This is a genomic window from Streptomyces sp. MNU76 (assembly GCF_020982545.1).
GTDB lineage: Bacteria > Actinomycetota > Actinomycetes > Streptomycetales > Streptomycetaceae > Streptomyces.
In genome coordinates this window covers 1-54153 of sequence record NZ_JAJKLK010000010.1, presented here as the reverse complement: position 1 = coordinate 54153, position 54153 = coordinate 1, and the positions used below count along the sequence as shown (strand labels likewise).

Genomic DNA, 54153 nt, shown 5'->3' with positions numbered 1-54153 from the left:
CCGCGTCGTCGAGGATCGCGAACAGCTCCCAGCGGGCCAGCTGCGCCGCCACCGTGCGCCGTACTCCGGCGGCACGCGAGGGGTGCGCGGGTACCGCCATCCGGACGAGGCGGGACCTCTCCAGGGAGATCAAGGCAGCCTCACCGCGCCCGGGGGTCGCCCCACCCCGCCGGACGGGGCGTCGTGGACGCCCCACCCGGGGTCGTGCGCTGCCGCGGCAGGGATCCGTCGGCGGGACGTGCCGACACTGACCGCCGTCATCGCGTTCCTCCACATCCTCGAAGGTGATTTCCCGGGGGTGTTGTTTCTGGGGGTGCTGTTGTCGAAGACAACAGCACCGGGCACACAAAACGCCAGGTGGTGGAGGGGTTGTGCAGTTGCGGGCGGGTAGTGGCGCCCGCTGGACAGGTTCACCACCGGCGTCGTAAGCCTCCTGCTCGCCGAGGGCGCCCACGTGGCGACCTGTGCGCGCCCGACGGCCGGACTGACGGCGCTGGGTGACTCCCCGGCCGGGGAGCAGCGGGTCCGGCTGACCACCGAGGCGCTCGACGTCACCGAGTCCGGACGGCTGGAGGACTTCGTCACGACGGCGGCGAAGGGTCTCGGCGTCCTCGAGGGCACCGCGAAGCGGCACGGCGGGGGCGGCTCCGACGGAACGGACGGTGCCGACGACCTCGGCGGCATGGACGGTGCCGACTGGGCGGCCACCTGGGAACTGAACGTCGGACACACCGCACGTGTCGTCCGCGCCGTGCTGCCGCACCTGCGTGCCGCCGACGGCGGCTCGGTCGTGCTGATCGGCTCCGTCCCGGGCTGGAAGCCCGGGACGCCCGCCCAGTACGGGGTGGCGAAGAGCGCCCTGGTCCACCTGGCGGCATCCCTGGCCCGGGAGTTGGGCCCGGACCGTATCAGCGTCGACGTCGTCTCGCCCGGGTCCATGCTGATCCCGGGCCGCGGCTGGGACCGGATGCGCCGGGAGGAGCCACGGGCGTACGAGGCGTTCGTCGGGAGGGAGCTGCCGACCGGTGCGCCCGTCACCCCGCGCGAGGTGGCCCGCACGGTGGTGTTCCTGCTCTCCGACCGGGCGACGGGTGTCTCCGGCGCCCACCTGCCGGTGGACCGGGCCCAGAACGCGCCCTCGCCGGACGGCTACTGAGGCGGGCGTCCGCGACGCGCCCATCTCAGGCGGCCGCCCCCAGCACCGCCCGCGACCGGCGTTCGAAGTCCTGGACGAGCGGCTCGTCGCGGCGGGACGCCAGGCGGCCCCGGAAGTCGCGGAGCGCCTGGATGGAGCGCTCGCTGTGCACACCGCTGAGCGCCTCGAGCGCGTCCGTGGCCGTGGCGACGGCCTCGTCGAGACGGTTCTGCTGGAGATGGGCTGTGGCGAGCACGGAACGGCTGATGGCCTGGCGTCGGCGACGGTCGGCGTGGGCGCGCACCGACGCGCTCGCCGTGTGCTCGGCCTGCGCGGCCAGGCCCAGGTCGCGGAAGCAGAGCGCGGACTCGGCCTGGAGGTAGTGGTGGTCGAGGAACCGCACCCAGGGCGACTCCTCGGCGGCACCCCGGCTCGCGTCGAGCTGCTTCTCGGCGGCCCGCAGCGCCTCGGCGGTCTCCCGGGGCCGGCCCAGTGCCGCGTGGCCGCGCGCGGACATGGCGTGCAGCCGCATCAGACCCAGGGGACTTCCGGAGTCCTTGGCGGTGGCGACCCCGGCCCGGGCCAGGGCCACCCCCTCGTCGGGGCGGCCCAGACTGGTCGCCAGATGGGACAGCCCCGCCAGGATCTGCCCGCCCAGCACATGGTCGCGGCCCTCCGCGCAGAGCCTGAGCCCCTGGGTCATGTACCGCTGGGCCAGGCCGTACTCCCCGGCGTCGTACGAGCTCCAGCCCGCCATGGCGGCCAGCCGGGCGGCGGCCGCGAACAGCTCACGGCGGTGGTGCGGGGTCACACCGCGTTGCTGGAGCAGGGGGATCACCTCGGTGGTGAGGTACTGCACGATGCTCGTGCGGATCCCGCCGCCACCGTACTGGTTGTCCATCTCGTCGAACATGCGGAGCATCGCGTGGACCTGCTCCACCGGCCCGCCACCGGACACCGGCGCGAGCCGGGGCGCGTCCCGGCTCTCCACCAGCCAGAGCAGCCAGGCTCGCTGAGGGTTCGTCAGGGCACCCGGCACGAACGGCACCGCACCGAGCAGACTGCGCCGCGCGATGTCGGTGGAGCCCAGCTCCGCCAGGGTGTGCAGGGTCTCCGCCACGTTCTCGACATACATCAGTGCCCGTCCCGTCACCGGTCGCCCGCGGTCGAGCGGAAAACCGAGGTCGGCCGGAGTGAGCGCGCGGCCCAGCCGTTCGCCGAGGACCGCGGCGATCAACTCCGGTGTGTTTCCACGTGGTTGCTGGCCCTGGAGCCAGCGGGTGACGGAGGCCTTGTCGTAGTTGGTCTCCGCGCCCTGACAGCGGCCCAGTTCGTTGACCCGGAGGGCGAGGGACGCGTACGAGCAGCCCGCCTCCTTCAGGGCTGTCGCCAGCGGCTTGTTGGGCCCACCGGTCCCCTTGACCGGGCTCCTTGGTAATCCGTTCGTCACGGCGGCCATCCAGGTGTCGCATCGTGTCGGCGCGCGGCTTGACCCCTGCCCGCCGTGGCGCCAACTCCGGGGCGGGCAGGAGGAGTTCGAGGGACCTTGCGCAGCGTGTGCGGCAGGTCACTCGATCACTATGGTGGCCGAACGACTCAGCCCGCAACCTGCGTTCTGATAATTTCAGAATGAACCGTGCGGACCTGTCCGTGTCAACGGATCGCGTGGCACACTGCACGCTGTGAATCCCGCCCCGGGAGGTTGCACGTGAGTGAGACCCGCTCAGGAGGGAGTGCTCCTGCGGCGCCCACGGTCCTGCGCATGGTCCTGGGCAAACGGCTCCGCCAGCTGCGGGAGCGCGCCGGAGTGTCCTTCGACGACGCGGCCCGCGCCATCGAGGTCACCGCCCTGACGGTCCGCCGTATGGAGAAGGCCGAGGTCGGCCTCCGCATCCCCTACGTGAAGGAGCTGCTGCGCACCTACGGGGTCTCCGGCACGGAGATCGAGGACTTCCTCTCCCTCGCCCGCGAGGCCAACCAGCCCGGCTGGTGGCACAAGTACCGCGACGTGCTGCCCGAGTGGTTCAGCGCGTACGTGAGCCTGGAGAGCGAAGCCGCCGTCATCCGCCTCTACGAACCCCAGTACGTCCCCGGCCTGTTGCAGACCCACGACTACGCGGCCGCCCTCATCCAGGTCGGCTTCCCCAACGCGAGCCCCGAGGAGGTCGAACGGCACGTCGCCCTGCGCCTCAGGCGCCAGGACCTGCTGGTCAAACCCGAGGCGCCGGCCGTCTGGGCCATCCTCGACGAGACCGTGCTGCGCCGCCCGGTGGGCGGACCGCAGGTGATGCGGGAGCAGATCGACCGGCTCGTCGAGGCCACGGAACGGCCCAAGGTCAAGATCCAGATCATGCGGTTCGCGGCCGGGCCGCACCCCGGGGCGTACGGCCCCTTCCACTACTTCCGGTTCGGCTTCTCCGAACTCCCCGACATCGTCTACACCGAGGGTCTCGCGGGCGCCCAGTACGTCGACCAGCCCGTGGATGTCGTGACCTATCTGGAGGTCCTCGACCGGATGTCCGTGCAGGCGGAACCGGTGGCGCGGACCAGGGACATCCTGGCGGCACTACGCAAGGAGTTGTGACACATGGCAAGGACACCCGACGGCCCCGTCCACAGCGGTATGCCCGCGCCCGAACTCGGCGCGGAGGGCTGGCGCAAGCCCTGGAGCGGTACGAACGGCGGTTCCTGTGTGGAGGCCAAGCGGCTGCCCGACGGCCGGGTCGCGTTCCGGCAGTCCACCGATCCGGAGGGGCCGGCCCTCGTCTACTCGCGGGAGGAGATGGTGGCGTTCCTGGAGGGGGCGAAGGCGGGTCAGGCCGACTTCCTCATCGCCTGAGAGCTCGGGGGTTTCGGCTCCGTCGGCGAGTGCGGGTCGGTGGGGCTTCTCGCGCAGTTCCCCGCGCCCCTGAAAGCCGGGGCCGCGCCCCGTGCTTTCACTACGCCCGCACAACCGGACAACCCGCACGCGCACTCCCGGTACCTTCCCGCCCCGCCCAGACTGGGGGCACCTCCCGGCCGTGCACGGGTCCGGGAGGGCGACGACCGCCGCGCACCACCCGAAGGGAGCGGCATGCGCACGCCGCCTCGTGCCCCGGGCCGCTCCCGAGGGGTGGGGACGACCCCACCGTCCGCCCTGCCCGCGCTGGCCCCGTACCGGACCCTGATCGTCGAGGGACACGAAGGGCGCGGCCGGGCTCGTGTGGTCGCCGAGCTGGCGCGCCTCGGGTTCGAGGTCCGGCGGCTGCCGTCCGCCCTGCACCACCTGGACCCCGCCCTGCCCTGCCGCGAACTCCTCGCCGGCCCCGGACGGCTGGCCGTCGACGGCAACCTGATCGCGGAACTCGTCCACGGCCCGCTGCGCCGGGGCCGCTCCCGGGTCACCTGGATACAGGCCCTGGACCTCGCCGACGCCGTGGCCGAGCGCGACGGGGCCATGCTCCACCTGACCACGCCCGAGGTCTCGGAGGCGGCCACCGCGTACGCCCGGGTGTTCCGCACCCTCGCCCAGCACGTACCCGTGGTGACCCTCGATGTCGGCGAACCCGGCGGCCCGTCCGGGCACTCGCCGCTCGCTCGCCCCAACTCTGGCGTGAAGCAGTGCAGTTGACGATAGGTTGGCGACGACCACGCGATGTGAGGCAGGAGAGTCCCATGGCAGAAGGCCACCCCACTCCCGACCAGGAAGCGCTGTCGAAGATCGACACCACGGTGCCCCACTCGGCCCGTATCTGGAACTACTGGATGGGCGGCAAGGACAACTACGAGGTCGACCGTGAGGCGGGTGACGCCTACCGGGAGATCGCCCCGAACATCGAGACGATGGCCCGCGCCTCCCGCGTCTACCTCATCCGCACGGTCACCTTCGTGGCGCGCGAGCGTGGCATCCGCCAGTTCCTGGACATCGGCACCGGCCTTCCGACGTACGACAACACCCATCAGGTCGCCCAGAAGGTGGCCCCCGAGTCCCGCATCGTCTACGTCGACAACGACCCGCTCGTACTGCGGCACGCGCAGGCACTGCTCACCAGCACCCCCGAAGGGGTCACCGACTACGTCGACGCGGACCTGCACGACCCGGACACCATCCTGGAGGCCGCCGGGAAGATCCTCGACCTCGACAAGCCGGTGGCGCTGATGCTGATGGGCATCCTCGGCCACATCCAGGACTACGAGGAGGCCAAGGAGATCGTCCGCCGCCTCCAGGCCGCCCTGCCGTCCGGCAGCTACTTCGTCCACTACGACAGCACGGACACCGACGCCGAACTCAAGCGCGCGCAGGAGGGCTACGACGACACCGGCGCCGTCCCCTACGTCCTGCGCAGCCCCCGGCAGCTGCACGCCTACTACGAGGGCCTGGAACTGCTGGAACCCGGGATCGTCTCCTGCCCGCTGTGGCGCCCGGAACCGGGCACCACCCCGGAGCCGACGGACGTGTACGGGGGAGTGGCCTACAAGGCGTAGCACCACGGGCTCGGCGCGGAGGACTCGGGTGCTGCATGCGGCCCGGGGGCCCGGTCCGGGGCCCGCGAGGGAGTCGGCCAGGACGGCCGTGTACTCGCGGGCACTTCGGGTAGGCCCCCCGCATGACCGGACCCGCCGACATCGACCGGCAGGTTCTCGACGCCGTGGAGAACCTGGTGCCGCTCTGGTTCTCGGCAGTGGAGGAGGTCACCCCGCGACTGTCCCCGAGACATATCCTGGCGCTCCGCGCGGTGCGCGGGCGTCCCGAGCTGAACCTGACCGGGCTCGCGGAGCGGCTCGGCGTCGGTCTGCCCACGGCCAGCCGGCTCTGCGACCGCCTAGAAGCGGCCCACCTGCTCCAGCGCTGCGTCCGGCTCGACGACCGGCGCGAGGTGCGCCTGGTGGTGACCGAACGCGGGCAGCGGTTCCTCGCGGAGATCTCCGAACGCCTGTCGGAGCGGCTCGGCGACGCCCTGGCGGCGTTGCCGCCGACGGAACGCGTCCGGGTGGAGCAGATGCTGCGTGCCCTGGGGGGAAGCGTCAGTTGAGCTGTGCCGTGACCCGCCCGGCGGCACTGTGCACATGGCAGAGCAGCAGGCAGACGTCGTCCTCGTGCTCCTCGTCCAGCAAGGGGGCGAGGAGCTGGTCGGCCGACTCCTGAAGGTTCTCGTCCAGCGTCGTGGACGGCAGCCCGCCGAGCGTAGCCGCGAGCTGTTCGATGCCCGGGTCGATGCCCAGGGCACGCCGTTCCACCAGCCCGTCCGTGTAGAGCGCCAGCGTCGAGCCGGGCGGCAGCGGCACGGTGTGGTCGGCGATCTCCTGGTGCAGGGGGATGCCGAGCATCGCGCCCGGCTTGGCGTCCAGGATCCGCACACCCCCGTCGGGCGAGCGCAGCACCGGCGGCGGATGGCCGGCGGCGGCCCAGGTGAGCGTGGGTTCGTGCGGGTGGAACCGGGCGATGACGGCCGTGGCGTACAGGTCGGGCTGGAGATGGTGCAGGAACAGATGGAGACGGGTGAGCAGCTGCCCGGGGCTCTTGCCGTCGACCGCGTAGGCGCGCAGCGCCGTCCGCAGCTGGCTCATCATCACCGCCGCATGCAGACCGTGTCCGGTGACGTCACCGATCACGGTGATCAGGCTGCCGTCGGGCTGCTGGAAGGCGTCGTACCAGTCACCGCCGATGTTCAGGCCCCGCGTGGCCGGTAGATAGCGCGCGGCCAGCCGCAGCCCCGGCGTGGTGGGCAGTTCGGTGAGCAGGGCCCGTTGCAGGGTCTCGGCGATGTCGCGGTTGTGCTCGAAGCGCCGGGCGTTCTCCAGCGCGACCCCCGCCCGCCGGGCCAGCTCGATCAGCATGAAGGCGTCGTCGGCGTCCCACCGCTGATCATCGGGCGGCGACAGCGTCAGCACGCCCAGGGGCGCGCCCCGGGCCATCAGGGGTACGCACAGCAGCGGCCGGGCGGGGTCGATCGCCGAGGGCGGCTGGTCGTCGACACCGGGCAGCTCGCCGGGATGGTCGGCGGCGTACTGGGGGCGCCCGCGGCGTGCCGCGATGACGGCGGCGGCCGGACGTGGACGGGCGCCGGCCGTCTCGCCCTCCCCGTCGAACAGCCACACGTCGGCGCTGCGGGCGTACCGGGGCACCAGCAGCGACGGCAGCAGCCGCACGATCGCGTCGGGGTTGAGGGACGCGGTCAGGGCGGCGCTGGCGTCGGCGAGGAGGGTGAGTCGGCCGCGCGCGTTCTCGGCCTCCCTGCGGGCCATCTGCTCGGCGTCGAACAGCTCGCGCTGCGCCCGCCCGGCCGCGTCCAGCTCGGCGTGCAGGGCGAGGACACCCTGGTTGGTCTGGTGCAGTTCCTCGCGGTGGAAGGCGACCAGCGCCTCCTTCTCGTCGAGCTTCTCCAGCAGCAGTGCCGCGTCCTCGTCGGCTCCGAACAGCGCCTCCGCGAGCGTCGTCGGGTCACCGGGCACATGCTCGCTCTCCGGCAGCCGCACCTCCTGCGAGCAGGCCACCGTCAGCCGCCACGGCTGCCGGTACTCGCCCGGTCGCCGGTTCGCCGACGTCACCTCGACCAGGAACCGACAGCCGGCGGGCCGCGCCGTGACCGCCCGCGCCGTCAGCTGCCACGCGCCGCCCTTGGTCAGGCACTGCCGCAGCTGCGCCGAGAGCACGGACACCAGCCGAGCCCGGTCGGTCGGCGACACCCCGTGCGCGGTGGCCAGCCGTGCGGTGGCGATACGCGCCCGGGCGGCGTCGGTGACGGAACGGACGGTCCAGGTACGGGTCATGGGAGGCGGTCCGGCGGGGAGGGGCTCAGTACGGCGACGGTGGTGTCGTCGCGGACCGGCCGGGCGGGGCTGCTCGCGTCGCGCACGATCACGGCGGCGATCACAGCGGGGTCGAGGGAGGGGCTGTGGGCGGCGGGGCCCGGGCTCCAGCGGCTGGGCAGACCGTCGCTGTGCAGGACGAGCAGACGGTCGTCCCCCCAGGCCACCTCGTGCTGCGGAAGATGGGCGGCCCGGTGGGCGCCGACTATGCCGGGCCGGGACAGCAGCGGCTGCCACTGCGCTCCGGCGCGCAGCCGCGCCCCGATGTTGCCGATCCCCGCGAACAGCAACCGACCTGCGGAGAGGTCGAGTTGGGCGACGGCGACGGCCGCGCCCCGGGTGTCGCGCAGCGCGCCCTCCAGCCGCCGCAGCAACTGTGCGGGAGGCAGCTCGGGGGCGCGGTACAGCTGCTGCACCGCCGCCGAGGACGCGCGGGCCGCCGCCACGCCGTGACCCAGCCCGTCGGCCAGCATCAGCGTGGTCAGGTCGCCGGATCGGACCCAGGCCCAGGCGTCGCCGGAGAACTCAGCGCCGGCGAAGGGGACGTTGACACCGCCGGCCCGGACGGCGGGGGCGGGGGAGGCCGGCTTCGCCCGGCGACCCTTCCGGGCGCCGAGCCGGGCCAGGGCGATGGTGCCCCGGCCCACCGTGCTGTGCAGGTCGAAGTCGTCGGCGACCCGGCGGCACGTGCCGAGACCCGCGCCGAGCGACGACGTCGTCGAGAACCCGTCCCGCAGCGCGCCCGCGATGTCTCGCACCCCCGGCCCGTGGTCGATGGCCACGATCTGCACCATGGGGGCCGCGCCGTCCGCCCGGTCGGGGTCGGGGCGGGAGACGACGTCCAGCAGTATCAGCCCGCCCCCGGCGTGCTTGAGCAGATTGGTCGCCAGTTCGGTGGCCACCAGAGCGCAGCCCGCGGCGCGGCCCTCGTCCAGCCCGGCCCGCGCCGCGGCCGCCTCGGCGGCCACCCGGGCGTCGCGCACCCGGGTCGAGTCGTGCACCGGGACCTCCCAGACGCGCGGCATCACCGCTCCTCGCGCGGGCGCGGCGCACCCGCCGGCCAGGACGTCACCGTCACCGTGGTGCCCGAGCCGGGCCGGCTGTCGATCGCGAAGTCGTGGACCAGCCGCCGGGCGCCGCCCAGCCCCATCCCCAGACCCTCGCCGGAGGTGTAGCCGTCGAGGAGGGCCTGGTCGAGGTCGGCGATGCCCGGCCCCTCGTCCCTGAACGTCAGCCGCAGCCCTCGTGCGCCGCCCTTGTCCACGGGAGCGCACTCCATCTGGCCCCCGCCGCCGTGGACCAGGGTGTTGCGGGCCAGCTCGCTGGCCGCGGTGACCAGTTTGGTCTGGTCGACCAGACCGAAGCCGAGCTGGGCGGCCGCCTGCCGCACATGCTGACGTACCCACACCAGATCGAGATCCGAGTGGATCGGCAGGCAGGCGGAGATGCCGCCGGCGGTCTGCATCACGGACTCTCCTGGCGGGCGTGGACTCGGTGGCTGAAGGTCGGGTCCGCTTCGCCGAGGAGGCGCAGCGCGTCCTCGGTGGTGAGCGCGGTGCGCAGCCCCGGCAGGGTCAGTCCCAGCTCCACCAGGGTGATCGCCACGGCCGGACGCATGCCGGCCACGACCGTCCCGGCGGCGAGCAGACTCGTCTGGGCGGCGATGTCGCCCAGCACCCTGCCGAGGAAGGAGTCGACCATCTCCACACCGGACAGGTCGATCACCACCCCCGTGGCACCGCTGCGCGCGACCGTGTCGCTGATGTCCTGCTGGAGCTGCTCCGCCGCGCCGTCGTGCAGATCGCCCTGGAGTGAGACCAGGAGCACCTTGCCGAGTTTGAGCACGGGCACGGGCGCCCCGTACGAGGACGGGCCGCCGTGGGCGGCGAACAGATCGCCACTCACCTGTGCCCCGAACCGGCGCCGTCGCGGGAGACGATGTCCGTGCCCAACTGCCGGAGCGCGTAGGCGAGGGCGTCCGCGAGGCTCGTGCGGGTCAGCACCGAGCTGAGGTCGATGCCCAGGTGGACGATGGTCTGCGCGATGGGCGGCCGGATGCCGGAGACGATGCACTCGGCCCCCATCAGCCGGGCCGCCGCCACGGTCTTCATCAGGTGCTGGGCCACCAGCGAGTCCACGGTCGGCACCCCGGTGATGTCCAGGATGGCGAACCGTGCGTGCTGCTCGACGATGGAGTCGAGGAGCCGCTCCATCACCACCTGGCTGCGCGCGCTGTCCAGCGTGCCGATCAGGGGGACGGCGACGATGCCCTCCCACAGCTTGATGACCGGCGTGGCGACCTCCATCAGCTGCAGCCGCTGCCGGTGGATCAGTTCCTCGCCCTCGCTGAGCGCGGTCTCCAGCACCACCAGGCGCAGGGTGCCCATCAGTACGGTCAGGGTGGTGGTGCACTCCCGCAGGTGCGCCGCCGGCGCGGCGCCGAACTCGGTCAGCAGCAGATCTGTCACGGGCGGCCGCAGCGCGTCCACCTCGGCGGAGATCTGGGTGACCGTGGAACCGGCCCGCGCCCGGGAGGCGGCCGTCCGGGCCAGCTGTTCACGGACGACCTGGAAGCCGCCGGACTCCGCGTCCTCCACGCTGTCCGTCGCGGCCACGGCGGCGAGGGCGTCCACGACGGCCCGGCCCGCCTCCACCGCCTCGTCCCGGGAGTGGGTGAAGACGGTGCGGAACAGCGCGGCGTCGGCCCAGCGCTGGGCGATCTGTTCCTGGCGGCCGCGCAGGAACCGCGCCACCTCCTGCGTGGGCGTCAACTGCTGGCCTGCCGTGTCCTGTTCCGGCACGGGTGTCTCCTCACGTGCTGTAGCGCCTCCCCGCTCCGGGGAACGACTGCTGGGCTGGTTCATCGGTCGGGCCGGTCGGCACCCCCTCGGCCGAACCAGTCGAGACAGACCACGAGGGCGTCGTCGTCCGCCACGGGTGTGCCGCGGTGACCGGAGAGTTCCCTGAGCACCGCGCCGGGGACGTCGGCGGCGGGCAGCAGCCGGGTGGCGTTGATCGCCCGGGCCAGCGCCCGGTCTCCGTACGCCTCCCCGCCGGGTGTGGCGACGGAGTAGACCCCGTCGCTGACGAAGACCAGCCGGTCGCCCGGTTCGAGCCGCAACTGCTGTGCGGTGTACTCGGTCTCCTCGAACATCCCCAGCGGCAGCTGCGCCTCCAGTTCGACCGCGCTGACGCTCCGGTCGCGCAGCAGCAGCATCCGGGGCGAGCCCGCGTCGACGATCTCCAGTTCTCCGGTGGCGAGGCTCAGGTCCAGCAGGAGCACCGACAGGTGCTGGGCCCCGCCGTACTGGGCGTGCACGGCCTGGTCGGCGAGGGCCGCCTGGTCGGCGATGGGGACGCCGGCCCGGCGGGCGTTGCGCAGCGCGTTGATCCCCAGCTGGGTCAGCAGGGAGGCCTCGATGCCCTCGCCCATGCCGTTGGTGATGTACAGCATCAGGTGGTCGGCATCGGCGGACCAGTCGAAGTTGTCGCCGAAGATGGCGTAGGCGGGCTCCAGTTGGCCGCCGAGCGCGTACTCGGGCCGGGTGGAGGAACGGCCCGGCAGCAGCTCCCACTGCATCTCCGCCGCCAGGGTCAGCCTGCTGGAGCGGCGTGCCCGGAGGTACACGTCGGTGTCCCGTTCCGCGACGACCAGCTCATGGCCCAGCACCTGGGCGAGATCGGTCAGTTCGGCGAGACTCTCCTCGGTGTGCGCGGCGGACGGCAGCGTCAGCCGCAGCACGCCCAGCCGGTCACCACGCACGGTGACCGGCAGGTGCACCCGCACCCGGTCGTCGCCGCGCTTCTCCACGTACGGCTCCTGCGCCCCGAACGCCCGGCCGGTCGGGCCGTCGTGCATGGGCAGGGGATCCGTCCGGTCCGGGCGGGCTGACGCGGGCCGGAGCGCGGTGAGCGAGTAGTCGGCCAGGTAGAGCTCGATGTCCCGCGCCGACCAGTCCTCGCCCAGTACGTCGCGGAGAGCGTCCACCAGGTGGTGCGGAGCAGCGGAGCGAAGCGCTCGTTCGGCCGCCACGAATCTGTTCACGATGTCGGATACGCCATTCTTTCCACAGCTGACAGTGTTCGAGATGCCTGGAAGAGTGGGTGCGTGACTTCCTCCTCCCATCCGCGGCCGGACGAGGTGGCGCGTGTGACCTCCGAGGCGGCAGAGCTGCTGGAGGTCGTGTGGGGACGCGCCTCGACGGCACCCGTGTCCGCCTCGCAGCTCCGCGTGCTGTTCATCCTGGAGCACAACGACGGCATCAACCTGCGGATGCTCGCCGAAGCCCTCGGCTCGACGCCGCCCTCCACCAGCCGGCTGTGCGACCGGCTGGAGGCGGTGGGCTTCGTCGAGCGGCACGCCAGTACCGCCAGCAGGCGCGAGCTGTGTCTGCGGCTGAGCCGGCGCGGGCGCTCGTACCTCGTGGACCTGCGCGCACGGCGCGAACGCGCCCTGCGGTCCGTGCTGGAGCAGATGCCGACCGCGAAGCGGACCGCTCTGGTGGAGGGGCTGGAGGCGTTCTGCGACGCCGCGGCGGCACAGATCCACGAGGGCGACGCCACCGACGCACGGAGCGCCTGACCGCCGCCGACCCGGTCCCGGTTCGACAGCCTCATCCCAACCCTTCCCACTCTCGGCCCTCGGCTCACTCTGTTGCCTTCCGGCCATAGTTGTCAAACGACAACCATTGGCCATGGGTGTGTGCCGCCGCGCCGACGGAGATGCCAAGCGGTGCTGCCCGTCGGCGCGTTGACGGGCAGCGGTTTCATTCCTGAGCCGGCGGCTCGTCCGGATGCGGGGCGACCTGTCCGGAGTCCACGGCGGCCAGCGCCTCGTCCACGCTGTCCACCGTGGACACGGTGAGGCTGACACCGGTGAGATCGAGTATGCGTCGCACCGCCGGAGCCGGGGCGATCACATACACCCCACCCGGGATTTGGCGCACCTCTTGATACGTGCGCAGAATGATGTTCATACCGGATGAGTCCATGAAGGGGACGGCCGACACGTCCAGCAGGAAGTGCCGTCGACCGTGCCGCAGTTGGTTCGCCAGATGATGCTGCAGCTCGGTCGCCGTGTCGATGTCCAGTTCCCCCTCGATGGTGAGCAGCACGGCGTCGTCGCGGGGCAGGTCGACCTTGATCGACAGGGGGTTGTGGGCAACGGACACGAGAACCTCCAAGGCGTGGACCGATCGGGACGGTTGCCCCGATTCACGGATTCGACGCATCGCCCGGCGATGCGCCCGTGCGCATACCCGCGAATCGTGCGGGTACACGGCCCCCGATCAGGCGACTCCGGGTTCCAGCAACCCCGCGCGCAGCCGCTTGATGATGCGGCTGATCAGCCGGGACACATGCATCTGCGACACCCCGAGCTGCTCGGCGATCTGTGACTGGGTCTGCTCCTCCACGAACCGCAGATGCAGGATCCGCCGCTCACGGTCGTCGAGTTCGGCGATCAGCGGCGCCAGCGAGTGGAAGTCCTCGACGAGCTGCAGGGAATGGTCCTCCTCGCCGATGAGGTCCCCCAGCACGGTGTCACTGTCCTCGCCGCCGTCGGAGGTGAGCGCCGCGTCGAGCGAGGAGGTGTTGTAGCCGTTGGACGCCTTGCGTGCCTCGATGACCTCCTCCTCGGACAGCGACATCAGCTCCGACAGCTCACGCGTCGTCGGCATCCGGCCCAGCCGGGACTGCAACTCGTCCGTCGCGCGGGCCAGCTCCACCCGCGCCTCCTGCAACCGCCGCGGCACATGCACCGCCCAGCTGGTGTCCCGGAAGAACCGCTTGATCTCGCCGACGATGTACGGCACGGCGAAGGTGGTGAACTCCACCTCCCGGGACAGCTCGAACCGGTCGATGGCCTTGATCAGCCCGATGGTCCCGACCTGGACGATGTCCTCCAGCGAGTCCTCGCGCCCACGGAAGCGCGAGGCCGCGTACCGCACGAGCGAGAGATTCATCTCGATGAGCGTGTTGCGTACGTATTGGTAGGTGTGCGTGCCCTCGTCCAACATGGCCAGGCGGTCGAAGAACTGCCGGGACATCTCCCGCGCGTCCTTCGGCCGTACCTGGGACGGGTCCTCGATCAGGGGCAGGTCGACCCCGTCCGTCATGACCCTCCCCCGTGCCGTGGCCGTAGTACCTGCCGTCACGGCTGCCATGCTGTCCACCCCTCTCGCCCGAAGCCTTGTTGCCATCCCACGCTTGCCCCGCGAAGCGCATCTCAGTCCCCCTCGTTCGGCAAAGGGACCGTGTCGCTCCCCACTCTGGCCAGAAGTCGCCGCCGACCCGAGTGGCACGCCTCACCGGGTCTGGCGATCCGTCACCAAGAATGCGTGGACCGTTGTTTGTCTGCCGGGTCGCGGGGCAATCGGAGTTCCACGCCTCCGTACGGGAGGCGCGCCGGCGGAAGCGGTGTTCCGCGCACGGGCCTCGGTCGCCCGCCACCGTTCCCCGCCGCGAAGTCCCTGAAAGCGTCGTTCAGGAGCGATTTCCCATGCTGGTCAATGTGTCCGCAAACGGCTCAGGCACCTCCGTTCGTCCCGGCACCCCCGACAGGAGGACGCACGACGACGCCCCCGACACCGCCACCGCGTTCGCCCGGCTCGCGACGATGGACGAGGGACCCGAACGCGACCACGTCCGGGACGAACTCGTCCGGGTCTGGCTGCCCATGGCCCACCGCATCGCCGGCCGTTTTCGCAACCGCGGCGAGTCGCTGGAGGACCTGCGCCAGGTCGCCGCGATGGGCCTGGTCAAGGCGGTCGACCGCTACGAGCCCGACCGGGGGGCGTTCGAGAGCTACGCCGTGCCCACCATCACCGGAGAGATCAAGCGGCACTTCCGCGACCGGATGTGGACGCTGCGCGTCCCCCGGCGGGTGCAGGACCTCCGCAACAAGGTGCGCGTGGCGCGGCGTGAACTCAGCCAGACCTCCGGCGGTGCCGCCGAGCCCTCCGTCGCCGACATCGCCGCCCTCGCCGGGCTCACCGAGGAAGACGTCCACGCCGGGATGGAGGCGCTCGACAGCTTCAGCGCGCTCTCCCTGGACGCCGAGATGGCCTCCGGCGACGACGGCTACAGCCTCGCCGACACCCTCGGCGCCCCCGACACGGCGTACGACACCGTCGTGGACCGCGAGTCGGTGAAGGAGGGGCTGCGCCGGCTGCCCGAACGCGAGCGGGCCATCCTCTACATGCGCTTCTTCGAGGACATGACCCAGAACCGCATCGCCGACCGTCTCGGCATCTCCCAGATGCACGTCTCCCGCCTCATCAGCCGCAGCTGCGCGCGCGTCCGCGAAGAGGCCCTCGGCCGCACCACGCCCACCGTCTGACAACCCCCAGGAGCGACACAGATGCTGATGCCCCACCCCGCGACCCTGCGCCGGCTCGTCGAGGAGTACGAGTCGGTCGTCGCCCACGAGGGCGAGCGAGGCGATCCGCAGAGCGCTCGCCGCGCGCAGGACCTGGCGTACATGTTGTGCGTGTCCACGGGCACCCGCGACGTCCGCCGGGCCCTGGACGCGGCACGCACGCAGCTCGCCGCCGCGCAGGCGACCGAGACCGCGGAGCTGTGCGGGACCGGGACGACACTCCCGGGAGATCTCGGCAGCCATGGTCCGGGCGGGAGCGGGTATGCGGCGCTTCATGAACAGTGATGGACCCAACTGTCCCGAGTCGTCGACCCCGTACCTGCCATGACATCGATGGAACGCCGCCCGCTCGTGCACCACGACCCCGCTCCCGCGGAAGCGGCAGGGCCCGACGGCCGGCCGCCGCGGCCGCCGATCGCGATCACCACCGCCGCGGCCGCCCGCCGTCACGTACGGGCGTTCGTGGGGGAGCGGTGGCGTTCCCCGGCGGGACCACCGACCGAGCAGTCGATGATCGATCTCATTCTCGTCGTCTCCGAGCTGGTCACCAACGCGGTCCGGCACGGCGGCGGGATCGCCGGGTTCGACGTCGCCCTCACGCCTGAGGGTGTGCGGCTCAGCGTCCGTGACTACAGCGCCGCCGTGCCCGTGGGTCTCCACGGGCCCGGCGTGCTGCCCCGCGCCCACGAGGGCAACGGCTACGGCTGGCCGCTGATCAACCGCCTCTCCAGCAGGGTCGACGTCGAGCGCCGCGCGTCCGGCGGCAAGACCATCAGCGTGCTGGTGCCGCTGACCTGAGGCCTCGCGCGACTTTCACCGGCCCGTCGCCGGGGCCGACCCCGAGGCCTTCACCACGGCAGGAAGACGTGGACGTCCTTGCCGTGGTCGTGCACCACCACGCTCACCTCCTCGCACAGCGTCTGGATCAGGTACCAGCCGATTCCGCCGCCGCCCTGGCTGGGGCTGAAGGGGCGCGGCGCGGGCGACGTCGTGCTCGTGTCCCCCAGCGTCACATGCACCCCGTCGAGGGTGCGCCGCATCGTCAGCTCGAACCGCCCGGGGGCGTACTGCACCGCGTTGGCGGCCAGTTCCGTGACCACCAGCAGGATGTCGTCCCAGTGCTCGACAGCGGCCGGCGGCGACGTGCGCGAGAGGACGCCCAGGAACCCCTCCGCGGCCGTACGCGCCCCCGTCACGTCGCCGAGTTCTCCGTCGAAGGCGGCGTGGCTGTCGTAAATCTCCTCGGCAGGCAGTTTGTCGTCCCTACGTGGCTCTGTTGTCATCTCGTCGTCCCCGGCTCGGCTGCTTGAGGCGGACGCGATGGCGCGTTCCCCTCCGACGCTCGTGTTTCCCGTGCGGAGAGCTGCTACGCGTGCGAAAGCGTAGGGATGTGTGGGGCCTTGGGGAAGACCGTGGCCTTCCGGAGCCCCCGGCCCGCGTCGGCGTTCTACCGGTCACCCGCCCCACCGTCCTCGGCCGGTGTCCGGAAGACCAGCAGGGCGACGTCGTCGTCGTTGTCGACAGGGCGCGCGCGCTCCAGCAGAAGGTCGCAGAAGACGTGCAGGGGCCGGTGGACGAGAGCCGCCGCGTGCTGGCGCAGCCGGGCCAGGCCCCGGTCGAGCGTGTGCCCGGGGGATTCGATCAGACCGTCCGTGTACAGCACCAGCGTGGACTTCGGCGGCAGCGGGGTGAGCGTGTCGGTGCGTGCCCGGGTCAGCCCCGTACCCAGCAGATGGTCGTGCTCCTCGTCCAGGAACCGGGACCTGCCGTCGTGGGTGATCAGCAGCGGCGGCGGGTGCCCCGCGTTGCTCCACCGCAGGGCCCACGCGTCGTCGTCCCGTACGACCCTGCCGAAGATCAGCGTCGCCATGGACGCCTCGGTCACGTTCACCACGGCCCGGTCCAGCCGCTCCACGATCAGGCTCGGCGGCTCCTCCAGCGCCCACGCGTAGGCCCGGAGCATGTTGCGGACCTGGGCCATCCCGGCCGCCGCGTCTATGTTGTGTCCCACCACGTCCCCGATCGCCACCGCCGTGGACCCGTCGGCCAGCGTGAACACGTCGTACCAGTCGCCGCCGACCTGGGAGGACTTCGACGCCGACTCGTAGCGGGCGGCCATCCGCAGCCCCGGCACCTCCGGCATCTGGGGCAGCAGATGGCGCTGCATGGTCTCCGCGATGTGCCGCTGCCGCTGGTACAGGCGCGCGTTCTCCAGCGCCAGCCCCGCCCGGCGGGCGATGTCGTCCAGCAGGGACAGTTCGGTGTCGGTGAAGGCTCCCGGCCGCTCGCTCAGACCGAGCGTGAGAGCGCCGAGCACGGCGCGCGGCCCCCGGATGGGCGCGATGGCCGCCGAGCGCAGCCCCGCCTCCTTGAACAGCCTCTGCTGGGCGACCGTGATCCCCGAGTCCGCCGGCCCCTGGTAGGTCTCCGGCCCGGCCAGGGTCGACGCCGCCCCGCGCAGCGCCCGGGACAGCGGCATGAGCGACTCCTCGTGCACCGGCGGGAGCGGGCCCTCCAACTCCTCGCGCCGCACCACCACGCCGTCGCGGTGGGTCGCCACCGTGGACCGCCAGACGTCGTCGCTCTCGGTGATCAGGTCCACGACGGCCCAGTCCGCCAGCCGCGGCACCACCAGCCGCACCAGGCGGGCGACCGCCTCCTCGGCGTCCAGGGTCGAGCTCAGCCGGGTCGTCGTCTCGGCGAGCAGCGCCAGCCGGTCCAGCTGTGACAGCGTCGGCGGCTCGCCGTCCGGGACGACGTCGCTCTCCGGGGCGCCCTCGTGGAAGAGCACCACCGCGCCGGTCGCGGCCCCGTCGAGCCGGCACGGGGTGACCAGCCACGTGACCGGCAGCAGTGTGCCGTCGCCGCGCAGGAACCACTCCCGGTCCCCGCGGCCGGTGCGGCCACTGAGGAAAGCCTGCATCATCGTGCAGGTCGCCCGCGGCATCGTGTGCCCGAGCCGGTCCCGGTGCAGCAGTTCGTGGGCGTCCCGTCCGACGAGTCCGTCGGACGGGCGGCGGAGCAGTTCCTCGGCCCGGGGATTCACCGTGACGACGAGGCCGTTGTCGTCCACCGCGTACATACCGGCGTCCACGAGATCGGGCAGCCCGGCCGCTGAGCGCACCGCCGGACCCGGCGGCCGCCGCTCGGTGTGATCCGGGCTCCACGCGCTCATGTTCGGGCTCCTCCGGCTCCGGCCGCGAACCGGACGGTCGTAGACGTCGGCGGACGGTTCCGCCGCATGTGCTGCACGCACTACCCCGTCCTCGACGACCTACGCGCACGAGGTGCTCGACCGCAGGTGGGAACGGGTCGGCGCGCTCCGGGCGCCGCCGGAACGGACGGGGCCGCAGGGAGTCAGGCCTGGGTGTGCCGTACGCAGGCCGCGACGACCTCGCGCAGGCTGCCCGTCCGGGCCATCACCTCGCGCTGCACCCGGGCTCCGTTGCCGCGTCGCGTCAGCTCGGCGACGGCGTCCCGGGCCAGGTCGGCGTCGCCGTGGTCGGCGAGGGCGTCCGCGACGTGGTCGAGCAGCGAGCGGATCACCTCGACGGCGGGCCGGGGCCGCATCGTGACGGGATCCAGGAGGTTCTCGGAGATCCCGGAGCGGGCGGCCCGCCAGGTGGCCAGCCGCAGCAGCCCCGCGCTGTGCCCGAGCGGCTCCGCACCGGCCCGCCACTCACGGGCGGAGGTCTCCACGAGCCCCCGGGCGAGGGCGGCGACGAGGACCGCGGTGTCGGGGTGGAGACAGACGTCCGCGACCCGGATCTCGACGGTCGGGTACCGCCGGGACAGCCGCGCGTCGAAGTAGATCATGCCCTCGTCGCGGACGACCCCCGTCGCGATCAGGTCCGTGACGCACTGGTGGTACCGCTCCGCCGAGCCGAAGACGTCGGTCGGCCCGGCCATCGGCCACATGTCCCAGACCTGGCTGCGATAGCTCGCGTACCGACTGTCGTGACCCTGCCAAAAGGGGGAGTTCGCGCTCAGGGCCCTCAGCACGGACAACCACGGCCGCATCCGATCCAGGACCGCCACACCCTCGTCGTCGGACTCGACGGACACATGCACATGGCAGCCGCAGACCAGCTGCACCTGCGTGTGCAGGCCGAACTCGCGGGCCATCCAGCGGTACCGGCTGTTCACGGTGATCGTCGGACTCACCGGCAGCGGCGACGTCGCCAGCGCCACGACCGCGCTGCCGAGCCCCTCGGCATGTCGGGCCGCGTCCTTGCGGCAGCGGACGATCTCCGCCCCCAGATCGGCCATCGACGACTGCGGGTGGGTCGCGAACTCCACCTGCTCGTCGTGCAGCTCCTTCTCGAACACGTCCTGGCCCGTGCCCTCCAGCGCGACCCGCGCGAGCACCGCCGCGGCTCGCGCCTGCGGCTCGCCGGTCTCCGGATCGACCAGCAGGAGTTCCTCTTCGACACCGACGGTACGCACGTCATCCGGCCCTTCTGCCCTAGGTGGTGAGAGCCGTGTGCCCTCGGACGCCACCGGGACACCTCACCGCACGGCTCGCGGGCCGGGGCCGTGTACGCGGCGGCGGCCCGGGTACCCGGGCGGCGCCTCGGGAGCCGCGCCGGACGGGTGCGGGCCCCGTGTCCATGAAACGGAGGAGGAGAACGTGACCAGCACCGCCGAGACGGGCGCCGTGACCGGGACCGCCGACAAGGACTACAACCTGATCTGGTACGTGGAGGCATGCCTGAGCAACGCGCTGCGCCTCGAGTCGTACATCCAGGACGCGGAGCGGGAGAAGGACACCGAGGTCGTCGAGCTGTTCCGCAAGGCACAGGCCGACAGCCGCAAGGGCGCCGACCTCGGCAAGGAACTCCTGCGGCGTCGGCTGAGCGACTGACGGTGCTCCCGGGCCGCGTGCGGTCCGGGAGAACATCGCACGCTCCGTTCCCGGCACAGCGCCATTGTGGGCACGCCCCGGGCCCTCACGCGAACCGGAGGGCGATGCCGGAGAACCGGAGGAGAACGACAAAGGCAAGGAGGTCCAGTCCTCCTTGCCTGTCTCAACGTATAGCGCACCGGGGGGCTTGCGGCAAGACCCTCCCCGTGCCGCAGAATCGCCGACCGAAGCGAGAAACGACGGCACATCTGCGCACATGGGGGTTGGGATGATCGACGTCATCGTCGTCGGGGGCGGACCGACCGGGTTGATGCTGGCGAGCGAACTGCGGCTGGCCGACGTGGAGACGGTCGTGCTGGAGCGGCTGACGGCGCCGACCGGCGAGTCCCGGGGACAGGGCCTGCACGCGCGCAGTGTCGAGGTGATGGACCAGCGCGGCCTGCTGGAGAGGTTCCTCGCGGTCAGTGAGAAGTTCCGGGTCGGCGGACTCTTCGGCGGCATCATGAAGCCCTGGCCGGAGAGCCTGGACACGGCACACGCGTACGGCGTCGCCACCCCGCAGCCGGTCACCGAGCGCATCCTTCAGGAACGCGCGCTGGAACTCGGCACCGACCTCCGGCGCGGCCGCGAACTGGTGGGGCTCGACCAGGACGAGGACGGGGTGACCGCGGAACTGGCCGACGGCACCCGGCTGCGCGCCCGCTACCTCGTCGGCTGCGACGGGGGCCGCAGCATGGTGCGCAGGCTGCTCGGCGTCGGCTTCCCCGGCGAGCCCGCCACGGTCGAGACCTTGCTGGGCGAGATGGGGGCGACCGAGGACCCGGCGACGATCACCGAGGTCGTCGAGAAGGTGCGCAGGACCGAACTGCGGTTCGGCCTCGCTCCGCTGGAGAACGGCGCCTACCGCGTGCTGGTACCTGCCGACGGGGTGTCCGAGGACCGTACGACCCCGCCCACCCTGGACGAGTTCAAGCAGCGGCTGCGGGACTTCGCGGGCACCGACTTCGGTGTCCACTCACCGCGCTGGCTCTCCCGGTTCGGCGACGCCACCCGGCAGGCCGAGCGCTACCGGGTCGGCCGGGTGCTGCTGGCCGGCGACGCGGCGCACATCCATCCGCCCACCGGCGGCCAGGGGCTCAACCTCGGTGTGCAGGACGCCTTCAACCTGGGGTGGAAGCTGGCCGCCGAGGTCAACGGCTGGGCGCCGGAGGGGTTGTTGGACACCTACCACGCCGAGCGGCACCCGGTCGCCGCCCGTGTGCTGGTCAACACCCGGGCGCAGATGACCCTGCTGGGGTCCGCGCCGGGGCCGACCGCGCTGCGGGAGCTGCTGTCGAAGCTGATGGACTTCGAGGAGGTCAACCGGTACGTGACCGGGATGATCACCGGGGTCGACGTCCGCTACGACCTCGGCGACGGTCACGAACTGCTCGGCCGCCGGATGCGGGACCTGCGGCTGAAGCACGGGCGGCTGTACGAGCTGATGCACGACGGCCGCGGTCTGCTGCTCGACCCCGGCGGCACGCTCTCGGCGGAGGGCTGGGCGGACCGCGTCGACCACGTGGTCGACTCCGCCGAGGATCTGGAGGCGCCCGCGGTCCTCCTGCGACCCGACGGCCACGTGGCGTGGGCCGGCGAGGACCAGCGGGACCTGCTCGACGTGCTTGCCCGGTGGTTCGGGGCGGCGAACACGCGCTGAGGAGGCGGTCGGCCGAGCGGGCCACGGCGCACGGGGAAGCATGCGTGGCGTCAAGAGACGCTGTCGCTCGGGCGGTTGTGGGGGCGGGCGACACCGCGCAGGATGCTGCGATGACCCCGTCTCCCGCAGTCCGCCCGTACAGGCCCGAGGACCTCGACGCCGTCCACGACATCTGCGTCCGCACCGCCCACAACGGCGGCGACAGCCGTCCCGTCCACGCGGACCCCGACGTCTTCCCGGCGGCCTTCGCCACCCCGTACACCCACCTGGAACCGGAGTCGGCCTTCGTCCTCGACGACGGCGGCGGGCGAGCGGTCGGCTACATCACGTCGGCCGTGTCCTCGCCAAGATCGGTGCCCGGGACCGCGTCCAGGCCGTGATCATGGCCTACGACGCGGGCCTGGTGCGGGCGAAGCCGTAGCCGCATCGCCCTGTGCGGTCGGCGTCGCCGTGTCGAGCAGCCAGGGGTGCCGCCGGTCCAGCAGCTGCCGCCGGCGCCGACCGTGCAGCATCCGGCCCAGGACCGGGTGCCAGGCGGCGTCGAACCCCGGGGACGGCGGGATCGCGGTCCCCGGGGTGGTCTCCCCGGCGGGTGTCGCGCGGTGCGGACTCATGGTCCTCATTGTCCTCGGTTCTCTGCGGTGGGCGTCCGCCCTCGCGGGGGCGTGGGTGCCGGTCCCCGGCAGGTCAGGCGTCCCGGCGGACCAGTCGGTGGGCCGCCCCGGCGAGGGCCAGCGCCACCCAGCCGGCGAAGACCGCGAGCCCCTGCCCCGGTGAGAGGGCATCGGCGGACCCGGTGAGCGCGTAGATCGCCGATCCCGCGTTGCTGGGGAGGTAAGGGGTGATCGTGTCGTACCAGGAGTCCGGCAGCAGCGTGGCGAGCCCGGGGAGGATGAGCAGGATGCCGACCAGGGCGGCGATGGCTCCGGCGGAGGACCGCAGCAGCACCCCCAGGGTCACCCCGGCCACGGCGACCAGGCCGAGGTAGACACCGGCGTCGGCCAGGGCGCGCAGTACGCCGTCGTCGCCCAGCGAGAGCGAGATCTTCTCGCCGTCCAGGCCGGGAACGCCCAGCTGGAACGCGGTCAGCGCGCCGACGGTGCCGAGGACGAGCGCGATCACCCCGATCACGGCGCCCTTCGCCCACAGCACCGGCAGCCGGCGCGGGACCGCGGTGAGCGTGGAGCGGATCATGCCGGTGCTGTACTCGCCCGCCGACAGCAGCACCCCGAGGACGCCCACCGCCAACGATGCGAAGGTCACCCCGGTCAGCGCCAGGGAGACCGCGTCGCCCGCTCCGGAGGGCTGCCCGGGGGGACCGTCGTCGACGACACCGGGACTGTAGGTGTAGCCGGCGATCGCCCCGAAGAGGATCAGCAGCACCAGGGCCACCCCGAGGGTGATCCAACTGGAGCGCAGCGACCAGAACTTGGCCCACTCCGAGCGCAGCACCCGGCGGCCGGTCACCTTGTGCACCCGTGTACGGGCCGGGACCACGGACAGATCGGTGGCGGTCATCAGGCGGCCTTTCGCGCGGGCTCGGCGGGAGCGCTCTGGTATTCGACGGCGTCGGCGGTGAGTTGCATGAAGGCCTCCTCCAACGAGACGGCCTGCGGGGTGAGTTCGTGCAGGGGCACCCCGTGCTGGGCGGCGAGCGCCCCGATCTCGCGGGCGTCGAGGCCGGAGACGAGCAACTCCTCGCTGGTGGAGGAGCTGATCGTGACGTCCGGGCCGGCCAGCAGCGAGCGCAGCTTCAACGGCTCGGAGGTGGCGACCTTCACGCCTCCGCCGCCCGCGTCCCGCACGAAGTCGTCCACGGTGGTGTCAGTGAGGAGCCGCCCCCGCCCGATGATCACCAGATGGTCGGCGATCAGCGCGGTCTCGCTCATCAGGTGCGAGGAGAGCATCACGGCCCGTCCCTCGTCGGCGAGTCGGCGCAAGAGGGTGCGCACCCACAGCACGCCCTCCGGGTCGAGGCCGTTGACCGGCTCGTCGAGCATGACCACCGCCGGGTCGCCGAGCAGGGCGGCGGCGATCCCGAGCCGCTGCCCCATGCCGAGCGAGAAGGCCCCCACCCGCTTGCCCGCCACACTGGTCAGGCCGGCCAGCTCGATCACCTCGTCCACCCGGCCGCGCCCGATGCCATGCGTGTGGGCCAGCGCCATCAGATGGTTGACCGCCGTCCGGCCGGGATGGACCGACTTGGCCTCCAGCAGCGACCCGATCTCGTGCAGCGGCGCCGCGTGCCGGGCGTAGGACCGTCCGTTGACGGTGACCGTGCCCCCGGTGGGGGAGTCCAGTCCGATGATCATGCGCATGGTCGTGGACTTGCCCGCGCCGTTGGGTCCCAGGAATCCGGTCACCTCACCGGCCTTGACGGTGAAGCTCAGTCGGCCGACCACCGTCCTGTCCCCGTACCGCTTCGTCAGCTCACGCGCTTCGATCATGGCAGTGGACCTTCCTGCTCGCTTCGGAAGGGGCCGTGATTCCGTCCGCGGCCTCTGCCTCCGAACCTACGAGCGCGGCCGACCGTGCCCCTGGGACCGCGGGGGACACTTCGGCTCTCCACTGGTACCGGGGTACCACCGGCACGTCATACCTCGTACGTACCGGGCCGGCGACCGACGGCGGCGGGAGCGGTGTGCCTCAGCTGCGCCTCAGGTGCCGGATGCGTCGCCGCCACGCACTTCGCGGGCCTGTCGGCGGGCGCCCAGCAGCACCCGCAGGGTGCCCGCCACCGGTGGGGACGCGGACCCACGCGAAAGCCGGGCACCACGGGCGGACGCCGCGTCGGCGGTCAGCAGCTCGATCCTGACGACCGCGTCCAGGAGCACTCCGCCGGGCCCTTCCCCGAGCGCCGGCAGTCCGGCGGCGGTGCGCAGGCAGACACGGGCCGCCTCGACCTGGTCCTGCACCAACTCCCGTACGCCCGCCGACTGCCGGCCCGCAGCGAGGTCCTCGACCGTGACCGAGAAGCGTGCCAGCGTCTCGGCCGGGATGCCGAGACGTCCTTCCGGCAGGTCCTCGGCCAGGTCGTTGACGAAGTCCAGCCGCTGGCTGCCCTCCATGAGCGTCCGGCACGCCGCCCGGAACCGCCCGTCGTCGGCCTCCGGGCCCAGCAGTGACGCGACCAGCATGAACGCGGGCAGCGAATAGGCGTCCACGTAGGCCTGGTAGTCCGCCTCCGTGGCGAAGCCGGTGAACTCCAGGTCGGTGGTGGCGGTGGACAGATACTCCTCGATCGTCCCCCGCAGCCGCGGATACTCCGCCGTGGTGTGCAGCAGCGCGCGGATCAGCGGATCGTCGCTCGTCCCGGTGTCCAGCGCCTTGCGCACATCCTGCTCCCACGACGCCCACGCCGCGACGCGCTGCGGCTTCGGGCCGGTGTCCAGCAGATTGTCGCCGTGGTGCATCACGGCCGTCGCCGCCACGGCGTGGGGCAACATCCGCCGTGGCAGCAGCAGTCGAGCCGCGAGATACGAGGTGCGCCGGGCACGCGCCACCAGGTCCCGCTGTTCGCCGTAGTCCTTCCGCAACCCCGGCTCCCGGATGCCCGCCGCGTCCAGACTCCGCTTCCACACACGCATGCGTTGATCGTAGAGAACACCGTGACGCTGTCGCTGGAGACGAGGCGAGAGAGGCGTCGGCCGTAGCGCACGGCGACCAGCACTCGTCCGCGCTCCGCCGTGGCGAGACGAGGGAGCCGCCGGACATCGATGTCGCGGCGGCTCCCCGGGGTGCGCTGTGCGCCGTGCGCCGGGCGTGCTGCCGTTACTTCTGCTTCCAGGCCCAGTGCAGCCGGTCCAGGCCGCTCTGGTTGTTGACCTTCAGGCTGAGGCGGGTGCCGGTGCCCTGGAGGGTGGTGAGGGAGTAGGTGTCACCGTTGCGCAGACCGGGCCAGTAGACCGAACCGAGGCCCAGCTCCCGGATGATGTCGGTCGCGGCCTGGATGTAGGCGACCTCGTTGGAGCCGTTGACCGGGCCGTTGTAGTCGAGGCCGGTGGTCATGGAGGCGCCGAACTCGTCGAGGATGGTGCGCGAGGCACAGGTGCCGATGCGCTCCTTGAAGTCCGCCTTCCACTGGTCGACGCTGGTCCAGTCGGTGTGCCAGAAGCCGTAGTTGTGCAGGGCGATCCGGGTGCCGTTCAGCCGGCCGTCGGCGCAGATCGGCTTGACGTCCTCGCTGTACTTGAAGCCGCCGATGAGGACCCGGTCGCGGGGGACGGCGCGGTGCGTGACCAGCCAGCGCGCGGCGACGTCGCGCCACTCCTCGGAGGTGTAGCCGAACGGCTCGTTCATCGGCTCGAAGTACACCTTGCCGTTGCGGCCGTACGCGGAGGCGATGCGCGCCCACATACGGTCCCAGGCGGCCTGGTCGTCGATCTTGCCGTCCTTGGCGTTGTCGGCCTCCCAGTAGCCCAGGATGACCTTGAAGCCCTTGGCGGTGGCGGCGTCGATCGCGGCCCGGTACGACTTCCAGAAGGGGCCGTTCACGGAGGTGGGGTTGACCGGCAGACGGACCGTGTTGGCGCCGAGCTTGGCGAAGCCCCCGATGATCGCCCGGGACTTGGCGTACGTGGTGCCGTAGTTGTCGCGGGTGGACAGGCCCGAGGGGACGACCGCGTCGTCGGCGAAGTTGTCGCGCGGGTCGGCCCAGTTGACGCCGCGGAAGTCACTGACCGGCGGCGGTGAGGCGTGACGGGAGGAGGCGGACGCGGGGGAGGCGAGGACTCCGCCGAATGCCGTGATGCCGGCCAGCGATGCCGCGAGGCAGGCTGTCCCGCGATGGTTCTTTCGTGGCACCAGATCCCTTTCTGGACAGTTGCGTCCGCGAAACCCGGCTGTGCAGGTCGGCGGCTCAGTGGCTCCCGCAACGTAGAAGAGATCTCGAACAGAGGTCAACACATCTGCACACCAAATTTCATCAAGAACCACTGAATCACTGGCCGCCGAAGGCCAGTTGCGACCCGGTGAGCCGGACCCGGATGCCGTCCTCCTCCACGCGTACGTCGCGCAGCCGCACGTTCCCCCGCTCCGGCTCCGGCAGTTGGAAGGAGAGGGACAGCCGGTCGGCGAGCGCGGGCCGGGTGAGCCGGGACAGGGCGTCGAGGAGGTCGGGATCGAGGCCGAGACGGCGCAGCACGCTTGGGTTGTCCAGGGCCAGGTCGATGAGGTTGAGGTTCTGGGCCTGGCGGGCGAAACGCGGTGACCCGGTCAGTTCGGTGAGCTTGCCCTCGTCGGCGAGGGCGGCGCGGGCCGTGGCGTCCGACATCCCCAGCCGCCGTACGATCGCCGGCACCGACAGCAGCGCCTTCGCCCTGCGGGTCTCCCGCGCGAGGTCGGCGGAGGCCTTCGGGGTCAGATGCAGACCCTCCGAGGCCCGTGTGCCGGGGCGGAACGTGGCCAGGTCCCCGATGTCCAGGCGCATACCGCCGATCTCCGTGGCGATGCCCCGCTCACCCTGCCGCTGGATCGTGGCCTCGGCCCGCAGCCGCAGATCACGCCCGGCGACCGGCAGGGTGCCCCGCGCCCGGACCCGGTCGCGGCCCTCGCCGGTGAACGTCACCTGGGACGCGCCGAGTTCGCGGTTGAGATCGGCGAAGGACAGCAGCACGTCGCCGTCCAGCCGCGGGACGTGGGCGCCGCGCACGGAGGCGAAGCCGTCGGCGTCCAGTCGCACGTCATGGGCCGTCGCCGACACCTTGGCCAACGACACCCGGTCGGCGGCGACGTCCGGCACGGTCAGCCGTACCGACTCCAGCCGCTTGTCGACGAGTTGGGTGAGGAAGGGGAAGCCGCCGATCTCCACCTCGGGAGCCGCGGCCAGGTCCAGCCGGTCCTTCAGGGCGTCCGCGGCCCGGTGCTCCGCGTACAGCAGCGCCCACCGGTCCGCGAGGCCGGCGAAGGCGGCGAGGACCACCAGTCCCACGACCCCCTTCACCGCGAGCGGCAGCCCGGCGAACCGTCCCCGGCGCCGCCGTCCGCCCCGCCGGTGCACGGGCGGGGACCACTGCGGCTCCTCCTCCTCGTCACCGCGTCCGGTGGTGTCCTCGTCGAAGAACTCCTCCAGGGAGGTCACTTCCAGGGGGCCGTCGTCGAGGGCGCCGAGCTCCTCGTAGGGGTCGCGCGGCGCGTCGGAGCGGCCGTCGGGGAACTGATGCGGATCTGTGCGGCGGGGGGAGCGCATCGCCTCATCCGAACATGTCCACCACCCCCGCCCGCAACCTGAACCCCCGGTATGCGATGTAGTTCACGATCGCGACGCGGGACCGTGGAGGCGGTTCCCCGTGGGCACGAACGGGTGCTGACCGACTGTCACCGAAGGTGCCCTTCCCCGTACAGTCCGTGCTGCGAGCAGTCGAGCAGTCGAGCAGGGGAAGACACATGGACACCGAAGCAGGTCCCGGCTCTCTTCCGCATGTGCCCGGAGCGGCACCGCCCGTCCCCGAGGCCGAACCGGCGCTGGTGGACCGGTGGCGGTCGGACGGCGGTGAGCTGATCGACCTGCTGACGCTGGTGCGGCAACGGCTCGGCGGGGTCGCGGCGTTCCGCCTCGGGCCGACGCCCACTGTCCTCGTCACCGACCCGCAGGCGGTCCGGCACGTCCTCGTCCTGCGGCCGGAGCGCTACGTCAAACGCTCGCACCGCGCCCGTCTGCTGATCGGCGACGGCCTCCTGGCCGCCGAAGGCGCGGCGTGGAAACGGCAACGCCGGTTGCTGCAGTCCCAGTTCACCGGCCCCGGGATGCGCCGCTACGAACAGCGCATCACCGCCGCCGCCCGTACCACCGCCGCACGCTGGGACGCGTACGCCCATACGGGGCAGACCTTCGATCTCGGCCAGGAGATGCGCCGGTTCGCCCTGGACACCATCTGGCGTTCCCTCACCGGCCACCCCCTCGACGACGAGACCCAACGCGAACTGGAGGCCGTGGAAGCCGTGGGCGCCGCGCTGCCGGCCCTGCCCGCCGACGCCGACAAAGCCCGGGAGGCGGTCGCCGCCGACCTCGCACGCATCGACGCGGTCGCCCGGCACGCCATCGACGCCGCCCGCGACGGCGAGGCGGGCCCTCACGGCCCGGGACTGCTGCACGTGCTGACCGATGCGTCCACCGAGCACCCCGAGTACACCGACCAGCTGATCCGCGACGAGTTCGTCACCCTGCTGGCGGCCGGACACGAAACGACCGCCACCACGCTGACCTGGCTGTACCTGCTCCTCGACCGGCACCCCGAAGCCCGGGAACGGGCACTCGCCGCCGGCGGCGAGGACTCGCCGGAACGCCGACAGGCCGTCCAGGCCCTGATCCATGAGGCGCTCCGCTTCTACCCGTCGGCCTGGATCCTGGCCCGCCATGCCGCCGAGGACGACGTCCTCGGCGGTCACACCGTCGAAGCGGGCTCCGACCTCCTGGTCTGTCCCTACCTCACCCATCGCGATCCCGCCCTGTGGCCGGCCCCCGAGCGCTTCGACCCGGGGCGCTTCACCTCCCCGGGCGGCCGCCCCACCCACCCGGGCGCGTACTTCCCCTTCGGTATCGGGCCCCGCGCCTGCCTCGGTCTCCAGTTCGCGCTGCGGGAGTCGACCGTGCTCCTCGAGCACCTGCTGCCGGCCCACCTCCCGGTCTTCCACTCCGATCCGCCGAAGGCCGTCCACGGCATCACCGTCCGCCCCGACGGCCCCACTCCCGTCAGCCTGAAACCGCCACGGGACTGAGGAGACGCCCACCGGCGGGTGCCCGCTGTTGCCGTGCTGGTCGGGGCCTGATGCGCGAATTCGCCACGGACTCGCCCTCGGCCTCGGCCCGTGGCCCGGGTCGACGGCGTAGCCTGCGGCGGGCCGACGCCTGACGAGGAGCCGCTCGTGACCACCCCTGAAGCGACGAGACCCCACCCGCGCAACTCGGGCCTGCGGGTGGACCTCAACCCGGCCGCCGCCGTCGCACGCAACGCCCTCCATCAGGGCGCCTGCGTCGTCATCCGCTATCCGGGCGGCGACCTCACCTACGCCGAACTCGACGACAGGTCCGCCCGCCTGGCCACCGTGCTGGCCCACGGCGGCGTCGGCGACGGGGACCGGGTCGCCCATCTCGGCCTCAACAGCAGTTCCTTCCTGGTCACCCTGCTGGCCGCCCACCGGCTGGGGGCAGTCTTCGTCCCGGTCAACTTCCGCTTGGCGGTGGCCGAGTTGGAGGCCGTCCTCGTCCGCAGCGGTGCCACCGCCCTCGTCTGCGAGGAGGGGCACCGGGAGAGCGTCGACGAGATCCGCGACCGGACCGCCCTCGCTCGGTTCCTCCTGGTGGACGACGACCCCGAGGCGCCGACCGGCGGCGCGGCGGGCTGGGAGTCCTGGGCGGGTCTCCTCGCCGAATCCCCGCCCGCGACCTCCGTGGCCGCGAAGTCCGCCGACGACCCGGCGATCCTGATGTTCACCTCCGGCACCACCGGCACGCCCAAGGGTGTCCTGCTCACCCACGGAAACGTCTGGTGGAACGGCGTGAACGTCGACCTCCGACTCGACACCCGCCGCGGCGACGTCACCTACGCCGCCGCCCCGCTCTTCCACATCGGCACCCTGAACAGCTTCGTGATCCGGACCCTGGTGCGCGGGGGCACGGTGGTCGTCAGTCGCGGGTTCGACCCACGGACGTGTTTCGACGACCTGGTCACCCACCGGGTCAACTCCATGTTCGGCGTCCCCCAGATGTTCGCCGCGCTGGCGAGAGAACCCGGTCTGTTCGACCGGGACCTCGGCCATCTGCGGTCGATCGTGGTCGCGGGCGCCCCGGTACCACCCTCGCTGATCGAGCTCTACGCCCGGCACGGTGTACTGCTCCAGCAGGCCTGGGGCCTGACCGAGACCGCCCCGTTCGCGACACATCTGCCTGTGGAGCGCACCCGGGAGAAGATCGGTTCAGCGGGGATCCCCATGTCGTTCACCGAGGTCCGGGTCGTCGACGTGGCCACCAACGCCCCCCTGGGGCCGGGCGAACCGGGGGAGATCGTCGTACGCGGCCCCAACGTCACCCCCGGCTACTGGAACGACCCCGAGGCCACCCGCGCCGCCTTCGACGAGGAGGGCTGGTTCCACTCGGGCGACATCGGCCACCTGGACGAGGACGGCTGCCTGTACATCGTCGACCGGCTCAAGGACATGATCATCAGTGGCGGCGAGAACATCTACCCGGCCGAGGTCGAGCGGGTCCTGGCGGCCATGCCGGGGGTTGTGGACGTCGCCGTGGTCGGCGTCCCCGACGAAGAGTGGGGCGAGAGCGTGCAGGCCGTCGTGAGCGTGGACGGTACGGCGGAGATCACCCTGGAGGCCGTCCACGCCTACGCGGCGGACCGGCTGGCCCGGTACAAGCTGCCCGAGCGCCTGACCGTCGTGCCGGCCGTCCCGAGGAACGCCTCCGGGAAGCTGGACAAGGCCGGCGTCCGGCGCCTGGTCGAAGGCGTGGACTGAGGACGCTCCCGGACCCTGCGGCCGGGAGCCGGGAGCCGGGAGCCGGGAGCCGGGAGCCGGGAGCCGGGAGCCGGGAGCCGGGAGCCGTCGGCACCGTGCGCGCGGTGGGCCGCGCGCACGGTGCCGGTCGGGCGGCTCCCGCCGTCCTCCTGGTCACCCGTCAGAAGTCGTCCGGTGTCCTGACGCGCTCACGGATCCAGACACCCGCGGGCTTGAGGGAGGACGTGCCGGTCCACGGACCGTTGCCGGTGCAGGTGCCCTGCTTGAAGACGGCGCCGCTGCGCTGGTCGTCGGAGTAGTTCCAGTTGACCCAGCTGATCTTCTTGGCCGCCAGGAGATCGAGGTAGCGCTGCGACATGGCGAAGTCGTTCGCGCCCTCGCCCGCGTAGTTCTGGGTGCCGAACTCGGTGACGAAGACGGGGATGCGGTCGGCCGCGCGGGAGAGGGTCCGCAGGTACTCGTCCCGGTGCGAGTAGGCGTAGAAGTGGAAGGTGTACATGATGTTGGCGGCGTTCACCGGGTTGCCGACCACCTCGGACTCGTCCGCGCCCTCCGACACACCGAGCGAGGACCAGGCACGGGTGCCGACCAGGATCGGGGTGTCCGGGTCCTTGGCCCTGATGACGGGGATGAGCTGCTCGGCGTAGCTCTTGATGCGGGACCAGCTCACGCCGCTGGGCTCATTGGCTATCTCGTACAGCAGGTTGTTCTTGTCGCGGTGGCGCTGTGCGATCTCGGAGAAGAAGGTCTTGGCGCGGGCGAGGTTGTAGTGCGGGTCGCCCGGGTCGAGCATGTGCCAGTCGACGATGACGTACATGCCACGGGCCGTGGCCTGTTCGACGGCCGAGTGGACCAGGTCGGTGAAGCGGCGCGGATCGGTCTCGTACCCGTCCTCCTGGATGTACATGGAGACGCGCAGGACGTCCGCTTTCCAGTCGGTGGCGAGGGCGTTGAGCGAGCCACTGGTGACGCACTGGCTGTACCACTGCAGCCCATGGGTACTCATCCCGCGGAGCTGGATCGTTTTTCCTTGCTGGTTGCAGAGCTTGGTGCCGCAGACCCTGAGCTGCCCGTTGGCGGCGACGGGGGTGGACGCGGCCGCGCTCGGGGCCGTCGGGGCCGTGCGGGTGCCGGGGGCGGTGGGGGCGGACTGCGCGGTCGCGGGGGTGAGGACGAAGCCGAGGAGCAGCAGCGCGGCGACGAGCAGAACGGATCGTGCCGGTCTCATGGGGGACTCCTGCCAACTGGTAGGAAACTTTCCTAACAGAAAAGGGATTAGCAGTTGGTCCGGACCTTTGCAAGGGATGATGCGGAACCGCCCCGGAGTGATCTCCGGGGCGGACGGTCTCCGTCAGGGTGGTGTGAGGCTATTCGGAGGGGGCGTCGAGGCCGGTCACCAGGCCGCGCAGGACGGGCCCGTACTCCGGGTGGGCCAAGGCGAAGGCCATCTGGGCGACCAGGTAGTCGGCCGGGTTGCCGGTGTCGTACCAGCGGCCCTTGATGACCTGCCCGTACACCGCGCGCGTCGCGGCGTAGGCGTTGATGGCGTCGGTCAGGTAGACCTCGCCCGTCCGGTGCTCGTACCAGCGGCGGGTCTGCTCGCGCAGCTCGTCGATGATGCCGGGTGTGACGACATAGCCGCCGATGGCCGCGAACGCCGAGGGCGCGGCGGCGGGTTCGGGCTTCTCCACCAGGCCGGTGATGCGCAGCTGGCCGTCGCCGAGGTCCTCCTTGACGATGGGCACGCCGTAGCGCTGGGACTCGGTCGGGTCCATCGGCAGGAGGGCCAGCACCGGGCAGCCGGTCTGCTCGTAGGCGCGGATGAGCTGCTGGGCGCGGGGGACCTCGGCCACGAAGACGTCGTCGGGCCAGAGCACGAGCACCGGTTCGTCGCCGAAGGCGCGGGCTGCGTTCAGCACCGGCGTGCCGTTGCCGTACGGGCCGTACTGGTCGAGATAGGTGATGTGGCCCTGACGGGCCAGCTCCGCGACCTCCTCGACCGCGTCGGCGTACGCCGTCTTGCCGTCCTCGCGGAGCTGCTCGACGAGGGCGGGGTTGGGCCGGAAGTGGTCCTGGATGAGGCTCTTGCCGCCGGAGACCACGATGGTGATGTCGGTGATGCCCGAGTCCACCAGTTCGCGCACGGTGTGCTCGACGACCGGCTTGTCGCCGACCGGCAGCATCTCCTTCGGAATGGCCTTGGTGAGGGGCAGCAGACGGGAACCGAGGCCGGCGGCGGGGATGACAGCCCTGCGAATCGTCGGGGACATCATGTCTCTCCTGGTCGAGCGGCACTGCGCACCGGTCGGTACGACGGCGCCTGGGCACCACGCGGTCGCGCGGCCTCGCAGCAAGCCTACCCAGGCTCTTCCCGGCCCCCGCGCTCCGTCCCCGATCGGCGACGCACCTCCGCCGTACCGCCGCGGTGATCGCTAAATCGATTGCCGCCGGCTTTTCCCGCCCGGTAGGAAGCTCGCATGCTGAGAGGTGCCAAGGTCGGGCTCAGGGCCCGGCACGAGGACGACATTCCGATACTGCGGACCGAGCTCTACAACGACGTGGTCTACGCCTCCCGGACCGATACCGCGCCGTGGCGGCCGATCGCCCCCGACAGGGACGCGCGGCTCATGGCGGACGACGAGGAGCAGACGCGTGTCCAGTTCTCCGTGGTCGAGGCGGAGGGCGGGACCCTGGTCGGTTCCACGGCGCTCTGGGGCATCGACACCCACAACCGGACCGCGCACATCGGGATGGGACTGCTGCCCGCCTTCCGGGGCAGGGGCTACGGCACGGACGCGGTCGCGGTGCTGTGCCACTACGCGTTTGTCGTGCGCGGTCTGCACCGGCTGCAGATCGAGACGTTGTCGGACAACGTCTCGATGCTGCGCGCCGCCGAGCGCAACGGCTTCCTCCGTGAGGGAGTGCTGCGCTCCTCCGCCTGGGTGATGGGCGAGTTCCTGGACGAGGTCGTGCTGGGGCTCCTCGCCCAGGACTGGAAGCCGGACACCACGCCCTGAGCGCTGCCGAGGGCGTGCGACGGCGGGGCGCAGGCACCCCGCGTCTCACCCCTCGCCGCCCGGCCGGGGCCGACCCGGGTCCGTGCGTCGGTGGCCGGCCGACGACTCGATGGTGACGAGGACGGGACCGGGGTCCGGGCGAGCAGCCCGCCCCTCGCCCGTCGTGTTGTGCAGCAGGGCCCGGGCCACCGCGTGCGCCTTGGCGACGGCACGCTCGGACACCGGGCCCGCGTGCCGCCGCCGCACCACCGCCGACCACAGCTCCAGCCAGCGGTCGAAGTGCTCGGCGCGCAGCGGGCTCTCGTCGTGCAGGGCGCGGTGCGCCCGGAGGGCGTTGCGGCGGTAGACGCCCGGGGACAGCAGGGCGCTCTCCCAGAAGTCGGCCATCACGGGCAGATGGGCGGCCATGTCGACGCGTGCCACCTCCGTGAAGAACCGGCCTATCAGGGGATCGCCGAGGACGTCGTCGTAGAACGCGCCGACCAGTCGCTCCACGTCCTGGCGGTCGCGGATGTCGGGAAGGTGCCGCTCCCCGTTCACTTGCCGAGCCAGAGGTCGGGGCCGAACACCTCGTAGTGAACGGCGGCGGGACGCAGCCCCTTGGCCAGCAACTCGCCCCGCACCGCGCGCATGAAGGGCAGCGGCCCGCAGAGGTAGGCGGTGGTGTCCGGGTCCGGGGTGAGGTGGTCGAGCGCCGCGCGTCCGGTGAAGACGTTGGTGCCCGGGGAGCGGTGGGCGTCCTGCTCGTACCACAGGTGCAGGTCGGCGCCGGTCAGACGGCTGACGAGGTCCGCCTGCTCGTCACGGTGCACATGGTCGAGCGGCGAGCGGTCGGCGTGCACGACGGTGACGGGGCGCGTGGAGGAGGTGAGGGCGAGATGGTCCAGCATCGACAGCATCGGGGTGATGCCGATGCCGGCGGAGGCGAGGAGGAGAGGGGTGTCGCCCTCCGGCAGTACGAGATCACCGGCCGGCAGCGACACGTCCAGGACGTCCCCCACCTCGGCGTGGGCGTGCAGCCAGGACGAGACCTCGCCGTCGGGCACGGAGCCGTCGACCGCCCTCTCCCGCTTGACCGTGATGCGCCAGGTCTTGTGGTCGGGGGCCGTGGACAGGCTGTACTGGCGGATCTGGCGGGCTCCGTCGGGCAGTTCCACACGGATGCTGACGTACTGGCCGGGCCGGAACGCGGGCGTCGGACGCCCGTCGGGCCGACGCAGGACCAGGGACACGGCGTCGGCGGACTCCTGACGGCGCTCGGCGATCTCCATGGACCGCCACACCTCGCCCTCCGCCACCCCCGCCTCGGTGTACAGGCGGGCCTCGATGGCGATCAGGGCGTTGGCCATCAGCCAGTAGACCTCGTCCCAGGCGGCACCGATCTCGGGGGTGACGGCGTCACCGAGAACCTCGGCGACCGCCCCGAGCAGGTGACGTCCCACCAAGGGGTACTGGTCCGCGGTCACACCGAGGGAGACGTGCTTGTGGGCGATGCGCGCGAGGACGGCGTCGGGGCGCTCGTCGGGCCGTTCGACCAGGAGGGTCGCGAAGGCAGCCACCGAACCGGCCAGGGCCTCGCGCTGGGCGCCGGAAGCCTGGTTGGCGCGGTTGAACAGATGCCGCAGCAGCTCCGGTCGTTCCTCGAACAGCCGCCGATAGAACACTTCCGTGATCGTGGTCAGCGAGGCTCCCACCACGGGAAGCGTCGCACGGACGACGGGGGCCGACTGCGCGGAAAGCATCAGACACACTCCTGTACCGAGGGTCGACTCGGTGTCACGGGAACCGAGTCGTATGGGCATTGCGGTTGAATTGGTATGTGAGACTCGTATTTTTGGTCGCGATAGCCGCTCGACGGTCACGGTCGTGATCGCGAGCGGCGGAACGGTCAGCCCGGGGGAGCGCCGAGGGCCAGCAGGACCGGCCCCGTCGGTGACGTCACCAGATCGGCCACGGTCGCACCGTTCAGTGAGGCGTAGAAGGCGTCCTGCGCCTGTCGCAGTGCTCGCCGCAGCCGGCAGGCGCCCGCGAGCGGACAGGGAGTGTCGCCCTCGCACACCACGGCTTCCCGGTCGCCCTCCAGCGTCCTGACCAGATCCCCCACGTGCGTGCTCCGGCCCGCCTCGGTGAGGGTCAACCCGCCGTTGCGGCCACGCCGCGCCTCGATCACCCCCAGGTGCTGCAGCTGTGCGATGGCCTTCGCCATGTGCGTGTAGGGGACGTTCATGGAGTCGGCGATCTGCCGCGTGGTCAGCAACTCCTCGCTGTCCACGACGGCCAGGCGCATCACCGCCCGAAGTGCGAGATCCGTGTATCTGGTCAGCCTCACGGCAGCAGCCTAGCAATCTTGCATCAAGGATGCGTATTAAAAAGGAGTGCTGGGGGAGTGGCATACGTCTCGTCGGACCCCTACGCCTGAAGGCGGCTCAGTTCCCGCATGGCCTCACGCTCCACCCGTGCGAGTTCACCGAGCACCCTGCCCGCCTGCCGCAGGTGCTCCTCCTCGCCCGACGCACCCGCCTTCTCGATCAGTGCCGCCACTTCGGTCCACAGGGTGGCCGCCTCGGCGTACAACGCGTGGCCCGTGCGGACATGGCCGCTGTCGAGCAGTTCGGCGCACTCGGCGAGGAAGTCACGGTAGAGATTGCGGAACAGGGCGCCGCCGGTGCCCGCCCTCTCCATCAGCAGTGCAGCCTGCGGCAGATCCCGTCGCGGATCGTCGGTGCGCCGCAACCATGTCGGTACGAGCCTGCCGGCCTTCTCGATGCCCCGGTGCCCCAGGTTGGCGATGGGCGGGTGGAGGAAATCGTCGGCACAGGCGGTGATGGCCGGGGCGATCCGGTCCGCCAGGCCGGGTGTGCCCCCTGCGGGGACGGTGAGCGTGAACGAGCGGTGCCTGGCACTCATCGGGCCACGCGCGGCCCGGGCCTCGGCGAGACTCGTCAGGCTGGTGGACACCGCCCCGCCCTGCTGATCGGTGTCCACCAACTGGGCGTCGCGGTCGTCGTAGCCGTACAGGGCGACGACGTGGCCGGCGAAGTGCACCTTCGAGGAGAAGTACGGCAAGTGGTAGCTGTCGAGCTGGAGTCCGACCGGGTGACCGGCGTCGAGGGGGGCCTTCACGTTCTCCCACGCCCTGCGGGGCGAGCCGGTCTCCTTCACGACCAGGTCCAGGCCGAGTGCGGCGGCCAGGTTCCTGGTGAGTTCGAACGGCTTGACGCGCCCGCCGAGGAACGGGAAGTCCATGTTCTTGCTGTCCCAGTAGATGAAGGACAGCCCGGAGCCGAGACCGAAGAGCATGGGCTCGGACAGATCGAGCCCTTGGTGCCGCAGCAGCACCCCGAGGGTCGTCGTCTCGCAGTGGTCTGTGTCGCGGACCTCGATGCCTTCCACTGTCGTCATGCGGGCCATCATGGCGGACGCTCGCACCACGGGAGGGCACGACGGTTCCCTCGGCCTGGAGGCCGCCCCGGTTCCTCCGGGCGCGACCCGTCGGCCACCGAACATGTGCCCAGTGCTCCAGCCTTCAGGGTGGAGGTGTAGGGCATCCTCACCTCGGCGGCCCGTAGGGGCGCAGCGCCGCTGCTGAAGTCGCTTTGTCCGACAACCTGGTTGGCGGACCTACCGCCGGACGGGCGGGAAGTCAGGCCTGTGGAGGCCTTGTAGGGCCACTCCGGGTGGCAGGGGCCCGTGAAGCAGGAACCCGAGGTGGCGCCGCGTAGCGGTGCTGACCGGAATCGCCTGCGTTCACGCAGGCGAGGGCGTCAATTGGTGGGCTCCGACAGCCGCTCCACCTCCGAGGCGGCCTCGCGCGCCGTCCGTTCGGCCCGCGCGAGGGCGTCAGCGGCCTCCTCCCGTTGTATCTCCGCCGCCCGTTGCCGCCGCTCGGCTCGCTTGAGGTCCGCACGTGCCTCCCGCACCCGCTGATCGGCGGCCCGAGCCTCCTCGCGCGCCCGGCGCAGACGCTCGCGCTTCTCCTGCCGCTCACGTCTTTCCTGGGCGAGCCGCTCTCGCTTCTCCAGGGCGAGCCGATTCCGTTCCTCCCGGGCGAGTTGCTCCTGTTTCCGGCGGCGCCGTTCGGCGACCTCGTCCCGCGCGTGCTGGTGGGCGGCAGGCGCCTTGGTCTCCGCTCCGGCCGTACCTCGGAGTCGGTCGGTCTTCACGGTCGTGGGGTCGGGAAAGTCCGACGGAGGGGTGAGGGCTCTCTCCAGTCGGCCGGTCGCCCACCGGTCGGCCGCGTCCTGGTCGGCGAGCACGGCCCGCAGGGTGGCCTCGACGTCGCGCAGGGCCGGGTCCGACAGCCGGTGACCTGCCTCGGCGGCGAGCCCGGCGGCCTGCCGGGACATCGCGGAGACGACGCTGCGGCGCTGTTCGGTCAGCTCCTTCACTCCCTCGGCGTCCAGGCTCCGGTAGGCGTCGCGCAGCGCGCGCCCGAGACCCAGGAACGTCCGGCTCTCCTCCGGCCGGGAGCGCAGCAGCAGGTTCGCCGCCCAGGCCGCGAGGGAGGGGCGCCGGGCGGCACGGATCCGACGGGCGTCCGCCGTGCGGCCGGCCGCCTTTGCCTCGACGGCCAGGCCCTCGCGGCGGGAGACGAACGCGGGGGGAGGCGTGACGTAGAGCTCGTCGAGGGCCGTTTCCACGGCGTCGCCGTCGCCGCCGCTTTCTTCGTCGTTGTCGCCCTGGCCGTCCCGTCCACCCTTGCGGCGCGTGATCATCAGGTTCGCCCCGGCCGGTCCGCGGCGGGGGCTGTGCCGAACCGGGCCGTGTCGACGCCGCCCTGACGCAGCCGTTGGGCCTCCCGGAACAGGTGGTCGGTCCGGTCGGACAGGACGCCGCCGAGAAGCAGCTCGGGGGTGTAGAAGGACCGCGCGGCGGCGGCCACCTGCCGGGCCGACAGGTCGATCTGGATGATGCCGGTGCGGCGGATGCCGTCGATCGAGGTGGCCCAGACGACACGCCGCACATCCGCCCACGCCAGCGCGCTCATACACATCGAGCAGGGCTCGCCCGTCGTGTAGAGGATGGTGTCCCCCCAGCCCTGGTTGCCCTGCCGCCGTACGTAGTCGTTCATGGCGACCACCTCGCCGTGCAGCAAAGGGCTGTCCGCCCCTTCGTTGACCCCGCTTCCCAGCACCTCGCCGGTACGACTGCCGACGATCACCGCGCCGAACGGCCATTCCGGGTTCCGCCGGGCCTGCTCGATGGCCAGCTCCATGAATCGCTCGTGCTCGGTGCGGGTGCGGGTGCGGGTGCGGGTCTGGGCCTGGGTCTGGGTCTGGGGGCGAGCGGCTGGGCGTGGCTCTCCCGGAGCGCGGGCCGGGGGAGGGTGACGGGCGCCGCGGCTCCCGTAAGCACTGCTCCCCACCTGCCGAGAATCTGCCGCCTGCCCGCATCCATCCATCTCTCCTCACGTCGCACCGTCGATTCCGGAGAGTATCGGTTCGGATCCGTTGTGTAGTTGATGCGGGGGTGGCCGGGGCCCTGCCGTCAGGACGTCGCGTCGGAGCGGCCCCCGGGGCCCAGGAGGTCTGTAGGGCGGAGAGGTGTCTCGGATTCGACGCGGGGGAGATTGCGGCGGGTCGTGCGGAGGACCAGGGGTGGGATCGCGGGTGCCGCCCTCCCCTCGGAACTCCTCGTCGCCCACGCGGCGTACCGGTGTCGCCAGGGCGCGGGCCATCCGCAGGCCCCCGGCCGCTCGCAGCCTGACGGCGAGGCGGGCCGCGGCGGGCAGCGGCGGGAAGGGGGTGAACAGGACGTCCACGATGTCGGGGCCGAGGCGCTCCCAGGTCGCGTGCAGACGCCTCCAGGCGTCGCCGTCGCCGGGGTGGAAGGCGTCGAGGGACGCGGCGGTGACGTCGATGTCGCGGGAGAGCACCGCGCACCTGTCGTCGGTGAGGGGATGGGCCAGGACGTGCGGGGCGTGGCTCCAGCGCAGACCGTGCTCGTGGAGACGCAGACGCGCGAGGACCGGTGACGCGGAGGCCAGGGGATAGAAGGAGCTGAAGAGGTCGTTGACGAAGTCGGGGTGGACCTCCCGGTCGTGGCGCACCGCGCCGCCGGGCTCCGGCTGTTCCTCCAGGACTTCGACGCTCCATCCGGCGTCCGCCAGCAGATTGGCGGCCACCAGCCCGTTGGGACCGGCCCCGACGACGACGGCGTCAGGCATGGCCGTCGGCGCCGCCGTGCGCCGCCGCCCCGCGCAGCCCGCGCGTCCTCGCGGGCCGTTCCGTCCCGGCCTCGTCCGGGGCCTCCGGCTCGGGCGCGCCCTGCGCCTCGCAGAGTCGGGCGAGCCGGGCGAGCATCGTGCGGTGCCGCAGCTGGATCAGCGCTTCCACGCCCACGTTGTGGAGCTTTCCGCCCACGCCCTGCAGCGGGTGCTCGTCGGCGATCACCAGGCAGTACCGCCCCCAGGGGCGCAGCTCGAGGGAGATGCGCGCCGTCCCCAGCACACCTGCCCGGGCCTCCAGGCCCAGCGCGGAGCCCTCCTCGCAGGAGCGGACGACCGTCTCGTTGCCGAGCCGCACGGGGCCCACCCGGATCTCGTAGGCGAGCGCCGAGCCGACCTCGGGCCACTGTCCCCGCACCGGCTCGGTGTCCGAGGTCCCCACCACCCACTCCCCGTACCGGCTGCCGTCCGCGAGGACGTCCCACACAGCCCGCGGGCTCACCTTGATCAGACGCTGCCGTATCGCCATCGCGCACCTCCAGCCGTGTCACGCCGCGGTCGACGGCCGAGTGCCCGGCCCGGGCGGAACCACACCAGACACGCACACCGCGTGATGTCCGGTGTCCCAGGGGCCGCCGACCGCGTCCGTGGTGTTGCCCGATCGGATGCCGAGGTCTGCCCCTATGGACCTCGTCGAACAGGGCGGCGCCGGTGTAGCAAGGAGTTTCACGCGTTGGTCATGGGAGAGGGCTGTCAGTGCGGACACGCAGGAGCGACAAGGCAGGCGACGACAGGAAGGAGAACCGGGGCCCGGCCGTCACAGCGGCGTCACCCGCGCGGCAGCACCCGGATCTGTCGTCGCCGCAAGGACTGCTCGCACTGCAGAACGCCACCGGCAACGCGGCGGTCGTCCAGCTGCTCCGCCGGGCCGGCCATTCCTGGGCCCAGGAGGAGCACCGGCACAGTGCCGACTGCGGGCACCGGGATGCCCCCGAGCCCACCGTGCAGCGCTCGGCCGTCCACGACGTCCTGCGCGCGCCCGGCCAGCCCCTCGACGAGGCCACCCGCACGGACATGGAGGCGCGGCTCGGTGCCGACTTCTCGGACGTCCGCATCCACGACGACAGCGCGGCGAGGGCGTCGGCCGCCGAGGTCGGAGCGCGTGCCTACACCTCCGGCAGTCATGTGGTCATCGGGGACGGCGGAGCCGACAAGCACACGCTCGCCCATGAGCTCACCCATGTCATCCAGCAGCGCCAGGGGCCGGTCGCCGGCACCGACAACGGCGGCGGGCTGAAGGTCTCCGACCCGTCCGACCGGTTCGAACAGGCCGCAGAGGCCAACGCGCGCCGGGTGATGTCGGGCCCCGCGAGGCCCGAGGTGCAGCGGGCGGCCGCCCCTGGGCGGGACTCGGCGGATTCCGTGCGTGAGGCTCCCTCCGCGCCGGCGGTGCAGCGGACCCTCGGGGATCCGCAGGAAATGCTCCAGGAGAAATACTGGAAGGACAAGATGACGGCCGCGGGCCATCCTCTCCTTCCGCCCAAGACCAAGAAGAAGGGAAAGGCCGGGGCGGCTCCGAAGCGAAAGCTGGAGGACATTCTCCACACCGTCGGACCCCAGCTCCTGGCGGAACTGGCCGAGCTGGGCGACAAGGGCAAGGGTCGTCTGAAGCTCTACCGGACCATGTTCGCGAGCGAGGCCGTCCAGATCATGGAATGGAAGGGAAAGGCCACCGCCACCGAGGACTGGCTGAAGACCGAGAGCAAGGACGGCGACGGGATCGCGAAGCGGTTCCGTACGGCCGTGGCCGACGGCGCCGGCGACGTCGGAGTCATGCCCGTCAGCAACCACCTCGGTGACGCCGGTCAGGCGGAGGAGTACTTCCATGACGAGGACAGGCAGGTGATGGTCGAGTTCACGCTCAAGGAGGGCGCGCACGAACTCCTCTTCCATCCGCAGTACATGGCGATCTCCGGAGACAAGGGAACTCCCTATCACATCAGGAAGACCCGCGAGGAGGAAACGGGAAGCACCTTCCCGACGGCCGCGGGCGGCGAGGGAAAACTCCCCGGGTTCATCGGGCTCAAGCCCGAGGCGAAGGAGCCGTTCAGTCTCTCCCTCGGGGACAGTGACATCACGCGCCTGCTCTTCCAGTTGTTCGTGGAGGACGTCAGGCCGGTGAAGGGCGAGAAGAACGTGTAGCCCCGGACCGCCCCGGGCGGATCCCTCATGGATGCCCCGGGCGAGGGGGTGGACCCGCCGCCTCGGCGGAGCCGATCATGGGCGCCATGAGTGACATGCCCGTGGGGGAGGAAGCCGCCGAGGTCCGCCGTTTCTGGGAGGCGCTCGCCCTGCCCGGACTGGTCGACGTCCATACGCACTTCATGCCCGAACGTGTCCTGCGCAAGGTGTGGGAGTACTTCGACGGGCTCGGACCTCTGACCGGCGGGATGGAGTGGCCGATCACCTATCGGCACGAGGAAGCCGAACGGGCCGCCCTGCTGCGGGAGTTCGGGGTCCGGGCCTTCACGGCGATGCTCTACCCGCACAAGCCGGGCATGGCCAGGTGGCTCAATGCCTGGGCGGCCGACTTCGCCGGCCGCACCCCCGACTGTCTGCACACCGCGACCCTCTATCCGGAGCCGGGTGCCGAGGCGTACGTCCGCGAGGCCGTCGAGGCGGGCGCGCGTGTCTTCAAGGCGCATGTGCAGGTGGGCGCGTACGACCCCGCCGACGAACTCCTCGATCCCGTCTGGGGACTGCTGGCCGAGGCCGGCGTCCCCGTGGTGATCCACTGCGGTTCCGGACCCGCGCCGGGCAAGCACACCGGCCCCGAGCCGATCGCCCGGGTGCTGGCGCGGCACCCCCGGCTGCGGCTGATCGTCGCCCACATGGGGATGCCCGAGTACGAGGGGTTCCTCGGATTCGTCGAGCGGTACGGGGAGGTGCGGCTGGACACCACGATGGCGTTCACCGACTTCAGCGAGGGGTTCATGCCGTTCCCCCGTCGTGCCCTGCCCCGGCTGGCGGACCTCGGTGACCGTGTCCTCCTGGGCTCCGACTTCCCGAACCTCCCCTACCCGTACGTGCACCAGCTCCACGCCCTGGAGCGGCTGGGCCTCGGCGAGGAGTGGCTGCGGGCGGTGTGCCACGACAACGCGGCCAAGCTGTTCGCGCTGTAGGGCCCCGGGCACGTGTCACCCGGGCCCTTGATAGGCAAGTAGCAACTTGCCTATGCTGGGGGTGTGGCCGACGACCTGTTCAAAGCCCTGGCCGACCCCACGCGCCGGGTCATCCTCGACGAGCTCACCGAGAAGTCCGGGCAGACACTGTTCGAGATCTGTTCCCGGCTGAGCATGAAGCACCAGCTCGGGATCTCGCGCCAAGCGATCTCCCAGCACCTCGCCGTGCTGGAGTCCGCGGGGCTCGTCGAGACCAGACGGGAGGGCCGCTACAAGTTCCACGACCTCAACACGGCCCCACTGCGGCGGATAGCCGAGCGGTGGCACATGACCGACACCCCCGCACCGCAGCAGGAGAGCACCCGATGAAGATCCATCTGACCAGCGTCTTCGTCGACGACCAGGCCGAGGCTGAGCGGTTCTACACCGAGATCCTGGGCTTCGTGAAGAAGCACGACGTCCCGGTGGGCGAGAAGGACCGGTGGCTGACCGTCGTCTCGCCCGACGAGCCCCACGGCACCGAACTCCTCCTGGAACCCGCCGGTCATCCGGCTGCCAAGACCTACCGTGACGCCCTCGTCGAGGACGGCATCCCGCTGGCCCAGTTCGCCGTCGACGACGTGCGCGCGGAGTACGAGCGCATGCGCGGCCTCGGTGTGCGCTTCGTCCAGGAGCCCGTGGAGATGGGCCCCGTCACCACCGCCGTGTTCGACGACACCTGCGGCAACCTGATCCAGATCGCGACGGAGCCGCAGTAGGGGAGTAGGGGCCGGAGGGGCCCCTCCCGCCACGCCCCGGCGGACCGACCGCGCGGCCCGGCGGATCGTGGCCGTCGACCTGGCGGGGCCCTCGACCTGGCCGAGGCGGGCGACGCCTTCGCGGTCGGACACCTGTCCGGCATCGTCCACGACGCCGCCCGTCCCGACCGTTGCACCCGGCTGTCACCCCGGTGGCAGCCGTCGGCACGGCCGTCCGTCGACCGGCCGACTCAAGCGGGCGAACCGGTCACGGTGTCCCCCGACTTGGTGACGTGGTACGTAGCCTTGGCACCGCTCCAGAAGTGGAAGATGAGCGTCACCCGCGCACCCTCCCGCAGGGAGGTGACGAACTCGGCGGTCAACTTGATGGCGTCGTCGGTGTAGGCCGTGAACGCGGTGTCCCACTGCTTGGGGAGGGTGTTGACCCACATCCAGGAGTCGTGGTGCATGTTCAGCAGCACGTACAGGTTCTCGTCCAGCGCGAGATCGACGACCTGGCGCACCTTCGCCATCCAGGCCGGGTCGATCGTGTACCCGGGGGCCGCGCCCTGGTGGATGCCCCAGGTGACGGGCAGGCGGATGCTCTTGAAGCCCTGGGGCCCGATCTTCTGGAAGAGGGCCCGGGTCACCGGAGGGTTGCCCCAGACGTCTCGTCGGGGATGGCGTCGTAGGTGTTGCCCAGGTTCCACCCGGGCTGCATGGCCGCCACGGCGCTGCGGACGGCCGGCGAACTGGCCGGGGGGACGGGGGGATCGGCTGCCCGCGAGGTCGCGGGCGTCAGCGGGAGCAGGACGAGCGCGAGGAGGAGCGCCGTCAGTCCGCTTGCGAGTCTTCTCGTCATCACGTGCACCTTCTGAAGTGGGGGTGTGCGACGCGCGGGATCGGCCCGAGGCCGAGAGACACAGAAGAAGGAAACTTTCTCTCTTGGCGGCGGAAAAATTAACATGGGGCCGCTTCGGAGGCCACAGTCGCGGCGACGAGAGATGCCAGAATGAGCCGGGTGCGATCAGGAGACGGGCGGGCTACCTTGGCGGACCAGACGGCCGACGGACCGGCGGACAGCAACGACGGACAGGGCGACACGTCCCGGCCGGTCACGATCGCGTTCATCGCCGAGTCGGCGGGAGTGTCGGTGCCCACCGTGTCCAAGGTGATCAACGGCAGGTCCGGCGTCTCCGCCGACACCCGCGCCCGCGTCGAGGAACTGGTCGACCGGTACGGCTACCGCAAGCCGACCGGCGCCCAGCGCAACAACGTCCTGGAACTGGTGTTCCGCGAGTTGGAGCACCTGTGGGCGGCCGAGATCATCCGGGGGGTCGAGCGGGTCGCCCGGCGCCACCGCGTGGGCGTCATGGTGTCCGAGTTCGGACTGCACGACTCGGACCCGCTCACCTGGGACGACACCGTCTCCCGGCGGCCCAACTGCGTCTTGTCCGTGGCCCAGCTGTCCGAGGCCGAGCGGGAACAACTCACGGCCAAGGGCATCCCGTTCGTCGTCTTCGACCCGGCCACGGAACTGCCCGACGACGTCCCGTTCGTGGGCGCCACCAACTGGTCCGGCGGTCGGGCCGCGACCCGCCACCTCACCGAACTCGGCCACCGCCGCATCGCCATGATCGCCGGCCCGCCGGACCAGCTGTACTGCAGCGCCCGGCTGGAGGGATACCGCTCCGCGATGGGGGCGGCCGGTCTGCCGGTCGCCCCGGAACTCGTCGTGCACGCACCCCTCACCGGGGAGGACGGACAGCGCGCCGCACGCGCCCTGCTGGCCCTGCCCGACCGTCCGACGGCGATCTTCACCACCAACGACCTCCAGGCGCTGGGCGTCTACCAGGCGGCACGCGAGGCGGGTCTGCGCATCCCCGACGACCTGAGCGTCGTGGGATTCGACGACCTGCCGGTCGTGGCGTGGGTCGACCCGCCCCTGACGACCGTTCACCAGCCCCTGACGGAGATGGCGGTGGCCGCGACCGAACTGGCGCTCACGCTCGGCCGGGGCGAGGCCGCCCCCCAGGCCGGGATGGAGATCGCCACGACCCTGACGGTCCGGTCCAGCACCGCCCCGCCCCCGCAAGCCGACGGGCCGGGCCATTGACCACCGGGACGGCCGGTAACTAGCCTGCTGGAGAAAGTTTCTACAACTTGATACGAGACTTTCGTGACTGCGAAAGGACCCCTGAGGGTGACCAGCGTGTCCGAGACGGACCACACCGTCAGCAATCCGGTGATCCCCGGCTTCTACCCCGACCCCTCCGTCTGCCGGGCGGGCGACGACTACTACCTCGCGTGCTCCAGCTTCGAGTACTTCCCGGGCGTCCCCCTCTTCCACAGCCGGGACCTGGTGCACTGGACCCAGATCGGCAACGCCCTCGACCGCCCGAGCCAACTGCGGCTGCCGCCGGACGCGGCCTCCTCCGGAGGGATCTACGCGCCCACCCTGCGCCATCACGACGGCCGTTTCTGGCTGATCGTCACCAACGTCAGCGGCGACGGCAACCTGCTGTTCACCGCCACCGATCCGGCCGGACCCTGGTCCGACCCGATCCGGCTGTCCGGGGTGCACGGCATCGACCCCGACCTCGCCTGGGACGACGACGGCACCTGCTGGTGCACCACCGCGGGAGTCGGACAGATCGGCCTCGACCCCCACACCGGCGAGACTTCCGGCACCCGCCGACAGCTGTGGTCCGGGGTTCCCGGCGCCAAGGCCCCCGAGGCACCGCACCTCTACCACATCGGCGACCACTGGTACCTGCTCATCGCCGAGGGCGGCACCGAGCGGGGCCACGGCGTCTCCATCGCCCGCGGCACCAGCCCCACCGGCCCGTTCGAGCCCTGCCCGGACAACCCGATCCTCAGCCACCGCGGCAGGGACCACCCCATCCAGAACACCGGCCACGCCGACCTCGTGCAGGGGCCCGACGGCTCATGGTGGATGGTGCTGCTCGGCGTGCGTCCCGGCGGCGGCACCCCCGGCTGGCACGTACTCGGCCGCGAGACCTACCTGGTGCCGGTGGAATGGGCCGACGGCTGGCCCGTCGTCGGAGAACTGTCCACGACCATGCCCGCGCCGCCCTGGCCCCTCCACCCGCCCGCCGTCGTCCCGGAAACCCGGGACGACTTCGACGCCGCCGAACTGGCGCCGCACTGGATCTCGTTGCGCCGGCGTCCCCCCGAGGACGTCACCACCAAGGAACGGCCCGGCTCACTGACCCTGCGTGCCCGTGGAGGGTCGCTCGACGACGCCGAGGTGACGTTCGTCGGACGCCGCCAGCAGCACGCGTCGTGCCGGGCGCGCACCCTGGTGGACGTGGCGGAGGGACAGGGCGGCCTCGCCGTACGCCTCGACGAACGGCACCACTACTCCGTCGAGACGAGCGCGGGAGATGTGCGGGTCCGAGCCCGTATCGGCCCGTTGAACACGGTCGTGGCGTCCCGGCCGGCGCCGGCCGGACCCGTGGTGCTCCGCGCCGAGACGGTCCCCGCGACGGTGAACGACCCGCGGACCGGCCCCGACCTCGTCTCTCTCGGCTACGAGGAACCGGACGGCACCTACGTCGAACTCGCCTCGCTGGACGGCCGGTACCTGTCCACGGAGGTCGCCGGAGGCTTCACCGGACGTGTGTTCGGCATGTTCGCCTCCGTGGCCTCCGCCCACTTCGACTGGTTCGACTACGAGCCGCTGGAGAGCTGAAGAGACCGCTGCTCCCGGCGCTGCCGCTGCAGGTCCGGGTCGGGCACGGGTGCGGCCGCCACCAGACGGCGGGTGTACTCGTGCCGGGGCCGGTCACACACGTCGACGCTGTTCCCCTCCTCCACGATGCGCCCGTGCTGCAGGACCAGGGTGCGGTCCGCGCGCTCCTTGACGACCGCGAGGTCGTGCGTCAAGGGCGGGCCCGGTGTCGGTGTCCCGGCCCGAGGTAGACCGGCACCGCCAACGAGACAGGCCGGAACGTCCTGTTGGGCGGGGCACGCGGCACTGACGACGTTTCCCCCTACGCCACTCCCGCCCGCGCTGCCGACCTCCGGCCTCGGGCCGCAGGCCGCGCTCTCGGCTCATCAGGAGCGTGGCAGGTACAGGGACGTCCCAGTCTGTTCGACCTCGACCTCGACCTCGACGTCGTCGGCGAAGGCCCCGGTCGCCGTCACACCACCGAAGAGCACGGTGGCGGCCACCGCGGCCACCGCGGCCACCGCGAACGTCCTCCGGCGCGGCAACACCCGCCTGGCACGCCCGCTCTGGAGACCCTCTCTCGCTACCTCCCGGCAGCGCGGGTCCGGGGCTGCGGCGACCGTGCGAGGCCGCACGGCGGTCTCGGCGGGCGGCCCGCACGCGATGGCCACGCGTGCGTCCAGCCACGCCTCCGCTTCCTCCGCCCGCACCCCGCACGCCGCCACGAACGCCGCGACCAACTCCTCGCGGGGCAGGCGGTCCCGGCCGAGCATGGTCGCCGCCGTGGAGTAGGGCAGGGTGTGACCCGCTTCCGTCGCGCGGCGTTCCAGTTGGCGGTAGCTCTGGCCCGACCAGGCCTTGAGGCGGCGGAGCGCCGCCACGAAGGCGACGGCGTCGGTGTCGGGCGGTGTGGGCGGTGCTGTGGTCATCGTGGTTCCCCCCCTGTTGGCCTGGACGTGCACGGGCTCGCACAAGCTCGAACACCATCATGGCTTGAGAAGCGGCGGGAGCGATGGTCAACATCGGGACGGATTCCCGATGTTGGAGGTCATATGGGTACGAGTCCCTCCCACCACGGTCACGGCCGCAGTCACCGCTCCCGCCCCCGCCGCCGGACCGCCATCGGCACCGCCTTCGCCGCTCTGCTGGCGATCGGCGGGTGCGCCGAGGAGCCTGGTGCCGAACGGGCGGTGGCGCGCGCTCCTGAGGCCCGGCACCGCGAAGCGGAGTCGGTCGCCGACTTCCTCCGCCGTACCCTGCCCGCCGGGCCCGGTGGCACCGTGATCGCCGCCCGCGGCGACCGGCTCGTGCACTGCGGCGGATTCGGGGCGGCGGACCGTGCCGCCGGCACTCCCGCGAGCTGCCGGACCGTGTACGACGTCATGTCGATCACCAAGCAGTTCACCGCGGCCGCGATCGTGAAACTGGAGGTGCTGGGCCGGCTCCGGGTGAGCGATCCGATCAGCCGGTTCCTCGGCCGGGGGCGCACCGTGCCCGAAGAGAAGCGTGGCATCACCGTCGAGCACCTGCTGACGCACACCTCGGGTCTGGTCGAGGGCCTCGGCGACGACTACGACCCCGTGTCGCGGGAGGAGTTGGTGCGCGGGGCCCTCTCGTCGCGACTGCGGTCCGCCCCGGGTGAGGAGTTCCACTACTCCAACACCGGATACAGCCTGCTCGCGGCGATCGTCGAGGAGGCGTCCGGGGAGACGTACGAAGGGTTCCTGGCCCGGCACCTGTTCCAGCCGGCCGGGATGGAGCAGACCGGCTATGTGCTGCCTCGCTGGCCCAGGCACCTGGTCGCGGTGGAGTACGACAGCCGGGGGCGCGCCCAGGGGCGGCCCTTCGACCACCCCTGGGCCGCCGACGGACCGTACTGGAACCTGCGCGGCAACGGCGGCATGCTCTCCACCGCCCACGACATGTTCCGCTGGCACCGCGCGCTCCTGGGGGACGAGATCTTGCCGGCGCGGGCCAGGGACAAGCTCTTCGAGCCCCACGTCCCGGAGCCCGGATCGGAGAGCTCGTACGGGTACGGCTGGAGCCTGCGCGACACCCCGAACGGCCGGCTCGCCTGGCACGACGGCGGCAACGACTGGTCCCTGGGCCTCCTGAGCCGGTCCCTGCGGGACGGCGTCCTCGTGTTCTGGATCAGCAACCACGCATCCCGCGACGGGAAATGGAACCTGGAGGACCAGGCGCAGGCACTGACACTGGGCATCGCGGACCGTGTGCGCGCGGAGGGCGACTGACACGCCTGGGACGAGCCGCGTCAGTCGCCCTCCGCGTGGCGTCGCGGGGCTCAGGGCAGTCGTGGCAGTACGTCCCTGGCCGTGTGGCTGAGGATGCGGAGGTCCTCCGCGAACCGCCCGCGATCCGCCTCCGGCAGCGGGCTCAGGAAATACTTCTTGATGTTCTCGACGTGGACCAGAGCGGCGCGCACCGTCGTCTCCTCGCCCAGCGGGGTCAGCCGTACCAGCTTTCCGCGCCGGTCGGAGGGGGACTCCGCCCGGGTGACCAGCCCCGCCGCCTCCATGCGGTCGACCAGCCGGGTGGCCCCGCCGGTGGTGAGGACCTGCTCCTGGGCGACGGCCCGCATGGACAGCCCTGGTTCACCCGCGCGCCCGAGGATCAGCAACACCTCGAACATCAGATGACTGATGCCGCACTCGACTTCGAGTGCCCGCCCGAGGATGTACTCCAGCCTGTTGGCCGCGCCCTGCAGCCGCCCGAACGCGAGGACGAGCTCGTGGTCGGCGGCCTCCTTGGCCGTACCGATGCCTGCTTGCTCACTCACGGCCACGCCGCCCCTCTTCCGGTCCCGACCGCCACCGTACCGATCACGTCGCCGATGCGGGGACGGCGGCCGGGCGGGACCGCGACGTCGTCGCGACGCCCCCGGGTGCAGTCCCAGCCGGCCGGGCGTCGGCTTTCCCTGGACCTCACCGAAATACAGGGCGAAGGTCTGCCTCCAGCGCTCGACCGCGGCACGGTCGGCCATGACGCGGGGGAACGTGGGGAAGCCGTCCACATGGGCGTTCGGGGGTCTCCTCGCGCCCTTCGCGGTACGGGACCAGGGTGCCGGGCCTCCGCGCGGCGGGCCCCCGATCACGCCTGAACATGCCCGAGGAGCATGCGTGGCTAGGAAATCCCTCCCTCGCTCTTGACGGGCTCTCCCCTCGCCCGAGCCCTGGGGCGTGCGCTCCTCCGGGCGAACCCCGGAGCGAGGTCCCGGGCTCAGTCGGTCGCCGCCGCGGGCTCGGAGGAGGACTGTGCCGGGGCGGCCGACTCCGGCGCGTCGGGAGCGGTGTAGTACACGGAGGAACCCTGCTTGACGCGCTGGGCGTTGCTCTTGGCGACGAGCCCTTCGAGGGTGGTGCGCACGACGTTGGTCTGCACACGGCGGTCCGGGTGGGCCTGGGCGAGCGCGGCGGCGACCTCGGCCGCGGAGCGCGGTTCGCTCTGCTCGGTGAGGTGGCGGCGGATGAGTTCGACGAGCGTGGGCTGCGCCTTCTCGACGGTCGCGGTCTTGGTCGCCGTCGTCTTGGGGGCGGCCGTCGCGGTCTTCTTGGCCGTCGCGCTGCCGGACTTCGTACTCGCGGACTTCGTGCTCACCGTCTTCGTGCCCGCGGTTTTAGCGGTCGCTGACTTCGGGGCGGCGGTCTTGGTGGCAGCGGCCTTGGGAACGGCGGTCTTGGGAGCGGCGGTCTTCGTGGCGGTCGACTTCTTCGTCCGCTTGCCGTCCTGCGTGGGCTCGGCCTTCTTCGCCCGGGTGCGCCTGCCGGTTTCCGGGGAGGGAGCGGTTTTCTGCCGGGGCACGGAGGGAGTCGCGGGCTCCTCGGCCACGGCCGTGGGCTCGGATGCCGCGACACCGAGGGCCTGCTGCATGTTCACCAGCACGGCGTGGTCCTGCCGCAGACCGAGGAGTTGCTCCTGCAGAGCGTCGATCTCCCCGATGAGACGGTCCTGTTCCTTGGCGTTGCGCTCCAGGTCGGCTGCGACCTGGGCGGTGTACTGCGTCTTGAGATCGGCAGACTCGGATGGTGTCTCGGTCATGGCGGTTCCCTTCCCGACAACAAACGTGATGTGTGCGGATGGTACTCACCCATGTGCCCTCACAACCCCCGCATGAGCAGTTGTTCCCACGGAGAGGTGGCTTCCGCGCGGTGTGCGCATCTCGGTTGCCGCGGTGGTGCTCCGGCCACGATGCTGAGGTGATGAGGCACCCCGTATGCGGCTGAGGCTGCGCGAGTTCAGGCCCCGGACCGGGCCCCACGAGCACCGTGTCGTCCAGCCCCGACAGCCCCTGCGCCACACCTCGTTGCGCGCGCCGGAGCCGATCGGAATCCTGCTCGGCGACCACGACGGGCTGAACCGGCTGGCCGGACTGTTCTCCTTCGCCGCCTACTCCCGGCACACGATCGTGCATGTGCCGTTGCGCGACGGTGTCCCACCGGACGAGGGCGTCGGCGAGCGTGTGGACCTGGTCCTGGCCCACCACACGCTCGGTCTGCGCTCCAGCAAGTGGCCCGAACTGCGGCGCAGGCTGGTCGACGGCACTCCGTTGACCGTCCGCACCGACGAGGCGCGCACCGTTCGGGACGCCGGTTCCTGGACCGAACATGGGCAACGGGCCGACTTCCGTGACGGGTTGCGGCACGCCACCCACGCCAGGACGTTCTTCCTCTTCGGCAGCCGTGACGTCTTCGCCGCGACCGCCACGTACTTCGCCCACGCGGCGGGCTGGGGCCCTCACCAGAAGGGAGTGGCCAAGGGCCACTCGGCTCTGATGACGGCACTCCCGGCACTGTCCCAGCCACCCGGCGGCGGCCACCCCCTCGAAGTCCTGATCTGCTTCAAGCCGTATCCGCCCTACGCCCACTTCGGGCGGCCGGGACACTGAGCGGGTTGAAGTCCAGGACGACCGTGCCGTCGGCGGCGGGCGGGGCGAGCGCGAGAGCCCGGTCGGCCGCGTAGGTGGTGACCCCGGACGTCGCGTCGGTGAACAGCACCAGCAGACCCCCCCGGCCCGTGCCCGGGAACGCGGTCAGGGCGAGGGAACGTCCGTCCAGTTCGAACTCGACCCGGCCCGGCGCGTCGTACACATGCTCAAGGCCCTCCACCGCCGCACCCACCGTAGTCGGCCGGGGTGCGTCGAAGGTGCCGCAACCGGGCGCCCACCGGGACCAGGAACTTCCCGGTGGGGACGGTCAGGTCCACGGCCCGACAGCGGTGACGGCCTCGCCGCCCCGACCGTACCGGTGGGTGACCCGGTCCAGCCGCACCGTTCCGCGGTCCTCGCCGGGCTCGGCCGCCGCGTCGGTTCAGCAACAACACGAGCCCGGGCGGCGGCACAGGTCGATGACCAGGTGTCGCACCAAGGGCTCGGGGTTCATGGCCCTTTTCTCACGCAGCCGCGGCTCGACACCAAGAGGCGCCCACTCTCTGGAACGCGGGGCGGGAAGGACACTTACGCGGGACTGGAGGCCGGATCGCTCGCGGGTCTGCGTCCCCAGGCGGTGAGCATGCCGGCGGACAGCGCCGCGCACTCGTCCCCGCCGAGGTACCGGATCGCCGCGTCGACGGCCGCGTCGTCGACCAGGCCGGTGGCGACCATCGCCGCCCTGCTCCGGTCCCATGTGTCCGCCCAGAAGCGGCTGATGGGGCTGTCCGGCAGCAGCGGCGGCACATGGACCTCGGCGGCGACGGACTCCAGCCCCGCGCCCCGCAGCAGCCGTGGGTAGGACGGCACCCAGGAGACGTCCGTGCCGATGGTGGTCCGCAGCCCCTCCCACATGGCCCGCATCGCCACGCCGTACGGCGTGGCGGGTGTCCGGTCGCCCGTCAGGTCGACCGCGTCGCTGAGCACCAGCACACCACCGGGCGCGACGAGTTCGGCCAGCGTCGTGATCAGGCGCTCGCGCTCGGGGAGGTGCATCAGCACGAAGCGCGCGTGGACGAGCCGGAAACGGCCGGGGGCGAAGGACGGGGCCGAGATGTCTGCCTCCAGGACATCGAGCCCGGGTACCG

At 71.7% G+C, this 54153-nt stretch carries 58 protein-coding genes and 5 pseudogenes (1 of these 63 only partly in view); 25 read left to right on the top strand and 38 right to left on the bottom strand.

Annotated elements, in window-relative coordinates:
• On the bottom strand, positions 1–100 hold the 5' portion of the coding sequence (locus E4N62_RS24175) for an ATP-binding protein (protein WP_230217645.1). 287 nt of this gene lie to the left of the window's left edge; 100 of the gene's 387 nt are visible here — the first part of the coding sequence; its start codon is at positions 98–100; its stop codon lies beyond the left edge, outside the window.
• Between the two features lie 300 nt (positions 101–400).
• Between E4N62_RS24175 and E4N62_RS24170 the strand changes: the two genes are divergently transcribed.
• Positions 401–1156 (top strand): SDR family NAD(P)-dependent oxidoreductase, encoded by a 756-nt coding sequence (locus E4N62_RS24170; protein ID WP_268269799.1) that lies wholly within the window; start codon positions 401–403, stop codon positions 1154–1156.
• Between the two features lie 25 nt (positions 1157–1181).
• On the opposite strand, the gene E4N62_RS24165 is transcribed toward E4N62_RS24170, so the two are convergent.
• On the bottom strand, positions 1182–2594 hold the full coding sequence (locus tag E4N62_RS24165; protein WP_230217640.1) for a hypothetical protein: 1413 nt from the start codon (positions 2592–2594) through the stop codon (positions 1182–1184).
• Positions 2595–2897: 303 nt separating this feature from the next.
• On the opposite strand from E4N62_RS24165, the gene E4N62_RS24160 reads away from it, so the two are divergent.
• From E4N62_RS24160 to E4N62_RS24140, 5 genes are all read left to right on the top strand, one after another.
• The gene (locus E4N62_RS24160; protein WP_230217837.1) at positions 2898–3719 is read left to right on the top strand and encodes a helix-turn-helix transcriptional regulator; all 822 of its coding nucleotides are present in this window, start codon (positions 2898–2900) and stop codon (positions 3717–3719) included.
• A gap of 3 nt (positions 3720–3722) precedes the next feature.
• Positions 3723–3974: a DUF397 domain-containing protein gene (locus E4N62_RS24155; RefSeq protein ID WP_230217638.1), complete on the top strand. Its 252-nt coding sequence runs from the start codon at positions 3723–3725 to the stop codon at positions 3972–3974.
• A 234-nt stretch (positions 3975–4208) separates the two neighbouring features.
• Complete coding sequence (locus E4N62_RS24150) at positions 4209–4745, top strand: hypothetical protein (protein ID WP_230217636.1); 537 nt, start codon at positions 4209–4211, stop codon at positions 4743–4745.
• 44 nt (positions 4746–4789) lie between these two features.
• The gene (locus E4N62_RS24145; protein WP_230217634.1) at positions 4790–5599 is read left to right on the top strand and encodes an SAM-dependent methyltransferase; all 810 of its coding nucleotides are present in this window, start codon (positions 4790–4792) and stop codon (positions 5597–5599) included.
• 122 nt (positions 5600–5721) lie between these two features.
• Positions 5722–6147: a MarR family winged helix-turn-helix transcriptional regulator gene (locus E4N62_RS24140; RefSeq protein WP_230217632.1), complete on the top strand. Its 426-nt coding sequence runs from the start codon at positions 5722–5724 to the stop codon at positions 6145–6147.
• On the opposite strand, the gene E4N62_RS24135 is transcribed toward E4N62_RS24140, so the two are convergent.
• From E4N62_RS24135 to E4N62_RS24110, 6 genes are read right to left on the bottom strand one after another with little or no spacing between them, the layout of a single operon-like run.
• Entirely contained in the window at positions 6140–7885 is a 1746-nt protein-coding gene (locus E4N62_RS24135) for a PP2C family protein-serine/threonine phosphatase (protein WP_230217630.1), read from the bottom strand. The genes E4N62_RS24140 and E4N62_RS24135 overlap by 8 nt on opposite strands.
• The gene (locus tag E4N62_RS24130; protein WP_230217628.1) at positions 7882–8949 is read right to left on the bottom strand and encodes an ATP-binding SpoIIE family protein phosphatase; all 1068 of its coding nucleotides are present in this window, start codon (positions 8947–8949) and stop codon (positions 7882–7884) included. The genes E4N62_RS24135 and E4N62_RS24130 overlap by 4 nt, the downstream gene beginning before the upstream one ends.
• Entirely contained in the window at positions 8949–9389 is a 441-nt protein-coding gene (locus E4N62_RS24125) for an anti-sigma regulatory factor (RefSeq protein ID WP_230217835.1), read from the bottom strand. The genes E4N62_RS24130 and E4N62_RS24125 overlap by 1 nt, the downstream gene beginning before the upstream one ends.
• Positions 9389–9829: an STAS domain-containing protein gene (locus tag E4N62_RS24120; protein ID WP_230217626.1), complete on the bottom strand. Its 441-nt coding sequence runs from the start codon at positions 9827–9829 to the stop codon at positions 9389–9391. Before E4N62_RS24120 ends, E4N62_RS24125 begins: the two co-directional genes overlap by 1 nt.
• Complete coding sequence (locus E4N62_RS24115; RefSeq protein ID WP_230217624.1) at positions 9826–10725, bottom strand: STAS domain-containing protein; 900 nt, start codon at positions 10723–10725, stop codon at positions 9826–9828. The genes E4N62_RS24120 and E4N62_RS24115 overlap by 4 nt, the downstream gene beginning before the upstream one ends.
• Before the next feature lie 59 nt (positions 10726–10784).
• Positions 10785–11969, bottom strand: coding sequence for a PP2C family protein-serine/threonine phosphatase (locus tag E4N62_RS24110; protein ID WP_230217622.1), 1185 nt, complete (start codon positions 11967–11969; stop codon positions 10785–10787).
• A 63-nt stretch (positions 11970–12032) separates the two neighbouring features.
• Here E4N62_RS24110 and E4N62_RS24105 point away from each other — a divergent pair, with 63 nt between their 5' ends.
• Positions 12033–12506 carry a MarR family transcriptional regulator gene (locus E4N62_RS24105; protein WP_230217620.1) on the top strand — a complete coding sequence of 158 codons (474 nt, stop codon included), beginning with the start codon at positions 12033–12035 and terminating at the stop codon, positions 12504–12506.
• 184 nt (positions 12507–12690) lie between these two features.
• Here the strand turns inward: E4N62_RS24105 and E4N62_RS24100 are convergent, their stop codons facing one another.
• Both E4N62_RS24100 and E4N62_RS24095 read right to left on the bottom strand, forming a co-directional pair.
• Entirely contained in the window at positions 12691–13095 is a 405-nt protein-coding gene (locus E4N62_RS24100; protein ID WP_230217617.1) for an STAS domain-containing protein, read from the bottom strand.
• Between the two features lie 117 nt (positions 13096–13212).
• The gene (locus tag E4N62_RS24095; protein ID WP_215452373.1) at positions 13213–14040 is read right to left on the bottom strand and encodes an RNA polymerase sigma factor SigF; all 828 of its coding nucleotides are present in this window, start codon (positions 14038–14040) and stop codon (positions 13213–13215) included.
• 383 nt (positions 14041–14423) lie between these two features.
• Between E4N62_RS24095 and E4N62_RS24090 the strand changes: the two genes are divergently transcribed.
• From E4N62_RS24090 to E4N62_RS24080, 3 genes are read left to right on the top strand one after another with little or no spacing between them, the layout of a single operon-like run.
• A complete protein-coding gene (locus tag E4N62_RS24090; RefSeq protein ID WP_230217615.1) occupies positions 14424–15263 on the top strand; it encodes a SigB/SigF/SigG family RNA polymerase sigma factor in 840 nt (279 codons plus the stop codon).
• Positions 15264–15284: 21 nt separating this feature from the next.
• A complete protein-coding gene (locus E4N62_RS24085; RefSeq protein ID WP_230217613.1) occupies positions 15285–15587 on the top strand; it encodes a DUF5133 domain-containing protein in 303 nt (100 codons plus the stop codon).
• A 39-nt stretch (positions 15588–15626) separates the two neighbouring features.
• Positions 15627–16100 carry an ATP-binding protein gene (locus tag E4N62_RS24080; RefSeq protein WP_230217611.1) on the top strand — a complete coding sequence of 158 codons (474 nt, stop codon included), beginning with the start codon at positions 15627–15629 and terminating at the stop codon, positions 16098–16100.
• A gap of 50 nt (positions 16101–16150) precedes the next feature.
• On the opposite strand, the gene E4N62_RS24075 is transcribed toward E4N62_RS24080, so the two are convergent.
• From E4N62_RS24075 to E4N62_RS24065, 3 genes are all read right to left on the bottom strand, one after another.
• Complete coding sequence (locus E4N62_RS24075) at positions 16151–16585, bottom strand: ATP-binding protein (RefSeq protein WP_230217609.1); 435 nt, start codon at positions 16583–16585, stop codon at positions 16151–16153.
• Between the two features lie 164 nt (positions 16586–16749).
• Entirely contained in the window at positions 16750–18477 is a 1728-nt protein-coding gene (locus E4N62_RS24070) for a SpoIIE family protein phosphatase (protein WP_230217607.1), read from the bottom strand.
• Between the two features lie 182 nt (positions 18478–18659).
• Positions 18660–19748 carry a glutamate--cysteine ligase gene (locus E4N62_RS24065; RefSeq protein ID WP_230217605.1) on the bottom strand — a complete coding sequence of 363 codons (1089 nt, stop codon included), beginning with the start codon at positions 19746–19748 and terminating at the stop codon, positions 18660–18662.
• Between the two features lie 184 nt (positions 19749–19932).
• On the opposite strand from E4N62_RS24065, the gene E4N62_RS24060 reads away from it, so the two are divergent.
• The 4 genes and pseudogenes from E4N62_RS24060 to E4N62_RS24045 all read left to right on the top strand — a co-directional run.
• Positions 19933–20166: a hypothetical protein gene (locus E4N62_RS24060; RefSeq protein ID WP_230217603.1), complete on the top strand. Its 234-nt coding sequence runs from the start codon at positions 19933–19935 to the stop codon at positions 20164–20166.
• Between the two features lie 268 nt (positions 20167–20434).
• A complete protein-coding gene (rox, locus tag E4N62_RS24055) occupies positions 20435–21865 on the top strand; it encodes a rifampin monooxygenase (protein WP_230217601.1) in 1431 nt (476 codons plus the stop codon).
• A 110-nt stretch (positions 21866–21975) separates the two neighbouring features.
• A pseudogene (locus E4N62_RS24050) lies at positions 21976–22215 on the top strand (GNAT family N-acetyltransferase); the annotation flags it as partial.
• Positions 22191–22286 (top strand): annotated as a pseudogene (locus tag E4N62_RS24045) (DNA-binding response regulator); the annotation flags it as partial. The pseudogenes E4N62_RS24050 and E4N62_RS24045, both read left to right, overlap by 25 nt.
• Here the strand turns inward: E4N62_RS24045 and E4N62_RS24040 are convergent.
• The 6 genes from E4N62_RS24040 to E4N62_RS24015 form a co-directional block, all read right to left on the bottom strand.
• Positions 22246–22479: a hypothetical protein gene (locus E4N62_RS24040; protein ID WP_230217599.1), complete on the bottom strand. Its 234-nt coding sequence runs from the start codon at positions 22477–22479 to the stop codon at positions 22246–22248. The pseudogene E4N62_RS24045 and the gene E4N62_RS24040 overlap by 41 nt on opposite strands.
• Positions 22480–22552: 73 nt before the next feature.
• Positions 22553–23383 carry an ABC transporter permease gene (locus E4N62_RS24035; RefSeq protein ID WP_230217597.1) on the bottom strand — a complete coding sequence of 277 codons (831 nt, stop codon included), beginning with the start codon at positions 23381–23383 and terminating at the stop codon, positions 22553–22555.
• Positions 23383–24312: an ATP-binding cassette domain-containing protein gene (locus tag E4N62_RS24030; protein WP_230217595.1), complete on the bottom strand. Its 930-nt coding sequence runs from the start codon at positions 24310–24312 to the stop codon at positions 23383–23385. Before E4N62_RS24030 ends, E4N62_RS24035 begins: the two co-directional genes overlap by 1 nt.
• 210 nt (positions 24313–24522) lie before the next feature.
• Positions 24523–25452, bottom strand: a complete 930-nt coding sequence (locus E4N62_RS24025; RefSeq protein WP_230217593.1) for a squalene/phytoene synthase family protein — start codon at positions 25450–25452, stop codon at positions 24523–24525.
• A 184-nt stretch (positions 25453–25636) separates the two neighbouring features.
• The gene (locus E4N62_RS24020) at positions 25637–26668 is read right to left on the bottom strand and encodes a glycoside hydrolase family 5 protein (protein ID WP_230217591.1); all 1032 of its coding nucleotides are present in this window, start codon (positions 26666–26668) and stop codon (positions 25637–25639) included.
• A 136-nt stretch (positions 26669–26804) separates the two neighbouring features.
• Positions 26805–28052 carry a DUF2993 domain-containing protein gene (locus E4N62_RS24015; protein WP_230217588.1) on the bottom strand — a complete coding sequence of 416 codons (1248 nt, stop codon included), beginning with the start codon at positions 28050–28052 and terminating at the stop codon, positions 26805–26807.
• A gap of 197 nt (positions 28053–28249) precedes the next feature.
• Between E4N62_RS24015 and E4N62_RS24010 the strand changes: the two genes are divergently transcribed.
• Together E4N62_RS24010 and E4N62_RS24005 are read left to right on the top strand one after the other, a co-directional pair.
• Positions 28250–29581, top strand: a complete 1332-nt coding sequence (locus E4N62_RS24010; protein WP_230217586.1) for a cytochrome P450 — start codon at positions 28250–28252, stop codon at positions 29579–29581.
• A gap of 147 nt (positions 29582–29728) precedes the next feature.
• Positions 29729–31327: an AMP-binding protein gene (locus E4N62_RS24005; RefSeq protein WP_230217584.1), complete on the top strand. Its 1599-nt coding sequence runs from the start codon at positions 29729–29731 to the stop codon at positions 31325–31327.
• Between the two features lie 160 nt (positions 31328–31487).
• Here E4N62_RS24005 and E4N62_RS24000 read toward each other — a convergent pair whose 3' ends face one another.
• Together E4N62_RS24000 and E4N62_RS23995 are read right to left on the bottom strand one after the other, a co-directional pair.
• Entirely contained in the window at positions 31488–32555 is a 1068-nt protein-coding gene (locus E4N62_RS24000; RefSeq protein WP_230217582.1) for a glycoside hydrolase family 5 protein, read from the bottom strand.
• A 139-nt stretch (positions 32556–32694) separates the two neighbouring features.
• Complete coding sequence (locus tag E4N62_RS23995; protein ID WP_230217833.1) at positions 32695–33597, bottom strand: UTP--glucose-1-phosphate uridylyltransferase; 903 nt, start codon at positions 33595–33597, stop codon at positions 32695–32697.
• A gap of 207 nt (positions 33598–33804) precedes the next feature.
• Between E4N62_RS23995 and E4N62_RS23990 the strand changes: the two genes are divergently transcribed.
• Positions 33805–34344, top strand: coding sequence for a GNAT family N-acetyltransferase (locus E4N62_RS23990; RefSeq protein WP_230217580.1), 540 nt, complete (start codon positions 33805–33807; stop codon positions 34342–34344).
• Positions 34345–34389: 45 nt separating this feature from the next.
• Here E4N62_RS23990 and E4N62_RS23985 read toward each other — a convergent pair whose 3' ends face one another.
• The 8 genes and pseudogenes from E4N62_RS23985 to E4N62_RS23950 all read right to left on the bottom strand — a co-directional run bounded on the left by E4N62_RS23985 (position 34390) and on the right by E4N62_RS23950 (position 41039).
• Positions 34390–34884, bottom strand: coding sequence for a group III truncated hemoglobin (locus tag E4N62_RS23985; RefSeq protein ID WP_230217578.1), 495 nt, complete (start codon positions 34882–34884; stop codon positions 34390–34392).
• The gene (locus tag E4N62_RS23980) at positions 34881–36086 is read right to left on the bottom strand and encodes a globin domain-containing protein (RefSeq protein ID WP_230217576.1); all 1206 of its coding nucleotides are present in this window, start codon (positions 36084–36086) and stop codon (positions 34881–34883) included. The genes E4N62_RS23985 and E4N62_RS23980 overlap by 4 nt, the downstream gene beginning before the upstream one ends.
• Before the next feature lie 146 nt (positions 36087–36232).
• Positions 36233–36673 carry an Rrf2 family transcriptional regulator gene (locus E4N62_RS23975; protein WP_230217574.1) on the bottom strand — a complete coding sequence of 147 codons (441 nt, stop codon included), beginning with the start codon at positions 36671–36673 and terminating at the stop codon, positions 36233–36235.
• Positions 36674–36753: 80 nt separating this feature from the next.
• Positions 36754–37746, bottom strand: a complete 993-nt coding sequence (locus E4N62_RS23970) for a BtrH N-terminal domain-containing protein (protein WP_230217572.1) — start codon at positions 37744–37746, stop codon at positions 36754–36756.
• A 362-nt stretch (positions 37747–38108) separates the two neighbouring features.
• A complete protein-coding gene (locus E4N62_RS23965; RefSeq protein WP_230217570.1) occupies positions 38109–39059 on the bottom strand; it encodes a hypothetical protein in 951 nt (316 codons plus the stop codon).
• A complete protein-coding gene (locus tag E4N62_RS23960; protein WP_268269780.1) occupies positions 39059–39745 on the bottom strand; it encodes a nucleoside deaminase in 687 nt (228 codons plus the stop codon). Before E4N62_RS23960 ends, E4N62_RS23965 begins: the two co-directional genes overlap by 1 nt.
• 210 nt (positions 39746–39955) lie before the next feature.
• Positions 39956–40510, bottom strand: a pseudogene (locus E4N62_RS23955) (phytoene desaturase family protein); the annotation flags it as partial.
• Positions 40503–41039, bottom strand: coding sequence for an SRPBCC family protein (locus tag E4N62_RS23950; protein WP_230217566.1), 537 nt, complete (start codon positions 41037–41039; stop codon positions 40503–40505). The pseudogene E4N62_RS23955 and the gene E4N62_RS23950, both read right to left, overlap by 8 nt.
• Positions 41040–41266: 227 nt before the next feature.
• Between E4N62_RS23950 and E4N62_RS23945 the strand changes: the two genes are divergently transcribed.
• From E4N62_RS23945 to E4N62_RS23930, 4 genes are all read left to right on the top strand, one after another.
• Positions 41267–42712, top strand: a complete 1446-nt coding sequence (locus tag E4N62_RS23945; protein ID WP_230217564.1) for a DUF4157 domain-containing protein — start codon at positions 41267–41269, stop codon at positions 42710–42712.
• Between the two features lie 77 nt (positions 42713–42789).
• On the top strand, positions 42790–43692 hold the full coding sequence (locus tag E4N62_RS23940) for an amidohydrolase family protein (protein WP_230217562.1): 903 nt from the start codon (positions 42790–42792) through the stop codon (positions 43690–43692).
• Positions 43693–43755: 63 nt separating this feature from the next.
• Positions 43756–44061: a helix-turn-helix transcriptional regulator gene (locus tag E4N62_RS23935; RefSeq protein WP_230217560.1), complete on the top strand. Its 306-nt coding sequence runs from the start codon at positions 43756–43758 to the stop codon at positions 44059–44061.
• Positions 44058–44450 (top strand): VOC family protein, encoded by a 393-nt coding sequence (locus tag E4N62_RS23930; protein WP_230217559.1) that lies wholly within the window; start codon positions 44058–44060, stop codon positions 44448–44450. Before E4N62_RS23935 ends, E4N62_RS23930 begins: the two co-directional genes overlap by 4 nt.
• A 230-nt stretch (positions 44451–44680) precedes the next feature.
• On the opposite strand, the gene E4N62_RS48840 is transcribed toward E4N62_RS23930, so the two are convergent.
• Both E4N62_RS48840 and E4N62_RS23920 read right to left on the bottom strand, forming a co-directional pair.
• Positions 44681–45079 (bottom strand): cellulase family glycosylhydrolase, encoded by a 399-nt coding sequence (locus tag E4N62_RS48840; protein WP_230217556.1) that lies wholly within the window; start codon positions 45077–45079, stop codon positions 44681–44683.
• Positions 45076–45291: a hypothetical protein gene (locus tag E4N62_RS23920; RefSeq protein WP_230217554.1), complete on the bottom strand. Its 216-nt coding sequence runs from the start codon at positions 45289–45291 to the stop codon at positions 45076–45078. Before E4N62_RS23920 ends, E4N62_RS48840 begins: the two co-directional genes overlap by 4 nt.
• Before the next feature lie 150 nt (positions 45292–45441).
• Here E4N62_RS23920 and E4N62_RS23915 point away from each other — a divergent pair, with 150 nt between their 5' ends.
• On the top strand, positions 45442–46545 hold the full coding sequence (locus E4N62_RS23915) for a LacI family DNA-binding transcriptional regulator (protein ID WP_230217552.1): 1104 nt from the start codon (positions 45442–45444) through the stop codon (positions 46543–46545).
• Positions 46546–46626: 81 nt separating this feature from the next.
• Complete coding sequence (locus tag E4N62_RS23910) at positions 46627–48144, top strand: glycoside hydrolase family 43 protein (protein WP_230217831.1); 1518 nt, start codon at positions 46627–46629, stop codon at positions 48142–48144.
• On the opposite strand, the gene E4N62_RS23905 is transcribed toward E4N62_RS23910, so the two are convergent.
• The gene (locus tag E4N62_RS23905; protein WP_230217550.1) at positions 48123–48338 is read right to left on the bottom strand and encodes a hypothetical protein; all 216 of its coding nucleotides are present in this window, start codon (positions 48336–48338) and stop codon (positions 48123–48125) included. The genes E4N62_RS23910 and E4N62_RS23905 overlap by 22 nt on opposite strands.
• Before the next feature lie 171 nt (positions 48339–48509).
• Complete coding sequence (locus E4N62_RS23900; protein WP_230217548.1) at positions 48510–49052, bottom strand: hypothetical protein; 543 nt, start codon at positions 49050–49052, stop codon at positions 48510–48512.
• A gap of 123 nt (positions 49053–49175) precedes the next feature.
• On the opposite strand from E4N62_RS23900, the gene E4N62_RS23895 reads away from it, so the two are divergent.
• On the top strand, positions 49176–50375 hold the full coding sequence (locus E4N62_RS23895) for a serine hydrolase (RefSeq protein ID WP_230217546.1): 1200 nt from the start codon (positions 49176–49178) through the stop codon (positions 50373–50375).
• A gap of 50 nt (positions 50376–50425) precedes the next feature.
• Here E4N62_RS23895 and E4N62_RS23890 read toward each other — a convergent pair whose 3' ends face one another.
• From E4N62_RS23890 to E4N62_RS23880, 3 genes and pseudogenes are all read right to left on the bottom strand, one after another.
• The gene (locus E4N62_RS23890; RefSeq protein ID WP_230217829.1) at positions 50426–50920 is read right to left on the bottom strand and encodes a MarR family winged helix-turn-helix transcriptional regulator; all 495 of its coding nucleotides are present in this window, start codon (positions 50918–50920) and stop codon (positions 50426–50428) included.
• Between the two features lie 96 nt (positions 50921–51016).
• A pseudogene (locus E4N62_RS23885) lies at positions 51017–51166 on the bottom strand (ABC transporter substrate-binding protein); the annotation flags it as partial.
• A gap of 194 nt (positions 51167–51360) precedes the next feature.
• On the bottom strand, positions 51361–52179 hold the full coding sequence (locus E4N62_RS23880) for a hypothetical protein (protein ID WP_230217544.1): 819 nt from the start codon (positions 52177–52179) through the stop codon (positions 51361–51363).
• Positions 52180–52354: 175 nt separating this feature from the next.
• Here E4N62_RS23880 and E4N62_RS23875 point away from each other — a divergent pair, with 175 nt between their 5' ends.
• On the top strand, positions 52355–53026 hold the full coding sequence (locus E4N62_RS23875; protein WP_230217542.1) for a hypothetical protein: 672 nt from the start codon (positions 52355–52357) through the stop codon (positions 53024–53026).
• A gap of 4 nt (positions 53027–53030) precedes the next feature.
• Here the strand turns inward: E4N62_RS23875 and E4N62_RS23870 are convergent.
• Both E4N62_RS23870 and E4N62_RS23865 read right to left on the bottom strand, forming a co-directional pair.
• Positions 53031–53282, bottom strand: a pseudogene (locus tag E4N62_RS23870) (DUF1684 domain-containing protein); the annotation flags it as partial.
• Between the two features lie 311 nt (positions 53283–53593).
• The coding region (locus tag E4N62_RS23865) for a methyltransferase domain-containing protein (RefSeq protein ID WP_230217540.1) at positions 53594–54153 on the bottom strand (560 nt) is incomplete at its 5' end.

Bases quoted from the DNA above. Each gene is read 5' to 3' on its own strand.
- E4N62_RS24070 (WP_230217607.1), bottom strand. From the start codon at position 18,477: ATGAGCGCGTGGAGCCCGGATCACACCGAGCGGCGGCCGCCGGGTCCG.
- E4N62_RS23970 (WP_230217572.1), bottom strand. From the start codon at position 37,746: ATGACGACAGTGGAAGGCATCGAGGTCCGCGACACAGACCACTGCGAG.
- E4N62_RS23995 (WP_230217833.1), bottom strand. From the start codon at position 33,597: ATGTCCCCGACGATTCGCAGGGCTGTCATCCCCGCCGCCGGCCTCGGT.
- E4N62_RS23915 (WP_230217552.1), top strand. From the start codon at position 45,442: ATGAGCCGGGTGCGATCAGGAGACGGGCGGGCTACCTTGGCGGACCAG.
- E4N62_RS24140 (WP_230217632.1), top strand. From the start codon at position 5,722: ATGACCGGACCCGCCGACATCGACCGGCAGGTTCTCGACGCCGTGGAG.
- E4N62_RS24075 (WP_230217609.1), bottom strand. From the start codon at position 16,585: ATGACAACAGAGCCACGTAGGGACGACAAACTGCCTGCCGAGGAGATT.
- E4N62_RS24125 (WP_230217835.1), bottom strand. From the start codon at position 9,389: ATGCAGACCGCCGGCGGCATCTCCGCCTGCCTGCCGATCCACTCGGAT.
- E4N62_RS23980 (WP_230217576.1), bottom strand. From the start codon at position 36,086: ATGCTTTCCGCGCAGTCGGCCCCCGTCGTCCGTGCGACGCTTCCCGTG.
- E4N62_RS24000 (WP_230217582.1), bottom strand. From the start codon at position 32,555: ATGAGACCGGCACGATCCGTTCTGCTCGTCGCCGCGCTGCTGCTCCTC.
- E4N62_RS23920 (WP_230217554.1), bottom strand. From the start codon at position 45,291: ATGACGAGAAGACTCGCAAGCGGACTGACGGCGCTCCTCCTCGCGCTC.
- E4N62_RS23965 (WP_230217570.1), bottom strand. From the start codon at position 39,059: ATGATCACGCGCCGCAAGGGTGGACGGGACGGCCAGGGCGACAACGAC.
- E4N62_RS23880 (WP_230217544.1), bottom strand. From the start codon at position 52,179: ATGACCGAGACACCATCCGAGTCTGCCGATCTCAAGACGCAGTACACC.
- E4N62_RS23940 (WP_230217562.1), top strand. From the start codon at position 42,790: ATGGGCGCCATGAGTGACATGCCCGTGGGGGAGGAAGCCGCCGAGGTC.
- E4N62_RS24010 (WP_230217586.1), top strand. From the start codon at position 28,250: ATGGACACCGAAGCAGGTCCCGGCTCTCTTCCGCATGTGCCCGGAGCG.
- E4N62_RS24160 (WP_230217837.1), top strand. From the start codon at position 2,898: ATGGTCCTGGGCAAACGGCTCCGCCAGCTGCGGGAGCGCGCCGGAGTG.
- E4N62_RS24025 (WP_230217593.1), bottom strand. From the start codon at position 25,452: ATGCGTGTGTGGAAGCGGAGTCTGGACGCGGCGGGCATCCGGGAGCCG.
- E4N62_RS24030 (WP_230217595.1), bottom strand. From the start codon at position 24,312: ATGATCGAAGCGCGTGAGCTGACGAAGCGGTACGGGGACAGGACGGTG.
- E4N62_RS23930 (WP_230217559.1), top strand. From the start codon at position 44,058: ATGAAGATCCATCTGACCAGCGTCTTCGTCGACGACCAGGCCGAGGCT.
- E4N62_RS23990 (WP_230217580.1), top strand. From the start codon at position 33,805: ATGCTGAGAGGTGCCAAGGTCGGGCTCAGGGCCCGGCACGAGGACGAC.
- E4N62_RS24015 (WP_230217588.1), bottom strand. From the start codon at position 28,052: ATGCGCTCCCCCCGCCGCACAGATCCGCATCAGTTCCCCGACGGCCGC.
- E4N62_RS24155 (WP_230217638.1), top strand. From the start codon at position 3,723: ATGGCAAGGACACCCGACGGCCCCGTCCACAGCGGTATGCCCGCGCCC.
- E4N62_RS24040 (WP_230217599.1), bottom strand. From the start codon at position 22,479: ATGAGTCCGCACCGCGCGACACCCGCCGGGGAGACCACCCCGGGGACC.
- E4N62_RS23950 (WP_230217566.1), bottom strand. From the start codon at position 41,039: ATGGCGATACGGCAGCGTCTGATCAAGGTGAGCCCGCGGGCTGTGTGG.
- E4N62_RS23875 (WP_230217542.1), top strand. From the start codon at position 52,355: ATGCGGCTGAGGCTGCGCGAGTTCAGGCCCCGGACCGGGCCCCACGAG.
- E4N62_RS24145 (WP_230217634.1), top strand. From the start codon at position 4,790: ATGGCAGAAGGCCACCCCACTCCCGACCAGGAAGCGCTGTCGAAGATC.
- E4N62_RS24135 (WP_230217630.1), bottom strand. From the start codon at position 7,885: ATGACCCGTACCTGGACCGTCCGTTCCGTCACCGACGCCGCCCGGGCG.
- E4N62_RS24080 (WP_230217611.1), top strand. From the start codon at position 15,627: ATGACATCGATGGAACGCCGCCCGCTCGTGCACCACGACCCCGCTCCC.
- E4N62_RS24150 (WP_230217636.1), top strand. From the start codon at position 4,209: ATGCGCACGCCGCCTCGTGCCCCGGGCCGCTCCCGAGGGGTGGGGACG.
- E4N62_RS23895 (WP_230217546.1), top strand. From the start codon at position 49,176: ATGGGTACGAGTCCCTCCCACCACGGTCACGGCCGCAGTCACCGCTCC.
- E4N62_RS24085 (WP_230217613.1), top strand. From the start codon at position 15,285: ATGCTGATGCCCCACCCCGCGACCCTGCGCCGGCTCGTCGAGGAGTAC.
- E4N62_RS24095 (WP_215452373.1), bottom strand. From the start codon at position 14,040: ATGACGGACGGGGTCGACCTGCCCCTGATCGAGGACCCGTCCCAGGTA.
- E4N62_RS23900 (WP_230217548.1), bottom strand. From the start codon at position 49,052: ATGACCACAGCACCGCCCACACCGCCCGACACCGACGCCGTCGCCTTC.
- rox (WP_230217601.1), top strand. From the start codon at position 20,435: ATGATCGACGTCATCGTCGTCGGGGGCGGACCGACCGGGTTGATGCTG.
- E4N62_RS24090 (WP_230217615.1), top strand. From the start codon at position 14,424: ATGCTGGTCAATGTGTCCGCAAACGGCTCAGGCACCTCCGTTCGTCCC.
- E4N62_RS24165 (WP_230217640.1), bottom strand. From the start codon at position 2,594: ATGGCCGCCGTGACGAACGGATTACCAAGGAGCCCGGTCAAGGGGACC.
- E4N62_RS23960 (WP_268269780.1), bottom strand. From the start codon at position 39,745: ATGGATGGATGCGGGCAGGCGGCAGATTCTCGGCAGGTGGGGAGCAGT.
- E4N62_RS24130 (WP_230217628.1), bottom strand. From the start codon at position 8,949: ATGCCGCGCGTCTGGGAGGTCCCGGTGCACGACTCGACCCGGGTGCGC.
- E4N62_RS24035 (WP_230217597.1), bottom strand. From the start codon at position 23,383: ATGACCGCCACCGATCTGTCCGTGGTCCCGGCCCGTACACGGGTGCAC.